The sequence below is a fragment of the Streptomyces canarius genome, from assembly GCF_014650735.1.
Taxonomy (GTDB): domain Bacteria; phylum Actinomycetota; class Actinomycetes; order Streptomycetales; family Streptomycetaceae; genus Streptomyces; species Streptomyces olivaceoviridis.
On sequence record NZ_BMVN01000005.1, the window covers coordinates 342,241 to 391,015 of the forward strand.

A 48,775-nucleotide genomic window follows, 5' to 3' on the forward strand; every position below is an offset into this window, starting at 1 on the left:
GAACCCGTCCTCACCGGCATCCGGCGCAACACACCGCACAGGGGGACACATGACGATCCGGACGCGGGGCATCCGCAACGCTCTGACGGCCCTGGCCACCGGCACCGCCCTCGCGTTGGCGGCGTTCCCGGCGACGGCTGCCGCCGGCACCGCCGACGCACCCGCCTTCCTCGACCCGGCGGACCTGCCGCCCCACCCCTCGTCGCCCTGGTACGCCGGCCCGGTCACCGCCGGCCGACCGGACCCGCTGCCGATCTGCGTCGGGGACGCCCTGCCGTCGATCTCCGTGCACCGCGCCTACTGGACGGACCTCGACACCAACGCCCTCCAGGTCACCGTGGTGGAGCGCGACGCACAGCGCGCCGCCGACTTCGCCGCCCTGCTGCGCAAGGACCTCGCGGGCTGCGCGAAGAAGCTCCGGTCACAGTTCCCGGACATCACGGCGGCGAAGAAGTACTACGGCAAGGTCAAGGTGGCGGCGGGCGCCCACGTCTACGGCGTCCACACCACCGCGACCTGGGGCGCCTCCGACATCGCCCTGTTCTCGGTCGGCCGCGACGGCAGGACCGTGACGGTCGTGAAGTGGTCCCGGATGGGCTCGTTCCGCGACGCCCCGGTCAAGGCCTTCAAGACGACCACCCGAACGGCCGTCGACAAGCTCTCCTGACGTCCCCGGCCCGGGGAGATGGCCGGCCGGGCCCGCAGGTGCGGACCGCGCCCTCTCCCGGCACGGTGGGAGGAGGACAGACCGCGATGACCAGCACACCGGAATCTCCGTCCCCGGGAGTACGACCATGGCCAAGGCGAAGCGCGCGTCAGACGAGAACGAGCCGTCCAAGGGCGACAAGGTGGCCTGGAAGAGCCACGGAAGCGAGACCACGGGCACCGTGGAGAAGAAGATCACCGAGCGCACCGAGGCGGCGGGACGCACCGTGGACGCCTCGCCCGGCGACCCGCAGTACGAGGTGCGCAGCGAGAAGTCCGGCCGCACGGCCGTGCACAAGCCGTCCGCGCTCAAGAGGAAGAAGTAGGGCCCGGTGGCGGGCGAGGAGCAGCACCAGGAGATCCGGGACGGCTTCCGCGAACTGGTGAACATGACACCCTCCGCACTGGAGGAGTGGCTGGCCACCGACGACTCCCGGGCCGCCGGACAGCACAAGGACGGAGGCGAGTCCACCGGTCACGCCTCCGGCCGCGCCATCGTGGACGTCCTCCGCAAGAAGAAGGGGGACCTCTCGGACGCGGACTACGCCCACATGCGCAAGGTGACCGGCTACATCCGCCGTCACCTCGCGCAGCGTCCGTCCGGGGACGTACGCGACACACGGTGGCGCCACTCGCTGATGAACTGGGGTCACGATCCTCTGGACGACCGCTGAGTCCCCCGGGTCCCCCGGCACCGGTGCTCCAGTGCCGGCCGGGTGCGCGGAACCACCGCTGCGCCACATGCCTACAGTGGAGTGGAGACCCCCTACGGCACCTTCCCGAGGCACCTACCCGAGGGGAGCAGAGATGCGGTACCCCTCCGCCGGACCGGACGACGGCCCCGACACCCTGTTCGATGTCGACGCGCTGGACACCGCCGCGCCCGGCACGCGCACGACCGGCCAGGACGGCACGGTTCCCGGGCACGGGCCGGAGCAGCGCTCCGCCTTCCGTGACTCCGCCACGGCCCGCCGCCTCCTTCCGGTACGGACCGTCTACGCCGAGCCGGCCGCCGCCGCCTCCGCGCGCGGCCGTCAGATCCTCGCCCGCTTCCCGCAGGCCGAGGTGATCGCGGTGGAGTCGCACTGGCGCATCCCCGGGCTGCACGGCAACGAGGGGAACGTCGAGCGCTGGGTGCGGGTGAAGGGGGAGACACTGGTCCTGGGCGAGAAGAAGACACTGACGACGCGGCCCAACGGCCGGTCCGCCGACTGGATCGGCCCCGGCGCCTCCAACGGGTGTGCGATGGCCTGCGCGTACTGTTACGTGCCGCGCCGCAAGGGATACGCCAACCCCGTCACCGTCTTCACCAACATCGACGGCATCATCGCCCACCTGGCACGGCACATCGCCCGACAGGGCCGGAAACGGGACCCGAACCAGTGCGACGCGTCGGCCTGGGTCTACGACATCGGGGAGAACGGCGACTGTTCGGTGGACGCGCTCATCAGTGACAACACCGCGGATCTCGTCCGCGCCTTCCGCCAGTGGCCCACGGCGAAGGCGTCCTTCGCCACCAAGTTCGTCAACCCCGACCTGCTGGCCCTGGACCCGCGGGGCCGGACCCGCATCCGGTTCTCGCTGATGCCCTCGGCGGACTCAAGGCTGCTGGACCTGCGGACGTCACCGGTCGGCGACAGGATCGCCGCCGCGGCGGACTTCCTGGACGCGGGATACGAGGTCCACTTCAACCTCTCCCCCGTGGTGGTGCGCCCGGGCTGGCAGGAAGCCTGGTCCGAACTGCTGCGGCATCTCGACGACGCTCTGCCCGACCGGGTCAAACGGCAGGCTGCCGCCGAAGTGATCATGCTCACGCACAACCGGGAGCTGCACGAGGTCAACCTGGGATGGCACCCCCGCGCCGAGGAAGTGCTGTGGCGGCCCGCCCTGCAACACGGCAAACGCTCGGAGAACGGCGCGCTGAACGTCCGCTACGCCACTCGCGTCAAAGCGGAGGCCGTGCGGACCCTGCGGGACCTCGTGGCGTCCCGCGCCCCCTGGCTGCGCATCCGGTACGCCTTCTGAGGCATTCGGGTGGCGCGGCCACATCACCGGCCCGATCGTGGGTACCCCCGCAGAGGAGGTTCTGATGTTCGAGGCATCCGATATCCGCGAGTGGCGAGGTCACGACGTCGTCGACCCCAAGGGGCACAAGATCGGCGCCCTGGAGTCGGTCTATGTGGACACGGCCACCGACCAGCCGTTCTTCGCCACGGTGACCGTGGGCCTGCCCACCCGTCGCCGCCTGGTGTTCGTGCCGCTCCCCGGTGCGACGGTCGGTCCCGGCTACCTGAAGGTCACCCACAGCAAGGACCAGGTCAAAAAGGCCCCGGCGATCGACCCCGACGGCGAACTGCCCGTCGCCGAGGAGCCGAACGTCTTCGCCCACTACGAGCTGACCTACACCCCTGGCGCCGGCGGCGAGCGGCGCCTGGCCCGCCGTTGACGCATGGAAGAACGCCGGGAGATCCGATGAGTCTGTTCCTGTTCCTGATCCTCGTGGCCGTCGTCCTGGGCATCATCGGATTCGTCGTCCACGGCCTGTTCTACCTCCTGGTCATCGGCGCCGTCCTGCTCGTCCTCGACCTCGTCTTCGCGGCGGTGCGCTTGCGCCGAGGAAGCCGGCGGCACCGCGTCGTCCGCTGACCGGCCCCGCCCCCGTCCCCGGTCGCGGGCCGCCGCGTCTTTCGGGACCACGTGGCCCACTCCTCCTACCGCGTCATGCCGATCTCCATGGCCGCCGGACAGGCGGCGGCCGTCTGCGCGGCCCTGGCGGCGAGCCAGGGCCGGCCGAGGGACGTCCAGGTGAGCGCGGTCCAGCGGGAGCCGCGCGCCCAGGGCGCCCGTCTGCGCCGGACCATCCGCCGTTCACCCGGACGGCGCAATCTCGGGGCCGGATCGGGGCCCGGGCGCATGACCGGGTGACCGCCGGTGAGACATCGGGCATGGAGGAACTCGCACCGGGCGGCCGGCTGCCGGCTCCGCGCCGCCCGACCGGATCCGACGTCGTGTTCACGGCGGACTTCACTTCCCGGACACAGTGGGTCGCGGGCCGCTCGTGGGCCTATCCGGACGGCGGCCCGGTCAATCCGGGCGACGACAAACTGGACTACCTGGTGCCCGACGCCGACCACAGCCGCTCCGGGGTCTTCCGGGCCACGCGCCGGCCCGACGGCAGGTGGAACACGGGGCTGCTGACCACCGAGGGCAGCGAGGAGGGGTTCACGGTCCGGGCGGGGGACGTGCTGGAGGCCCGCGTCCGGCTGCCCCGGGAGATCGGCGCCTGGCCGGCCATCTGGACCTGGCGGGACGGCGACCAGGAGATCGACGTCTTCGAGTACCACCCGGACCACCCGGACCTGCTGGAACTGACCAACCATGTGCGCGGCGCCGACCGCTACGTGCACGACGACGCCGTCGGTCCCGGCGCCTGGGTCGACCTGCGCACCGACTTCGGGCGCCGCTCCGTGGTCTGGTGGCTGAACGGCACGCCGGTGTTCTCGGACGGTCGGGGCGTGGGCCGCGCCTGGCACGCCTATCTCATCGTCAACCTCTCGGTGAGTGCCGGGCGTTACCATCCGCCGCCCGAGGACGACACGACCGAGCTGAGCTTCGAGGTGAGCAGTCTCGTCGTACGGCGTCCCGGCCCGGGCGGCGGGGGCGACGGCGGGGAGCACAGCGGGGCCGCCACCGTGGGCGGCCCCGCCGAGTGACACCGCGCCGTCCGGCCCGGTGAGCCCTCCCTACCGGCCGGAACCGGTCTCCTCGCTCCCCTGCCGGCGCTCCTTCGGCCGCTCCTCGGCCCGCACGCCCCTCAATGGTTCGCCGGCCGCCGTGCCCTCCTCGGGCTGGTAGCCCTCCTTGGCGCCGGCCGTGCCCGGAACCGTCCGGTCGCGGGCCTGGCTCTCGCTGCCCGAGTGCGCTCCGGGCTCCTCCTCGTCGCGGGCCCGGTCGGACCGCTCGGCGGGCTCGTCGGTGTGTCCCGTCATGGCCGTCCTCCGATCCGTTCGCCGACACGGCCGGGTTCCCCCGCCGCGCCCCTTCACGCCCTGATCGCCCCTCGGGACGCGTGGCCCGCGCTCCAGGCCGGGCAGCCGGCCCCGGTCCGCCTGCGGGCGGCATGCTCCTCGTCGAAGCCCGGCCGGGCTTCGGCGGCGCCAGACGGGCGGCACCGCTGCCGCGCGGGGCCCCGGGGCGTCCGCGGAGAGAGGAGGCGCCCATGCCGGACGACGCGGGGGCCCTGACTCCATGGGACGGTTGCCCGCCCGCGCGAACGCGTCCGCGTGACCAAGGGTGCTCGCCCGGTCCGGGCGGTGCCCTCAGCGCACCGCCCGGACCGCGTCAACCGGGAACGACGAGAGCCGCTTGCGCCGAGGGGCGTCATGCGGGACTGTTGCCATAAGACATCTGTTGTCCGTCGCAGAGAGGTGGTGGGGCGCGTCCCGGTCGCGCCCCCGCGTGTGGTCGGTTCCAGCGGCTCCCCCGTCGATCCTCGCTGCGTCGCGGCCGGTCCCGGTGCTGCCTGGGCGCATGCCCCGTACCCGGTGCTCGTCGCCGACCGGGACGGCCGCCTGGTCGAACTGAACGACGCGGCCCGGCAGTTGTGGTCCGACGCCGTCCGCGGGGACAAGCTCCGCGACACCGTTCCGTCCTGGCTGGCGGAGGCACACGGACGGTTCACGGACGGGACGTCCGGCGGTGCGGTCCGGACGGCCGGCGCCGTCGCGGACCGGTTCTTCGAGGCGCACCCGACCCCGACGGACGAGGGCGACGTGGTGTGGTGGCTCGTCGACGACACCGACCGCCGGCTGGCGGAGGCCGCCCTGGCCGGGACACGCCGGCGCACCGCCCTCCTGGCCGACGTCTCCAGCCAGTTGCTGTCGACACTGAACCTGACGCGGTGCCTGGAGGCCACGGCCCGCATGGCCACCGATCACCTCGCCGAGGCGGCCGTGCTCGTCGCTCCGCCGCAGGGCCGCCGGTACCCGCTCACGTACGCCTTCCGCGGCGGGCCGGTGACCCGGGTGACCGCGCCGGTCGAGGTGCGCGACCTCCCCGGACTGGCCGAGGCCCTGCAAGGGTTCCCCCCGGTGCCCGCGCGCTGGATCGACCCGGCCCGCCTGCCCGGCTGGTCGCGTCCGGCGGGCTTCCGGGAGCCGGTGGGCTCCGTCATCGTCGCCCCGCTGCCCGGGCACGGTGTGTCCGCCGGTGCGCTGGTCCTGCTCCGCTCCAGCAGTGAACAGGCGTTCAGCGACGACGAACTCTTCGCCCGGCTCTTCGCGGCCCGGGCCGGGGCCGCGCTGTCCGCCGCCCGTCTGTACACGGAGCAATCCTCGATCACCGCCACCCTGATGCGGGAACTGCTGCCACCACGGCTGGAGAGCGTGCACGGGGTGGAGTACGCGGGCGCCTACCGCCCGGCGCGGGACAACGAACACATCGGGGGCGACTTCTACGACGTCCATCCCGGCGCGGGTCCCGCCGAGGAGAGCCTGGTGACGCTCGGGGACGTGGCGGGCAAGGGCCTGGACGCGGCGGTGCTGACCGGCAAGATCCGCAACACGCTGCACGCCCTGCTGCCGCTGGCCACCGATCACGTACGCATGCTGACCCTGCTCAACAAGGCGTTGCTGTCGTCCCCCCACACCCGGTTCGCCACCCTGGTCCTGGCGTCCGTCCGCCGGCGCGGTGGTGAGGTGGCGCTGCGGCTCACGAGCGCGGGGCACCTCCCCCCGCTGATCGTCCGTGCCGACGGCACCGTCGAGGAGGCCGCCACACGCGGATCACTCATCGGCGCCCTCCCGAGGGTCACCGCCACCACCGCACGGGTGACGTTGCACCCCGGGGAGACCTGTCTGCTGTACACCGACGGCGTCACCGAGGCCCGAGGCGGTCCGCTGGGGGACGAGCTGTTCGGCGAGCACCGGCTCAAGCGGGTCCTCGCGGAGTGCGCGGGGCTGCCGGCCGAGGCGGTGGTCGAGCGGATCCAGATGCTGACCGCCCAGTGGCTGGGGCCGGGCAGCCACGACGACATCGCCACCGTGGCCATCGGCGCGCCCCGCGTGGCGGACCGGACGGTGGCGGACGGTCAGGGCCGCGCCCGCTCCACGACCCATCGGAGGACTCCGTGACCGCTCCCCCGGCGACGACACACGCCCTGGTGGACGCGTTGTGGCAGGCGGTGGTCCACGGCGACGAGCACACGGCGGTCGACGTCGTCCGCGGTGCCCGGGCCGACGGGGTCGGCGAGGAGACGCTGTTGCTGGACGTGATCGCCGCGGTTCAGGAGAGGGTGGGCAGGGAGTGGGCCGCCGACCGCCTCACCGTGGCGCAGGAACATGCCGCGACCGCGCTCAACGAACGGGTGATCAGCGGCCTCGGGCACGACAGGCAGCGCGAGGCCGGTGCGGGCGGGACGCCCCGGGGCCGTGTCACGGTCAGCTGTGTCGACGGTGAGTGGCACGCCCTGCCGGCGCGGCTGGTCGCCGAGGTGCTGCGCCTGCGGGGCTGGCGCGTGGACTACCTCGGTGCCCAGACCCCCACCCATCATCTCGTCTCCCACCTGCACAGCACCGGGTCCGAGGCAGTGCTGCTGTCCGGCTCCCTGCCCACGCGCCTGCCCGCCGCGCACGCCGCCGTCACCGCCTGCCAGGCCATAGGCGTCCCCGTCATGGCGGGCGGGCGGGCCTTCGGGCCGGACGGGCGCTACGCCCACGCGCTGGGCGCCGACAGGTGGGCGCCCGACGCCCGTGCCGCGGCGGCGATCCTCGCGGAGGGCCTGCCCGCGGCGGACCCGGCGGCGGCCCGGCAGGTGGTGGACGACCTGCCCCACCTGACCGACCAGGAGTACACGTTCGTCGCCCGGTCCCGCGTCCTCCTCGTCCGGCAGACCATGACGGCCCTGGAAGACCTCTTCCCGCCCCTGCGCGCCTACAGTGACGAGCAGCGCGAGCGGACCGCCGAGGACCTCTCGCACATCGTGGAGTTCCTGGCCACCGCCCTGTACGTCGACGACCCGGCGCTCTTCACCACGTTCCTGGACTGGACCGCCTGCGTCCTCGAGGCGCGGGGCGTGCCGGCCCGCTCCATGGTCGCCGCACTCGGCGCGCTGGGACACCAGCTGCGGGACTTCCCCCGCTCCCTGGACCTGCTCCGGCGCGGCACCGCCACCCTGGCCGACCGTCCCCTCCGCGCGGCGGGTACTTGCCGATAGGCAACTTATGATCGGGGCTGGGTAGGAGAACCACGCAAGGCCTGGCGGCACCGCGCCGCGCGGGCCACCGACCGATGGCGCACGGGGACGACGCGATGCAGTGGGAACGCAGGGCTACCGTGAGGCTGACCTGCCATGACCGAGTCTTCGAGATCACGGTGCGCGGCGAGATCGACGACGACGAGAGCGATCTGCTCCAGGCCGCCTGGGCCGAGGCCGACGACTCGGCGCGCCCCGTGACCCTGGTGGACCTCTCCCGGGTCACCTTCGCCGACAGCGGCCTGCTCAACGCCCTCCTCGACGCCTGGCGCCGCCACCGGGACACGCACCGCGCGCTGCTCCTGCTCGGCCCTCTCCATCCCGCGGTCGAGCGGCTGTTCTCCCTCACCGGCACCCGGGAGCACTTCACCTTCATCGATTCCCGCGCCAGGGCCCTGCGCGCGGACGACGCCACGTGAGGCTAGCGGGAGGAGCGGCCGGAGAGGGTGTCGTCCGGGTCGTCGGCCAGGGCGATCCGGGCGGTGACGCGCTTGCCGACCGGCTCCCTCTGCACCTCGAAGCCCTGGACGACCGCCATCACGATCTCCAGTCCGTGCTGTCCGACCCGGCCCGGGTCGGCCGGCCGTGCCATCGGCAGCGCCGGATCGCTGTCCCACACGACCACCTCGACGAGACCGCCGACGAGCCGTAGTTCCAGCAGTACCGGACCCGGCGCGTACTTGCGCGCGTTGGTGACGAGTTCGCTGACCACCAGCCGGGTCAGGTCCATCGCCCGGTCCGACACCGGCAGCCCGTACTCGCGCTGCACCCGGGTGAGGAAGTCGGCCGCGTGGCGACGTGCCTCGGCGATGCAGGTGCCCTGACCGTCCAGTGGGACGGTCTCGTGCATCGGTTCGGGACCGGTCACACCGTCACCACCGGGCCCCGATGTCACCGGGTCCATGCGCGTTCCCCCGTTCATGGGCCCACGTCTACCCGCCGGAGGCCCGGACATGCCCGGCGCCGCTCAAGGGTATCCGGTCGCGGCGGTGCCATGGGGCCGGTCCGCCCCTCCGGGGCGATCTCACGGCGGAGGCTCACCGCGGGGTCCACATGGCGCGGCAGCCATCGGCTCGAGCAGGCCCGGCGGCGTTCGGGGTATCCGTGGACGGAGAGAACGGAGAGTGGCAGTTGCCGTTTGACAACTATAGCCATGAGGCAACAAAGTAACCGTGTCGGACGGGCACGGGGAAGGATCTGTGATGTTCCGGTGGACGCGGGCCGCTGCCTGTCCCGGCCGCCGGCGCCCCATGGCGCCGACGGTCCGGGTACCGCGCCCAGCGCATCAGGCGGTCCGGCTGCCGGACCCCTCTGCGTCGTCGTGTATCTGCGTGGCCGCGGCGGCGCAGAAAGCCTCCAGCCCTTCCAGCAGGGCGGCCCGCTTGGCGGCGGGCATCAGCGTCATGACTTCCTGGAGCTCCCTCTCCCTGCGGGCCCGCAGGTCGTCGAGGAAGGCTCGCCCCCGGCTGCTCAGGTGCAGCCGCACCTCCCGCCGGTCCGCGGGGCTGACCACCCGGTCGACGAAACCGGCGGCCTGCAACCGGTCGCACAGCCGACTGGTGGACGGCGGGGTGGACGCCAGGGAATCGGCCAGGGTGCGCAGGTTGATGCCCTCGTTGTGCTCAAGGATGAGCAGCACGCGCAGCTGGGATGCGGAGGCGGGCGCGGTGGAGGCACGCCCCCAGAGCACTTCCAGCAGCTCACCGGCCGTGGAGGTCATACGGGCGACCTCATCGGGCTGTGGCAGGTGTCGGAAGGCGTTCACTGTCACACTCTCGCAGGCTTCGGGACGGTTGGCAGCCTACTAGGGACGCAGGCTGATGACAGATGTCCCGCACGACCGGCGCGGAGGAATCGAGTGCCGCGTGCGACCGAGGCCCGACCAAGGATTGGTGTCTTTCCCATCGTGAACAGATTTGTGACCGCTGAACGCGCCCTGCGGACGGCGGCACCGGATGAGTTGCTCGACGCCCTTCGCCGTGTGCTCGCCAAGGAGTACGCGGCGCGGTCCGCCGAGTTGTTCATGGCGGACTACGGGATGACGGTGCTCCAGCCCGTTCCCGTGCCGCCGCATGCGGTCGAGCCGCTCGCGGTCCACGGCAGTGCGGCCGGCCGCGCGTTCGGCGCCCAGGAGCCGTTCGTCGAGCCGGCGCCGGAGGGCCTGGTCCGGGTGCATCTGCCCGTGAGCGTGCGCGGCGACCGGCTCGGCGTGCTGTCGGTGACCCTGCCGGAGGGCGCGCTCACCCCTGACGAGCTGGCGGAGCTGGCCGAGACCGCCGAGGTGCTCGCCCATGAGGTGGTCGTCGCCGGGCGTGACACCGACCTGTATCTGCGGGCACGCCGCAAGGACCGGCTCACCCTGGCCGCCGAGATGCAGTGGCAGCTGCTGCCCGGCGGTTCGTGCGCCCGTCCCGAGTACGAGCTGGGCGCCCAGCTGGAGCCCGCGTACGGGATCTTCGGTGACAACTTCGACTGGTCCGCGACCGCCGACCACCTCATGCTGTACGTCACCAACGGGATGGGCGAGGGCATAGAGGCTTCCCTGCTCACGAACCTGGCCATCAACGCCCTGCGCAACGCCCGGCGGGCCGGTATCTCCCTCGCGGACCAGGCGGCCCTGGCCGATCAGGCCGTCTACGCCCACTACCGTGGCCGCTGCTACCTGTCGGTGCTGATGTTCGACTTCGAGCTCGCCACCGGACGCGTGACGGTGGTGGACGCCGGGTCCCCGCAGATGCTGCGTCTGCGGGGTGGGACCGTGGAGCGGGTCGCCTTCGACGCCCAGCTGCCGCTCGGCATGTTCGAGGAGACCGACTACGTGGCCCAGGAGTTCCACGTGCGGCCGGGCGACCGGCTGGTCTTCGTCAGTGACGGTGTCTACGCCGTCGCCGATCCCCAGGGCGAGGCATACGGGGACACCGCGCTGGCGCGGGCGATCCAGTCGACCCGCCTGCTGCCCGCCGCCGACGTGCCCCGCGCCATCCTGCGGGAACTGTCCGGCCACCGCGGCCGGCCCGCCCCGGACGACGACGCCCTGGTCGTGTGCCTGGACTGGCACGGACGCTGACGCGGCGGGGTCCGGGCCGCGAGCGACGGCCCCGCCGGCACCGCCCCGGCCGGTCACTCCGCCTCGGCGCCCCGCACCGGCGCTCCCCCGTCCAGCACCGCCCGCAGGGCCCGCAGACCCTGCCTCAGCGCCGCCCGGTCGTCCGGCGCCATGTGCCGCAGGGCCGTAGCCAGGGCCCGCGTCCGGCGTCGCGCCACGTCCGCGAGGACGCGCCGCGCGTGCGCCGTGAGCTCCAGGCGCACCTCACGGCGGTCATGCGAACGCGGCGAACGCTCCAGCAGGCCGGCCGCCTCCAGCCGGTCGCACAGCCGACTGGCCGTGGGCAGCCCGATGCCCAGCCGCTCCGCCAGGGCGGTGAGGTTCAGATCCGGCGCCGCCTCCAGCGCCCGGAGCGCGCGCAGCTGATGGGGCGACAGACGTAAGTCCACGTCCTGGGCCGCCGACGACCACAGGGCCACCAGAAGCTCCACGGCGTCGTCCATCCCCAGCGCGGCGGCCACCACGCCGTCGCCCGCCCCCGCCCCGTCGTCCTCAATGCCGCCGAGCCTCGTCACGAGCGGCTCGCCTTCCTCGTGTCCGGGCTGTGCCCATGCCTCCTCACCTCGCGTGGGTACCCGGTGAAGCCGGCCGCAACCGGTCCACTCTCGCTGCTGCGACACCGTTCCCCTGGTAACGCAACGGCGTTCCGCTACTGCTTCCTATGATGTCCTCCATGAGTGAGCTTGCCTTTCGGCGTGCGCGCAGCGCCGAGGCCAAACAGGCCCGGGAACAGGCGATCCTGGACGCGGCCCGCGCGCTCGGTGGCCGGCACGGGGTGAGGGACGTCACCCTCACCGACATCGCGGCGGCCGTGGGCATGCACAAGTCGGCGTTGCTGCGCTACTTCGAGACGAGGGAGCAGATCTTCCTCGAACTGACCGCGGAGGGCTGGCGGCAGTGGGCCGCCGACCTGTGCGGCGACCTCGCGGGCCGGTCGCACGCCATGCCCGCCGAGGTCGCCGAGGTGATCGCCGGCACGCTCGCGGCGCGCCCCATGTTCTGCGACCTGCTCGCCCAGGCGCCCCTGAACCTGGAACGGAACGTGTCGATCGAGTCGGTGCGGTCCTTCAAGCTGGTGACGCTCGGGGAGGTCGAACGGATCGGCGGCGAACTGCACCGGCTGCTCGGACTGACCGAGCCCCAGGCCGTCGACACGGTCGCCACGGCGACCGGCATGGCCGGAGCACTGTGGCAGATGGCCAGCCCGGGGCCGCGCCTGCGGGAGCTGTACGCGAGCGATCCCCGGCTGAGCCACGCCGTCGTCGAGGTGGAACCCCGTCTCACCCGCGTCCTCACCGCCTACCTCTCCGGGCTCGGTGCGGAGTCCCCGGCGGCCGGCTGAGGGCGGCCAGTCCGTCGGCGTAGATGCCGTGGAAGAGGCCGACGGCCTCCTGGTCCGTCACTTCGACGGGGATGAAGGTGCCGGACCACTCGACGCGGGTGCCGTGGCCGCCGGGCGCCTCGCGCACGGTGAGGGTGGACCGGTAGCCGGCGACCGGGAAGGGGCCCGGACGATGGAGTGAGTCGAACCCGCCCATGAGCTGCCACACCCGGTCGGCGGGCACGGGGACGTCGAGGGACACGGTGGCGGCGGCCATGGGTTTCTCCTGGGGATCGAGATCTGGTTCGGGAAGTGGTCAGGCGGGCAGCGGCGCGTTCCCGACGATCAGGCGCTCCTCGCGGAGCGCGGTCCGGGACGCGGCCGGGACCGTCTCGGCGAGCGCGGCGACGTCCTCGGCGACGCGGCTGGAGCGGGTGGCGCCGGGGATGGCCGCGGCGGTCGCCGGACGGGCGAGGGAGAAGTGCAGCGCGGCGGCCTTGATGCCGACGCCGAGCCGCGCGGCGAGCGCCTTGATCCGCTCGACCTCGGCGACGATCTCGGCGGGGGCCTGCTGGTGCTCGAAGTGCGTACCGCCCGCCCGCGAGGACGCCCGAGCTGTAGGGACCGCCTACGACGATGTCGACGTTCCGCTCGGCCGCGGCGGGCAGCACCGCTGGAGGGCACGCTCATGGCCCGGTCGTGCCGTCGTTCCGCGAACTGGTGCCGAGCGGGGCCGGGACGGCGTGAGCGAGCGGGCGGGTCGCGTGGCGGGGTGGGGGGCAGGTGTGCCCGTGCCCGGCGCGGGAACTTGGTTCGACCGGGTGCGGCCCTGGTGAGAGGAGTCCCGGGTGACAGCGTCGACATCGGTGGCGGGCGGTCGGGAACCGGGTGCCCAGGAGGCCGGCTACGAGCCTGATCCGCGCCGGTGGCGCGCGCTGTGGGTCACCTTGGTGGCGGGCTTCATGAGCCTGCTCGACGTGACGATCGTGGCGGTCGCCCTGCCCACCATCCAGCGGGACCTGGGTGCCTCCCCCGCACAGGTGCAGTGGGTGGTCTCCGGATACGCCCTGACCTTCGCCCTCGCCCTCGTCACCGCCGGGCGTCTCGGCGACGCGCTGGACCGGCGCCGCATCTTCCTGCTGGCCCTCGGCGGTTTCGTGGTCTTCAGCGCGGTCTGCGGAGCGGCCCCCGGCATCATGCTGCTGGTGGCGGCCCGCCTCGCCCAGGGGCTGGCGGCCGGCTTCATGGCCCCGCAGAACTCCGCGCTCATCCAGCAGCTGTTCCGCGGCGCCGAACGCGGCCGGGCCTTCGGCTTCTTCGGTGCCACCGTCGGCGTCTCCTCCGCCGCGGGCCCCCTCACCGGCGGTGTCATCCTCGCCCTCGCCTCCGGGGCCCAGGGCTGGCGGTGGATCTTCTACGTCAACGTCCCCATCGGCATCCTCGCCATCCTCCTCGGCCGCCGCCTGCTGCCCCGCACCCGGCGCTCCGGGCGGGGCCGGGTGGACGTGCCCGGCGTCCTGCTCCTCGGCCTGGGCGTCCTCGCGCTCATGTACCCGCTGGTCCAGGCGGAGTCCGGCGGTCTCGACCGGCTGTGGTGGCTGTTCCCCGTCGGTGCGGCGGTGCTCGTCGTCTTCGCCCAGTGGCAGCGCCGCCTGGTCGCCCGGCACGCCCAGCCGCTGCTCGACCCGCGTCTGTTCAGCACCGTGCGCGGCTACGCCGTCGGCGCCGGCATAGGAACGCTGTACTTCATCGGCTTCAGCGGGGTCTGGCTGGTGTTCGCGCTCTTCTACCAGCACGGCCTCGGCTTCTCCCCGCTCCGGTCCGGCCTCGCCGTGACTCCGTTCGCCCTCGGCTCGGCGAGCGCGGCCGTGGTGTCCGGGCGGCTGGTGGACAGGTTCGGCCGCCTGCTCACCGTGTGCGGCCTGACGGGCGTGATCGTCGGTCTGGGCGGCACCGCGCTGCTGCTCCGCTTCGTGCCCCTGCACCTCGCTCCCTGGGTCGCCGCGCCGGTGCTGTTCCTCGGTGGCGTCGGCGGTGGCTTCGTGGTCTCCCCCAACATCACGATGACCTTGCGGGACGTGCCCGTGCGGATGGCGGGCGCGGCGGGCGGCGCCCTCCAGACCGGGCAGCGGCTGGGCGCCACGCTGGGGACCGCCGCCCTGCCGGGCCTCTTCTACCTGGTGCTCGGCCGGAGCCACGACTACCGGGGCGCCCTCGTGACCGCGCTGTGCGCCGCCCTCGTCGGGATGGTGGCGTCCCTGGCGCTCGCGATGTTCGACTGGCAGCGCGACCGGCGGCTGAGCCAACCGCACCGGAAGTGTCCGGACGAGGTCGCGCACGACCCGGTGCACGCCCGGCAGACCTGACCGGCCCGCGCCCGCGCACGGCCGGCCGGGCCGGGGAAGGACCTGCGGACGGCCTCGCCGACCACCGGCGGGAACCGGCCACGACCCTGGGTGCCTTGCATCCGGAAGGCAAAGGCTGACCGCACGGCCGGGGGTGGTCCGGCCTGCCGTGACGACCCCGCCGGGACATGGGACCGCCATGCACCGGCGCGGGTGCCCCGCCCACCGCGGTGTCCGGGCCGCGCGAGCGCCCGGGGGCGACGGTGGCACCCCCGGGCGCCCGGCCGGCGATGGCCCCGCGGCGCGGCCCCGGCGCCCGCAGGGCCATCGGAGTGGTGCCGGGCCGTGTCGGGCGGCGGGCGCGGCCGGGGTTGGCCATGCTGGGCCGGAGCGGCACCCAGTGGCGACAAGGAGCACCCGCATGCCGACGGACCCGGTCGAACGATTCCTGGCGGCGCTGGACCCCCACCACCGGGAGGCCGTCGGCGCGCGGTCGCGCGAGGAGCAGGAACGCCTCGCGGCGGCCTGGGAACGGGAACTGGAAGCGGACGACGAGCTGGACACGCTCGACGAGCTGTCCCCGCCCGCGGCGGAGGCCGAGGCGGCCCGCCGCGTCCTGGAGCGCGACGCCGACTAGAACGCCGGTTGCCGGCACGCCCGGCACCCCGTGCCCCGTGTGCGGTCAGCCTCGCGGAATTCGGCGGAATCCCTTACGGCGGGCCTCGCGCCCTCGGCGTTAGGGTCGGCCACGTGACACTCTCCATCGAAGAACGAGAGCGGTTTCTCGCGGAGCCTCACATCGGCGCGCTGTCGGTCGTGGAACGGCCGGACCGCGCCCCGCTGACGGTTCCCATCTGGTACCAGTACACGCCGGGTGGCGAGCTGTGGGTGCGCACCGGGGTCGATTCCCGCAAGGCGCGGGCGATCCGCACCGCGGGGCGTTTCAGCCTGATGGTGCAGCGCACGGAGCCCACGGTGCGCTACGTGTCGGTCGAGGGGCCGGTCACCCGGACGGCCCCTGACAGTCACGAGCACTCCTGGGAGATGGCGGCCCGCTATCTGCCGCGGGAGAAGGTCGCCGGGTTCGTGGAGTACGACCGGGCCCGGCTCGGCGAGCACTTCCTCGTCTACATGCGGCCCGAGCACTGGGTCTGCGCCGACCTGGGAGCCGTCTGACGGCACGGGCGCCGGGCCGGGGCCCCGCCCGCCCGGTGCCCTCGGTCAGTCCAGGCCCAGGCCCCGGCGGCCGGTGTCGTTCAGCTGGTCGAGGGTGAACCGGCCGGTCCAGGCGCGTTCGTAGTGCTCCTCGGGGAAGTCGCTCGGGCTGGAGCCGGTGACGAACGCCTCCCGGACCAAGGCCGCGTACCTCTCGTTGCGGGGGCACCAGGGGGCGGCGGGGATGTACATGACGTTGCCCCAGCCCTTCTGGTTCTCCACCGGGGCGACGCCGTGGACCATGTCGCAGTGCCACCAGACGGAGTCGCCGGCCCGGACGTCGGGGATCGGGGTCAGCGCCCGGTAGAGCATCGGGTGCCAGCGCCTGGTGACGGGGAAGACCTGGCCTGTGCGCACGCCGCACAGGGAGTCCTCGGGGACGTCCGGCAGCAGGGGGCGCAGCAGCAGGTAGGCCATGACCTCCGGGATCGGCACCGTGTGCAGCACGCCCTGGTCGGCGTCCATGTCGGACAGCGCGGTCCAGCCCTGGAAGGTGCGGAAGGCGGAGCACATGGTGGAGCCGGGGTACTGGGGACCGGTGGTGCGGTGGGCCGCGTCCCAGGGGTCGTACCGCTCGGCGGTGCCGTCGAAGAGGTGGCGGAAGGCCTGCTGGTACTCGCGCGTCATCCACAGGTCGAGCGTGCCCGGGTCGCAGTGGGTGCCGAGGCCCGCGGAGTCGGTGCCCGGCGGGCGGCGGCGGATGCGGTCGGGGTAGAGCGCGTCGCGGTCCGGGTCGAACCACCGCGTGCCGTCGTCGGCGGTGTGCTTCCAGAACGAGTTCAGGAAGGACTGGACGGTGGCCATGCGCCCGGACTGGCGGGCCCGCATCTGGGCCTGGGACCAGTAGACGGGGTAGATCTCCGGCTTGGAGCCGACGCTGCCGAAGAAGTCGTCGCCGGGGCCGGTGTAGTTCTCGAAGAACTCGTTGCGCTCGACGTAGTCGACGATGTCGGCGTCCCAGGCCAGCGCCTGCTCGCGCGGGAAGTGGGCGCGTACGACGAGACACCCGCGCTTGCTGAGCTTGGCCCTCTGCGCCGGTGTCACCGCTCCGTCGGCGATCGCGTCGTAGTCCAGGACGGGCCACACCTCCTCGCCGCCCGCGCGGTCGGCCTCGATCTCGGCGACACGGGCCTCGATGCGCTGCTCGACGGCCGCGAACACCTCCTGGACGCTGCGGCCGGAGGCTTCGATGCGGGCGCGCAGGGCGGGCTTGATCTCGCGGATGGCGGCCGAGAGGTCGGCCGGGGTCTCCTCCCAGTGCGGCAGGGCGGCGGGGTGCTGGGGTCCGGCGGCGCGTGTCATGGCCCGGCTCCTTTGGTCAGGACTCCTTACTAGAACGACGGTAGGCACGTCGGACTTATTTAGGCAAGAGTCCTTACTAGAATGGGCCGCATGCCTCAGCCGAAGCCGTCACTGGAGATGCTGCGCGCGCTGACCGACGAGAACGTGCTGCGCGCGCTCATGGACCACCCGCGTCTGACCAGGGCGGAGATCTCCGCGCACACCGGGATCTCCAAGCCGACGATCTCCGACAGCGTCCAGCGCCTGACCGGGGCCGGCCTGGTCGTCGACACCGGCGAACGCACCACCGGACGCGGGCGGGTCGGCTCCTACTACGCCCTCGCCCCGCGGCTCGGTGCCGCGCTGGTGGCGAGCATCACCCCGCACGGTGTGACGGCCGAGGCCGTCGACGCCCTCGGCCACGTGCACGGACAGGTCCGCACCGCGCTGGAGGCGAACGCGGGACCTCAGACGGCGGCCGGGGCCCTCGCCGGGGCCGCCGGACAGCTGGCCGAGCGGAGCACCGGCCCGCTGCGCCTCGCGGTGATCAGCGCCGCCGACCCGGTGGACCGCGGGACGGGCCGGCTGGTGCATCTGCCCGACGCCCCCTTCCTCGTCGGCGACCTGGACCCGCCCAGCGTCCTCGCGGGGCGCGTGACGGGCCCCGTGCTGGTGGACAACGACGTCAACTGGGCCGCCCGCGCCGAACACCGGGCGGGCCGCGCCCAGGGCGTCGACGACTTCGTCTACCTGCACCTCGGCGAAGGACTCGGCTGCGCCGTGGTGAACGACGGCGCGGTCCGCCGCGGGCACCGGGGCCTCGTCGGGGAGATCGCGCACCTGTGCACCTACGGCCCGCACGGCGAGGCCATGGCCTTCACCGAGGTGTTCGCCGCCCTCGGCCTGCGCCGGCCCTCCTCCACCGCCATCGACGTCCCGGCCCTCCGGGAACTGCTCGCCGGGCACGGCGAACGGGCCGAGCGGATCCGCGCCGCGCTCGCCCGGGCCGTCTGCGGCGTGCTGTCCGCGGCCGTCTCCCTCGCCGATCCGCGGATGATCGTCATCGGCGGTGCCTGGGGGCCGGATCCGGCCATGATCGCGGCCGTCGAGAAGCACTTCCAGCGCACACCCCGCCCCGTCCCCGTCACCGCGGCCACGCTGTCCTCGCCCGAACTGTCCGCGGCCCGCGTCCGCGCCGTGGAGGAACTCCGCTCGCTCGTCGTCCGGACGGCACGCCCCGCACCGGACCAGGACACGTGACGCGAGTGCGGCCGGCCGGCCCGGAGAACGCGACGAGCACCCCAGGGCCTGGCACGGTCACGGGCCGGTGTGGGTGACGAAGACCCAGCGCCCGGGGTCGTACGGATCCGCGTCACGCTGGGCCCGTACCGCCTGGTGGAGGGCCGCTGCTGCCCGCGAGGCGTCAGGCGGCCAGCCACGGTCGGTGAGGGTGGAGTACACCTGGTCGGCGATCTCCTTCGCACGGGCGTCCTCGACGGACCACATCGAGGCGATGACATGGCGGTATCCGGCGAACTGGAAGCCGCCCGCGAGATGAATGGCCTCATCGGACAGGGTGAAGCCCCCGTGCCCGCTCTCGCAGGCGGACAGGTAGGCCAACTCGGCGTGCTGGAGGTCGAGTCGGGCGATGTCGGTCACCCGCAGGCTGCGGTCGTGCAGGAAGAGGGAGCTCCGGCCCGGCTGGAAGGGGTCGTTGGTGCCGTGGCAGGCGAAGTGGACGTAGGGATGGCCGGGAAGCGCCTCCAGCACGGAGGCGTGCGTCGCCCCGGCGTCGGTGAGTTCGGTGACCCGGGCGGGGAATCTGTTCCGCAGGAGAGCCGCCTCCTGCCGGGCCCCGGGCAGGAGCGGCTTGCCGGGGGCGTACGGCAGGGGGCCCGGCTGCGCGACGATCAGCAGTCTTCCGTCCGTCGGGCGGGGGGCCCGGCGGTCATGCGCGCGCAGGAGCGCGCGGAGCGTCGCCGTGTAGGAGGACACCGCCCGGTCCATGACCGTTCTCGGGGCGTGGCCCGGCTCGACGTCGTCCGGGTCGTGGTATCCGGCCGCGTGGAGCGGCAGGGTGGCCAGAACGCTGGTGGCGCACCACCACAGGCGCGGCCAGTTCTCAGGTGGCCCGGAAAGCGCCGCGGTCCGTCCGAGCGCGTCCAGGACGGGCGCCGCCACGGTGTCCCACAGCCATTCCAGGGTGCCGAGGACGGTCTGGCGGGCGACTCCCGGGCCGGAGTTCGTGCTGTCGGAGCGGCCGTCCGCGAGCGTGGTGATCGCTTCGAGGTAGGGTCCGGTGCGCTCGACGGCCTGGAGAGCGGTCATGTCCGGGAGCGGGACCACGGTGACCGTCCCGGGCCGGACCACCAGGGCGTCGCAGCGGTACCGGCTGACATTGACCATGATCACGGGGCCGTGGGCCGCGCCGCGGGAGAGTTCCTCGAACCCGGTGGGCCGCAGGAAGTCGGCGAACCCCGGAAGGCGGCGGACCTCGTCGACCGTGCGGTCCCAGGACTCGACGACCCCCGCGAGCCCGAGCGCGGTCCGCCCGTGCCCGGGCTCGGGAACCCGCGGCCGGCCGGTCGCGGGGTGCGGCCGGCCCAGTTCCTCCTGCAACGCGCCGAGCCGGGCCGCCAGGCCCGGGTGCGCCCGGCGCAGGACATTCAGGTCGGACCGGAAAGCCGATGCCTGGCTCCACAGCACCGAACGGCCCTGTTCCAGCATCTGTACCGCCTGCTCCGGCCGGCCCGCGGAGACGGCGCACGCGGCGGCATCGGATGCCACGCCGTGCAGTCCCGAGAGGACCTGTTCCTGAGCGGTGCGCTCGATGCCCGAGGAAGCCACGACCGGGAGCAGTTCCACCGCTCGGCGCAGGGCGTCGGCGGCGGCGGCCCAGTCCCCCCTCCTCGTGAGCAGATCCCCCCATTGCTGCGTGGCGACCAGGCGCATCCGATGGGAGGTCGCCTGGGACGTCGCGGCCGAACGCGCCGCGGCGATCGCCTCGTCCAGGTCCTCCGGGCTGCCGGTGGCACGGAACCGCTCGTCGAGCGAGAGCGCGAGGCTGACCAGCCGCTCGCCGTGCAGCATGTCCCGACTGTCGCCGTCGGCCACCACGCTGCGTCCGACGGCGACAGCATCGTCGATGTCGGAGAGCTCACCGGCCGCGACGAACCTCTTGCGCAGCAGGTCGGCGTGGCGGTGGAGCAGGCTGGTGCGCTGGTGCGCGGGCGCGTCGGCGGGCAGGAGTTCGGCCGCTCGAGAGAGCGCGACGAGGGCGTCGTCGAGGTCCGTACGAGTCCCCTGCTGGTCGAAGCGGCTGCTCAGCGCCGAGGCGAGCTTCTCCAGGACCCCCGGGCCGTTGCCGTCGTCGCCGGGGCCCATCGCGTCGAGGGCCTGGCGTGCCACGGCCACCGCCTCGTCGATGTCGGCGAGTTCGCCCGTCTGCTGGTGACGCGCCGTCAGCAACTCGGCGAGGAGCGCGAGCCGGGAACCGGGCAGCGGTGTGCCGGGGCCGCCCGCGACGGATTCGCGCGCCAGGGAGATGGCGTCGTCGAGGTCGGTGTGGTCGCCGGTGTGCCTGTGGCGCACCTTGAGGATCCGGGCCAACTGGCTCTTCAGCAGCGGGCGGTCCGAGTCGTCCGCGGTGTGCATGCCGAGCCGCATGACATCCACCGCCCGGTCGAGGTGGACCCGGTCCCCCGTCCTGAGGAAGTGGCCGTGGAGGGCCTCCCCGAGGCTCTGTATCCGCCCGGCGCAGTCGTAGCCGTCGGACGCCGGCACCCCGGGGTCCGTGCCGGATGCGGGCGGGAGGCGTTCCAGCAACCGCGCGGCCTCCGCGGCGTCGTCGGGATTCCCCGCGCTCCTCAACCGCTCGGTGAGCGCGGTGCTCAGCTGCCATGCGCAGTCCGACCGGTCCGGAGCGTCCGGCGGCAGGAGTGCGAGCGCCCGCCGTCCGGCCTCCACCGCCGTGTGCAGATCGGCGGAGTCACCGGTCAGGGAATGCCGCAGCATGCTGCCGTTCAGCAGGTTGACGTGCCCGTCGGGCTCGCCGGGGGCGAGTGCCACGGCACGTCGGGTGGCAGCCAGTGCCGCGTCCAGATCGGCGCGGTCACCGTCCCGTCGGAAGCGCATGACGAGGGCGGCGCCCAGGTTCTGCTGCTCGGCGGCACGCTCCTGGCCGTCGGCGGCGCCGATCGCGCGACGGTACTGCTCGATGGCCGCGTCGAGTGCGCTGCCGTCGCCCGCGAGCACGGCGCGCATCCGGTCCTCGGCCGCCCGCGCGGCGCGCCGGTACCCGGCGGACACACCGGGGGAACCGTCGTGGGGCGCGGCCGGTTCTCCCGTGGCGTCGACGGACGGCTTCCGGCGCCCGCCCCGCCACCACGAGCCGCGCTCGCGGGCCGTCCGTGGCTCCACCGCGGGTGTGCCGTGTCCGGGCTCGGGCCGGGCCTGTGGCACGGGCTCACCGGAGCGGGGCGGGCGCTGCTCGATCCACGCCCGCAGCTCTCGCACGCTGTGCAGCGCGCCCTGCCGCGACGGCCCGTCCGGCGGGATCGCCGCTTCCGCGTCGTCCACCACGTCCAGCGCGGCCTGTCTGTTCCGCCACGTTCGCTCGGCGTCGTACCGGAGCGCCAGGGCGAGCCCGAGGTTGAAACGCACCAGCGCCCGGTCGGCCGGGTCCCGCGGGCCGAGCGCCACCGCCTCCCGTCCCGCACGCACCGCCGCGTCCAGGTCGGCCCGTGTGCCGCCGAGGTCGTACCGGACACGCAGCGCACAGCCGAGACGGTCGAGCAAGGTCGTGTAGTCCGGGTGGTCGGGGCCGGCCGCCTCCAGCGCTTCCCGGAGCAGCTCGACCGCCCGCTGCGCGGGCGCGCCCTGACGCGACCGGCCCGCGAGGTCGACCAGCCGGTCCGCTTCCCCGGCCAGGGTCTCGGGCACGGTGTAGCGGGCAGCCATACCGAACGCCTCCACCAGGAGGCGCGCGGCGGCGGTCAGTTTCCGCGGATCTGATCGGTGGACGGGTGCCAGCAGGCGGGCGGTGGTGCTGACGTCGGGCAGCCGCTGGCCGGGGGACAGCACATCCAGGCGGCACAGCAGCAGCCAGCCGACGAGTTGCAGATCGGATACGAGGCTCTGCTCCTCGGCCCGCGCCATCACCAGCCGCCCGAGCCGGACCACCTCGTCGTACGCCTCGGCAGTGTGGACCGACGCCACGTCGGCGTGGTCCAGGTAGCGGCGCACGCGCGCCAGCAGCCGCGCCCGCACGGCGTCCCGGTCGTCATGGTGCGTCAAGCCGAACCACCCCCAGTGTTCGGTTCTCCGGACGGCGACGTCGTCGTGTCGGTGTCCTACCCCACGACAACGCAGGACGAGCCGCGGTGGTTTCAGGTCGCACGGGATCCACACGTCCGATCCCCCGAATCCGCTCGCCGTCGCACCTCTCCCGTGCCTACGCTGACCATGAAGAAGCGGCTGTGGGGGCGGGGCGGGGCCGTCCTGTCCCCGGGGGGAGGGACGGCATGTCGGCCGAGGAGCTGACGGAGGACCAGGCCCTGGCCCTGTGGTGCGACCGGCTGCCCTCCTTGCAGACGAGGGCGGCGAGGGCCGGACTCGCGTCACGGCTGGATCGTGACATCGCCCGGGTCCGGGACGGCGGTTCGGCCGTGCGCGCCTGCCGCAAGTGGCTGCCGGAGGACGACGAACCCGGTGGCCGCACCACACGCTCGTGGTCCGGCGAGACCGGTACCGCCTTCGCCTCCTTGCCGGGGGGCCGGGAGATCCGCCGTACCGGAGTCGGTGCGTACGCCTGCCCCACCGGCGCCTGCGCGCGCCGGGCCGGCCGCGATGAGCAGGGTCATCCGCCGGCCTGCGCCGCCTTCGGAACACCGATGCAGGCCATGGGCTGAGGCTTCCCGGATGGTGGGATTCCTGACCGAGGTCGGCAAGCGGATAGCGGATCGCTGGTTCACCGGCCTCCTGCTGCCGGGCTGCCTGTTGCTCGCCGTGCTCGGATGCGCGCTGCGGTTGGGGCACGCGCATGCTCTCGACTCGGGCCGGCTGACGGCCGGCGTGGAGCACGCGGCACCGCAGTGGCGCGACGAGCCGCTCCGGGTGTTGGTCGCCGGGGCCCTGGTGATCGCAGCGGCCTGCCTGGCGGGGCTGGCGGCCCAGGGGTGCGGATGGCTGACGGAACGCTGTTGGCTGCGCCACCGGCGGCTGATCGCCCTGCCCGTGCTGCGTCGGGCCGCCCGGCGGTTCGTGCCGTCGCGCCGGCAGAGGGCTGAGCGGGCCGCGGAACGGTCCGGCATCGTGCCCGTCGCCGGTTACCTCCCCCAGCGTCCGACCTGGATGAGCGACCGGATGCGGCTGATCGAGGCCCGGGTGTACGCCCAGCACTGGATCAGTGCCACGCTCGCCTGGCCCCGCGTCTGGCTGCTGGCGGACGAGACCGCACGGGCTCCGGTGCACAGCGCGCGGCAGCGGTTCGCCGCCGCCGTCACGCTCGCCGGATGGGCCGAGTGCTATGGACTCGCCGGGTTGCTGTGGTGGCCCGCCGCGGTCATCGGCGGCCTGACCTACGCCGTCGCCCTGTACCGGGCGCGTGCCGCCTTGGACGAATTCGCCACCCTCGTGGAATCCCTGGTCGACATCCAGGGCCGGGCGCTGGCCGACTCGCTGGGCGTACCCCTGCCCACAGGACGCATCACAGCCGCGGAGGGCGCGCTGATCAACGACATCCTGCACAAAGGCGACTAGGTGTGCCGTCCGGGACGTGGGTGACGCGTCCGGCCACGAGCCGCCCGTGGTCACGACCGGGCCGGGCAGGGGGTCTCCGGGGCCGGGCGGTGGTCCGCCCGCCGTCATGCCGGCGAGCGTGGCGTGCGGGCCCGGGCCGGCTCGCGTCCGGCACGGGAAGCGAGGCGGTGTACTCGGCTCGCAGTACACCGCCCGCTCGGTGCCTGGGTGGTACGGCGCTCAGGGCGCCCAGGGTGCCTCGACGGACCAGGTGGTGTCCTCGGTGAAGGTGCTCGGGTTGTCCCAGGTGTGGGTCCCGCCCGGCTGGGCCAGCCACAGTTCGGCGTTGATGTGCCGCAGGTACTGCCCGGGGAAGTTGGCCGCCGACAGCCGGATGCCGCCCTCGCCCTGGACGGGGCACCAGGTGGCGTCGGCCTTGTACAGGGCGGAGGTGTCGCCCGCCTCCCGACGGATCCGGAAGTCGCGGTGGCGCAGGTACTCACCGGGATAGTTGCGGGACTCGAAGGAGTAGCAGAGCTTGTTCGCCAGGCCCGGCTTCACCTTCCAGGTGGCGTCCTGCTTCAGCAGGTCGCTGCTGCCGGAATCGACCACCTCCGTGGAGCCGAGGCCGTTGTAGTGACGGATGTAGCGGTCGGTGTGGCCGGGTGTGGTGACGCGGATCGACACGTACTGCTCCAGGGGCAGCTTCACCGGCGGGCCGAGGGTGCGGGAGGCGGCGACGAGCGCCTGGTTGGCCGCGCGGACCCGGGACTCGTCGACCTTGACGACCCGGCGGTCGTAGGTCATCAGCCCGTTGGTCTCGTTCTCGACGTCGGTGATCTGGGTGTAGACGGACGCCGAGAGACCGCCGGCGGGCATGGCGTTCTCCCGGATGCCGTCGAGCAGGCCCACGAACCGGTCGTCGAGCGCGGACAGGCTCGGCTGGTCCTCGTAGCTGAAACCGCCGCCCGGGTACCACTCGTGGCCCTCGACCCGGTGGCCGAGGCCGCCGAACTCCCCCAGCACCGAGGCCCGCACCGGTTCCGTCGGCGTGTTGCCCGGCCCGACGTAGTTGTGGTTGTCGACCACGTCGCCGTTGCCGCCGTCCTGGGCGCCGCAGCAGTTGACTCCGCTCATGTTGTCCACGAGGCGCGAGGGGTCGTACGCCTTGACCATGTCCGCGATGCGCGCCTGGTCGTACTGGCCCCAGCCCTCGTTCTGGTCGACCCACTGGATGAGCGCGGGCGAGCTGCGGTGCTGGTCGATGACGGCCCGGTACTCGTTCTCCCACTGGGTGCGGGCCGCGCCGTCCGGTGCCTTGCCGCTGTCCATGGACGGCATGTCCTGCCACACCAGCAGCCCGAGCCGGTCCGCCCAGTAGAACCAGCGTTGCGGTTCCACCTTGATGTGCTTGCGGACCATGTTGAACCCGAGGTCCTTGTGCTTCTCCAGGTCGTACCTGAGCGCCGCGTCGGTGGGGGCGGTGTAGATGCCGTCCGGCCAGTAGCCCTGGTCCAGGGTGCCGGTCTGGAAGACGAAGCTCCCGTTCAGCACCGGTCGGCGGACGCCGTTCACGTCCTTCACCGCGATCGAGCGCATGCCCGCGTAACCGCCGACCTCGTCACCGCCCGGGCTGCCGGTCAGCCGGGCGGTGACGTCGTACAGGAACGGGTCGTCCGGCGACCACAAGCGGGCGTTCGGCACGGGCACGGAGAACTCGGTGCCCACCGTGCCCGTGGCGCTCGCGACCGGCGTACCGCCGCCGGAGACGGTGACCTCGACCCCGGTGCCGGTGGCCCCGGCGGCGCGCACGGTCACGCGCAGGGTGCTGTCCTCCAGGTGCGGGACCAGGTCCAGGCGGGTGATGTGTGCCGCCGCGGTCGGCTCCAGCCAGACGGTCTGCCAGATGCCGGACGAGGCGGTGTAGACGATGCTCCGCCCGGCGTGCGGGGTGACGTCCTGGACGCGCTGCTTGCCGATGGCCTGGCCGCCGGTCTCCGTCGGGTCGTACACGGACACGACGATCGTGTTGCCCCCGCCCCTCCTCAGCAGGGGTGTGATGTCGTACGAGAACGCGTCGTAGCCGCCGCGGTGCACGGCGCCCGCCTGCCGGCCGTTGATCCAGACGGTCGTCTCCCAGTCGGAGGCACCGAAGTTGAGCTGGACGCGGCGGCCGTCCCAGCCGGCGGGCACGGTGAAGGCGCGCTTGTACCAGAGCCTGTCGTTCCCGGTGATCTTCCGCTGGATGCCGGAGAGCGCGGACTCGGGCGCGAACGGGACGCGGATCCGCTCACCGAACGTCGCCGGCCGCGCGGCGTCGCGGGCGGTGACGGCGAAGTCCCAGATGCCGTTCAGGTTGGCCCAGTCGGGCCGGGTGAGCTGGGGACGGGGGTACTCCGGCAGGGGGTGGTCCACCGGCACCTGATCGGTCCAGGGTGTGGGCATCGGCGTCGGCTTGGACGTCCAGGGCACAGCGGCTTGTGAGGGGGAGGCCCCCGCGGTGAGGAGGGTGGTGACGGCCAGCGTCGTCACCACGAGGGCGCTCAGGACGTGCCGCAGGTGCCGTAAGGCCTGTCCCGGCCGGACCGGCCGGAGGCCCCTGCGGGGTGGGAGTCTCAGCACGGTGTCTGCTCCATGTCTGCTCCATGTCCGTTCCGGACGGGGCCGTGGTCAGCCGGTGTAGGTGTGCAGGGTCAGGCCGTACCGGCTGAGGATCTCGTTGACGGGCTGGAACCAGGTCTCGCCTCCGCCGGCGCAGTTGCCCCAGCCGCCCGAGGTGACGCCCTGCGCCTGGTCCCCGGTGATGAAGGAGCCCCCGGAGTCGCCGGGTTCGGCGCAGACACTCGTCTTCGTCAGCTGGTGCACCGCGCCCTGGCTGTAGTTGACGGTCTCGTTGATCGCGAGCACCGTCCCGCAGTGCCAGTGCGACGTCGATCCCGACCGGCAGACGGAGGAGCCGACGGGCGCCACGGCCGAGCCGCGCACGAGCTGGTCGGGCACCGTGCCCCAGCCCAGCACCACCGGAACCGTCCACCAGCCGCTGCCCACGCTCACCCAGGCGTAGTCGTTGTCCGGGAACGAGGAGCCCTGGAACGTGCCGATGTACGAGCCGTCCCAGCCGCTGACTCCGGCGCCGGGCGAGCCGCAGTGTCCGGCGGTCACGAAGCCGCCGTACACCGAGAACCCAATGGAGCAGCGGACGTTGCCCGTGTAGTAGGGGTCCCCGCCGACGGTGCCCGCGGCGAAGGTGCGCGGGGCCGCGGAGACGGTCCGGACGGTGACGGGACCCGCCTCGCGGGCCCGGGACACGAAGCGCCGGACATCGTTGTCGGAGCGGTCCTTCCCCACGACGTCGACGACGACCGTGCCGGCCGTCGGATCGACATGCCAGCCGCTGACCCCCGAGGGGGCGGGGAGCCGGTCGAGGCGCGCCTTGACGGCGTCCAGTTCCCGGGCCGTGTGCGCGGCGGTACGGGTCTCGGCGCCGGCCGCCTCGATGACGCGGCGCGCACCCGGCGGGACATCCGGGGTGAGGGCCACCGTCAGGCGCCCTTTCGCCGCGTCGAACCAGGAGCCCGCGTAGGCGTTCCCGGCCGCCCGGCGCACCTTCGGATCGAGGGCGGCGGCGGCCCGCTCGGCCGCGATCCGCGCCTCGGCCTGCTTCCGGGTGAGGCCGAGATCGCGCTGCATGGCGATCAGGACTCCTTCGGACGCGGGTTCGGCGGCGGAGCCGGGAGAAGCGGTGACGCCGGCTGGGGTGGTGGCGCCGGTCGCCGCTGCGGAGGCCGCGCCCGCCGCGCCCGATCCACCGAGGACCAGCAGCGCGGCCAGTACGGCATGCGTAAGTCTCGTGCGTCTCATGGGACTTGCCCTTCGTCGTTCCAGGGGTGGGGTGGAACAGCCGAGTTCTGAGAGCGCTCTCATGCGTGGCGGGGCAGAGCCTAGCCGCCCCCTGCCGTCAGGTCCATGCCAATGCGGGATGTGGGTGGGGAACGAGAGAGGGCGGCCTGCGCGTGCCTGGACGTGCGCCCGTGCCCGGGCGGGTGCCCCGGGCACGGGCGCAGGCCGCCGGTTTCCGGCGGAACCGCGTTACAGGGCGCGTTCCAGACGGTCCGCCATCAGCTTCACGAACCGGGCCGGTTCCTTCGGCTGGCCGCCCTCGGCGAGCACCGCCAGGCCGTGCAGCACCTCGGCGGTCTCGGCCAGCTCCGAGCGGTCCTCGCGTTCCTTGTACGCCTGGTTGAGGCCCTTCACCAGCTGGTGGTCCGGGTTGAGCTCCAGGATCCGCTTGGCGCGGGGCACCTCCTGGCCCATGGCGCGGTACATGTTCTCCAGGGCCGGCGTCAGGTCGTGCGCGTCGGAGACGACACAGGCCGGGGAGACGGTGAGCCGGGAGGACAGGCGCACCTCCTTGATGTCCTCGTCGAGTTGCTCCTTCATCCAGCCGAGCAGCCCGGCGTACTCCTCGGTCTGCTTCTCCCGCTCGTCGTCGGCGGTGTCCTCGTCCTTGGCGTCGAGATCGATCTGCCCCTTGGCGACGGACCGCAGCTTCTTGCCCTCGTACTCGCCGACGGCGTCGGCCCACACCTCGTCCACGGGGTCGGTGAGCAGCAGCACCTCGATGCCCCGGTCCCGGAACGCCTCCATGTGCGGGGAGTTCTCGATGCTCTGCCGCGACTCGCCGGTCAGGTAGTAGATGTCCTCCTGGCCGTCCTTCATCCGCTCCACGTAGCTCTTGAGCGTGGTCGGCTCGGTGTCGTGGTGGGTGCTCGCGAACGACGCGACGGCGAGGATGGCGTCGCGGTTCTCCGAGTCGGTGACCAGCCCTTCCTTCAGGACGGTGCCGAACTCCCGCCAGAAGGTGGCGTACCGCTCCTTGTCCTTGGCCATCATCTCCTTGACCGTGGACAGGACCTTCTTCGTCAGCCGGCGCCGCATCATCTCGATGTGCCGGTCCTGCTGGAGGATCTCGCGGGAGACGTTGAGCGAGAGGTCGGCCGCGTCGACCACGCCCTTGACGAAGCGGAGGTACGGCGGCAGCAGCGCCTCGCAGTCGTCCATGATGAACACGCGCTTGACGTAGAGCTGCACGCCGCGCCTGAAGTCCCGCGTGAACAGGTCGTGCGGGGCGTGCTCGGGGAGGAACAGCAGGGCCTGGTACTCGAAGGTGCCCTCCGCCTGGAGCCGGATCGTCTCCAGCGGGTCGCGCCAGTCGTGGGCGATGTGCTTGTACAGCTCGTGGTACTCGTCGTCGGACACCTCGTCGCGGGGCCGCGCCCACAGCGCCTTCATGGAGTTGAGCGTCTCCGGCTCGGGTGCCTCGTCGCTCTCGTCCGCCGTGGCAGGGCGCTCGGGCACCATCCGGACGGGCCAGGTGATGAAGTCCGAGTACCGCTTGATGATCTCCCTGATCTTCCAGGGCGAGGTGTAGTCGTGGAGCTGGTTCTCCGGGTCGGCCGGCTTGAGGTGGAGCGTGACCGAGGTGCCCTGCGGCGCGTCGTCCACCCGCTCCAGCGTGTACGTGCCCTCGCCGCGCGACGACCAGCGGGTGCCCTGGCTCTCGCCGGCGCGCCGGGTCAGCAGGGTGACCTCGTCGGCCACCATGAAGCCGGAGTAGAACCCGACGCCGAACTGGCCGATGAGTCCTTCCTCCCCGGCCGCGTCCTTGGCCTCGCGCAGCTCCCGCAGGAACTTCGCGGTGCCCGAGTTGGCGATCGTGCCGATGAGCTGCCCGACCTCGTCGTACGACATCCCGATGCCGTTGTCCCGCACGGTGAGCGTACGGGCGTCCTTGTCGATGTCGATCTCGATGTGCGGGTCGGACACGTCGGCGTCGAGCGAGTCGTCCCAGAGCTTCTCCAGGCGCAGTTTGTCCAACGCGTCCGAGGCGTTGGAGACGAGCTCCCGCAGGAAGACGTCCTTGTTCGAGTAGACCGAGTGGATCATCAGCTGCAACAACTGACGGGCCTCTACCTGGAACTCGAAGGTCTCGGTCGGCATGTTCGCGAATACCTCACAGGTCCTGTCGCCGGAACTGGCGGAGCCACTGTAAAACACCACGTCAGCGCGGTGGCCGGAAAAGCGGGCCGTGACCGGATCCGCACCGTTCGCGTCCGCCTCCGCACGGGCGCGCACCACCGCCGACGCGCTGCGTGGCCAGTTTCTCACGCTGGGGAACGACACCGCCGTACCAGTGCCGTTGCCGAAGCCGGGGCTCATAACCGGCGATCCCCCGGGTACTCGCCGAATCCAGGTCCCGACAACCGTCCGGGACCGTCGGCAGCCGAGCAAGGACAAACGGAGGTACGGAGATGAGCACGGTCAAGGAAGCGGTGGAAGTCGACGTCCCGCTGCACACCGCCTACAACCAGTGGACGCAGTTCGAGGACTTCCCGAACTTCATGGAAGGCGTCGAGGAGGTCAGGCAGCTGGACGACCGGCACAATCACTGGACCACGAAGATCGGCGGGGTACGGCGCGAGTTCGACACGGAGATCGTCGACCAGCTGCCCGACGAGCGCATCACCTGGCGCACCACCAGCGGCGACACCAGCCAGAAGGGCACCGTCCGCTTCGAGCGCCTGGACGACATGCACACCAAGGTCGAGCTGGTGATGGATGTCGAGCCCAGCGGAGCCGTGGAGAAGGCCGCTGATCTGATCGGCACGATCGACCGGCGCGTCAAGGGAGACATGAAGCGGTTCAAGCAGTTCATCGAGGAACAGGGCGGGGAGTCCGGTGCCTGGCGCGGCCGGATCCGGCCCGGAGACAGCGGCTCGTCCCTCTGATCCGGACGCGGCCGTGACGCATACGCCGCCGGGCACACGGGCTCGGCGGCCGTTTGCCGCCGCGCCGGGCCGTTGAGGGAAGAGGCGGCGCCATGGATGCCGAGTCCCGCATCAGGGCCTCGATCGAGGAGCACTGGCGGGCTTCCGACCGGGGAGACATCGAGGCCGAGCACGCGATCTACGCCGCGGACGCGGTGCTGGACTACCCGCAGTCGGGCGAGCGTTTCCGGGGCCGCGAGACGATCGCCGCACAACGCGGCGGGCACCCGGCCGACCGGCGCTTCACCCTCCTGCGCATCACCGGCCACGCGCAGGTATGGGTGAGCGAATGTGTCATCACCTACGACGGCGCGCCTTCGTACGCGGTGAGCCTCATGGAGTTCGCCGGCCGGCAGGTCGTGCACGAGACGCAGTACTTCGCCGGTCCCTTCGGCACGCCCGCGTGGCGGGCCGCGCTCGCCGAGCCGATGCCGGGGCGGACTCTCGTGGAGGGCTGATCGGATGCCTCCGGGGCGTCAGCGCGCTTGCCGTCGCCTGCGGTGTCCGTGGCGTGGAAGCGTGTCCGGCAGGCCCCCGGCCGTGGGCGGTGGCCGCCGGGTCCCACCGCGTGCCACGCTGTCCGGCAGCGCGAGCGCGCCCGCCGATGACAGGGCCTGCGCACTCCTCCGCAGGACGACGGACGATCCGATGACCGAGCCCCCGGCCGACGCGACCGGCGTGATCGCGCGGCGCGCTTCGGCTCGCACTCTCCCGTCCCACGACGCACGATAATCACAGGGGACACTCGGACCACGGTCCGTGCTCCGGGCCGTGGGCGGCAGGAGGAGGTCGTCATGACCCGCGCCGACACCGTCGCCGCAGCCCGGATACCCGACACGATCCAGCCGGGCGGCATCGAATCGGAGAACCACCCCTGGAGGATCCGGCTGGTCAAGCATCCGGAACGCTTCGAGTCCTCGTTCTTCCAGGCCGCGAAACGCACGGCCCACAAGATTCTGGACGAGATCGACGACGCCGACCTGCCCTACGGACCCCGGCCCGTGGCGCCCGCGCACTGGGAGATGCACCACGGGGGCAGCCTGTGGGTGAAGACGACGAGCGGCTGGCGGATGTACCGGGCCCGCGCGGGCATCGAGTGGAGCATGCAGTTCTGTGCCGAGCCGTCCAAGATCGACCGGCTGCGCCAGGACGCGGCCACCCTGGTGGCGGGGTTCCCCGAGACGCTGCCTGCCCTGGCGGAACTGGGCTACGAGGAAGCCGGGGAACTGCTGCGCACGCCGATCACGGACGCCGACGGCGTCGAGGCGTGGACCGACTCGCTCTTCAACGCCTGTGTGCCGATGAGCCGCGGCGACCACCAGGGAATCCTGCCCAAGGTGCCCGGTGAGCACCACTACCCGTGGCCCGTGAAGGGTGCGGACTTCTTCCGGTACGACGACTTCCAGCTGTGGGTGACCCTGCCCGACGGGACGCACGGCGCCGTGGCGCCGGTGGACCGGCGGGGGTCCGGTGACGGGCATGTGCGTCTGGTGCTCGCCCCCGAGGGCAGCCGGGCCGCGGACGCGCTGGCCGAGGCGCAGGACCGCGGGCTGATGGCGGTCCTGCCGCCGAACAGCTCCGCCGCGCTCCAGGCGTTCGCCCACCAGATCGAGTCGGGGCAGCGCACCGCGTCGGGGCCGCCGGCGACACGCCGGGCACACGCGCACGGGAACGGCCGCGGCTTGCGGGCCCGTTGAGCGAGGTGACGCCCACGTCCGGCGTCCGGCCGGCAGGGGCTCGGGACGCTCCGCCCCGCGGGAGGTGCCGCTGGGCTGCCGGGCACGTCCACAGCAACCGTGGGATCCGTCGTCGGCGCCCTGGCTCTCTCCGTCATCTGCCCGGCCGGGGTGACCGGTTGTTCCTCCGGCTCCGGCCCCGACGCGTCCGACGACGGTTCCCCGCTGGTGAAGGGGTTGCGCACCGTGTCCGGCGACAGCGGCAGAAGCGGCCCGGTGACCTATCTCGACGCCGCCGCGGTGCGCGGGCTGAGCGAGGACGGGCAGAAGCGGTCCGCCGCCGTGAGCCGCCCGAGCAGCGCCCTGCTGAACCCGTACGACCCCGGTCCGTGGGCGGGGCACCTCAAGGAGGACCAGGTGGACACCGCGGTCGACACCAGGGCGGCGGGACACTGGCAGGGTTCGTTCGACGCGGCCGGCATCACCGCCTCGCTGAAGGCGAACGGCCACACCCGCGGCGAGCAGGACGGCAGGGAGACCTGGACCCGCCCGCACGGCAAGGGCGTGGCCCCGCAAGTGTCGAAGGACACGATCTCCTACAGCGTGCCGGGCACCGCCCCGCTGTCGGCCGTGCACCCTGAGGAGGGCGCCTCGCCGGCCGACATCGAGGAGTACCAGCGCGCGGCCGGTTGTCCGGGCGACGTCTGCCGCGCCGACTTCAACCCGTTCACCGCCACGAAGCCGGTGCGCCCGTCCGCGCTCGGCCGGCACGCCGGCTCCGCGGGGGAGAACACCGAGGTGCTGTGCGCCGTGGTGAAGGACGGGGCGACCGCCCGGCGCCTCGCGGCCGACCTGCGCTCGGTGATCCGCGAGGAGTCCCCGCAGTACGACGGCGCGAAGGTCACCGTGCGGCAGGGCGAGGGGCCGCTGGTGCGGACGACCGTCCCGGACACCGCCGCCCGACGCCCCGGCCGTCTGATGCTCTCCGACCTCGACCTGTGGCCGGCCGTCGGCAGACTGTGAGGGGACACGGGCGGCGATGTCCGGCGGAAGCCGCCTGCTCAGCTCGGGTTGTCCCCGTGGGTGAGGGTCTCCCAGGCGACGAAGAGGTTGTTGCTGCCGGCCGGGCGGTTCTGTTCGGTCAGGGCCTGGGTGTTGGTCATGGCGATGCCCAGGCGGTTGTGCAGGGCGTTGTAGCCGACCTCGGTGACCGGGCCCAGCCCCCGGTTGACCGACCCGCCGCACAGCCAGCTCGGGACGGCGGTGCCCAGTTCGTACTTGGACTGGAAGCCGAGCGCCTGCCGCAGCCGCTCGCCCACGTCGGTGCCGTACAGGTCCTGCCCCTGGATGCGGCTGGTCTCGGCGACGTGTGAGATGGCCGAGATGCCGTAGCCGGTGTGGGTGAAGTCGCGGCAGGTCTCCTGGGTGAGTCCGGTGACGAACGTGGACTGGCCCTGCCAGTAGGAGACGATCTTGTCGCGCGTGTTCAGGTTCTGGCTGGGCACGGTCTTCGGCAGGTCGCCGTCGGAGGCGAGGTACACGTACGCGGCGGTGCGGCTGCGGAACTTCGCCATGGCGGTGTCGTACGACGCCTTGTCCTCCAGGAAGACGGAGATGCCGACGGCCGCCTCCATCATCGACAGCTCCCAGTTGCCGTTGGAGTTGGAGCCGTTGATGATCTCGGGCAGGTACACGTTGCGGAGCATGGTGGCGAACCGGCCGGAGTTGGCCCACGTGCCGGTGTACGTGTACTTGATGATCTCGGCGGCCTTCGGCCAGGAGGATCCCGCCCAGCCCGTTTGCAGCGGGGCGTTGCTGTTGGTGTGGTCCTGGAGCACGGCGGACCAGGCGTCCATCAGCTCGATCGCCTTCTTGGCGTAGCGCTCGTCCCGGGTGATGTACCAGGCGAGCGCGTCGGTGTACGCCGCGATCGCGTCCTCGCGTTCGTCCGTGCAGCCGTAGTTGGGGTTGGAGTACGACCCGCACTCGACGACGGCGCGCGGCTGGGGCGTGCGGCTGAGGCTCGCGTACTTGCTCGCCATCATCTGGTCGTACGCGCTCTTCCAGGGCTGCGCGCCGGCGAGCACCTTGCTCCGGGCGAAGTCGAGTTGGGCGCTGGAGACGGTGACGCCGGGGTGGGTGAAGGTGGCGGGGGCGGCCTCCGCCCGCTGGCTCCCGGGCCAGGAGAGCAGTCCGGTGGTGAGCAGGGTGGCCGCCGCCGTGAGGGCGAGAGCGGAACGCGGGGACTTGCGGCGGCGCCGAGCGGGTGTGTCCTGCATCTGATCCCGTCCTCGTATGTGAACGAAATGCTGCTGACTGAACGTGCGAGTTGACGAGACCATAGGTACGGACCAGTTGGCCGTCAAGTGAACGGGAGCGTCAACTCCCTCTCTCCACAGTCACGTTCGTGTCTTGACGGGATTGGTTCAGACCTCTTAATTTCCCGGTGCCGGGCGGGCCTCCGCACGCAGCACTCGGTCCGGCGAGGCCCTCCCTTTCCTCCACCGACGCGAAAGGCAGTGATCTCTCCCCTTGGCCGCTCAATCCCCTCACCGCGCCCCGCTGTTCAGGACCGCGCTCGCCGCCGCGGTCGCCCTCTCGGCCGGGCTGTTGGCCGCCTCCCCCGCACAGGCCGCCACCGGCACGATCACCGGCCTCGCCGGCAAGTGCCTCGACGTCGCCGGGGCCGGCTCCGCCGACGGCACCGCCGTACAGCTCTACGACTGCAACGGCACCAGCGCCCAGCAGTGGACCGTCGGCAGCGACGGCACCATCCGCGCCCTCGGCAAGTGCCTCGACGTCACCGGCAACTCCACCGCCGACGGCGCCAAGGCACAGCTGTGGACCTGTACCGGCGGCGCCAACCAGAAGTGGACCGTCACCGCCGCCCACGACATCGTCAACCCGGCGGCGAACAAGTGCCTGGACGTCACCGACAACAACTCCGCCAACGGCACCCGGATACAGATCTGGAGCTGCACCGGCGCCGCCAACCAGAAGTGGAACGCGCCGGCCGCGCAGCAGCCGGCCGAGCAGTGCTGGGCGACGCACTACGGGCCCCAGCCGCCCGGTGCCCTGACGGCCAGCGGCGAGGTCTTCGACAACAACGCCGACACGGCGGCGACCTCCCTCAGCCGCCAGCCACAACTGCCGTTCGGCACCCGCGTCCAGGTGACCAACGTCGCCAACGGCCGCTCACTGGTGGTCCGCATCAACGACCGGGGCACCTTCGTGCAGACGCCGCAGGAGCCCAAGTGCCTTGACCTGACCGACGGCGCGTTCGACCGGCTCGGCGGAAGCCTGAACCCGGACGCCGGACACATAGTCGTCACGCAGACCGTCCTCAACTGATCGATTACGCCGCGGAGTCGCCGGCCGACGTGCCGCCGCCTCGCCTCCGCACGTCCGTACGTCCCCCCTCCCCGTACGCCCCGTGAACTGGAGCCCATCTCCCATGAAACTCCCGTACTTCAGACGGATACCGATGAGACGCGTGCACCTCGGACGGATGCTGGCCGCCTCCGTCGCCGCCTGCCTCGCCGTGCTGTGCGCCGTCACCCCGGCCCAGGCCGCCGACGGACAGATCACCGGCCTCGCCGGCAAGTGCGTCGACGTGGCGGGCGCGAACAGCGCCAACGGCACCGCCGTACAGCTCTACGACTGCAACGGCACGAACGCCCAGCGGTGGTCCAACCCCGGCGACGGCACCCTGCGGGCGCTCGGCAAGTGCCTCGACGTCGTCGACCGCGGCACGGCCGACGGAGCCGCCGTACAGCTGTGGGACTGCTCCGGCGGAGCCAACCAGCAGTGGGTGGTCACCGCCGCGCACGACATCGTCAACCCGGCGGCGAACAAGTGCCTGGACGTGCGGGACAACACCTCCGCCAACGGCACCCGCCTCCAGATCTGGAGCTGCACCGGCGGGGCGAACCAGAAGTGGAACGCGCCGGCGAGCGGCGGTGGCGGCACCACGCCTTCCGGGTTCGTCGTCTCCGAGGCCCAGTTCAACCAGATGTTCCCGAACCGGAACTCCTTCTACACCTACAGCGGTCTCACCGCCGCCCTCGGCGCCTACCCCGCCTTCGCGAACACCGGCAGCGACACCGTGAAGAAGCAGGAGGCCGCCGCCTTCCTCGCCAACGTCAGCCACGAGACCGGCGGCCTCGTGTACATCGTGGAGCAGAACACCGCCAACTACCCGCACTACTGCGACTGGAGCATGCCGTACGGCTGTCCGGCGGGCCAGGCCGCCTACTACGGACGCGGCCCCATCCAGCTCTCCTGGAACGTCAACTACAAGGCCGCCGGCGACGCGCTCGGCATCGACCTGCTCAACAACCCCTGGCTGGTGCAGAACGACTCCGCCGTCGCCTGGAAGACCGGCCTGTGGTACTGGAACACCCAGTCCGGGCCCGGCACGATGACCCCGCACAACGCCATGGTCAACGGCGCCGGCTTCGGCCAGACCATCCGCTCGATCAACGGCTCCCTGGAGTGCGACGGCAAGAACCCCGCCCAGGTCCAGAGCCGTGTCGACGCCTACCAGAGGTTCACCCAGATCCTCGGCGTCAGCCCGGGCGGCAACCTGTACTGCTGACCGGCCTCCAGCACGCCCCTGGCGCACAGGGCCGGCACCGACCGGGCCCGCGCGCCAGGGGTTTCCTCGTGGTGCCGCCCGGTTCCGGAAACCAGCCGGACGCCACCGGACGCAACCCCTTTCACCTGCCACACCTCATCAAAGAGCGCCCAGACATCCGATGTGTTGCCCGATAGCCGACCGGTTCGTTCACCGCCCGGACGATTGACAGGTGCACGCAGGGTGCCTAAGTTCGCCAATACACCCGATGTATTGACGATCCGTCAGGTCTGGAGGACGACGATGGCCTCACAGTCGGACAAGCGCTCACCCGTGGCCCGCAGATCCGTGCTCGGTACCGCGCTGGGCGGAGCCGCGGTGGCGGCACTGCCGGGGGCGGCGCACGCGGAGCAGGCGGGGACGGGCGGGGACGCCGGCCCGGCGGGCGGCCGACGGCCGTGGCGGCTCCGCTCAGCCCTGGCCGACGACAGCGCCTGGGAGACGTTCCTGCGCGGCCAGGATCTGCTGTGGAGCCGGCTGCCCGCCCTCTGGCACGAGGGTCCCTTCCTGGGCGACGGGCTGCTCGGCAGCATGATCTACCGGGAGCCGGACGCCCACCAGATCCGGTTCACCGTCCAGCACGGCCGGGTCCAGGACCACCGGCCCGAGTTCGGCAGCGGCTGGGGCACCTGCCGGCTGCCGGTCGGACACCTCACCCTCGAACCGGTCGGCACCATCACCGCCGTGGACTGGCGGTTGAGCCTGTGGAACGCCGAGCTGACCGGCACCGTGACCACCACCGCGGGCACGCTCACCCTGGCCGCCCTCATCCACGACGAGGTCCTGGCGGTCCGCGTGACGGCGAGCGGCGGCGAGCGGGTCACCTGGGCCTTCCACCCCGAGGAGGCCGTCAGCCCCCGCAGGATCCAGGAGGCCCCGCCCGCCGGCTACACCGGCAACCCGCCCTGGACCACCCGGACCACCGCAGACGGCACCGAACAGGTGCTCCAGCCGCTCACCGGGGGCGGGCAGACGGCCACCGCCTACCGCCGCACCGGCGACGAACTGCTGCTCAGCGTCGGTCACAGCTTCCCCTCCGGAACCGCCGCCGAGGCCGACTCGCTGCGCAACCTGCGGCGCGGGACGTCGTACGCGGCCCTCAGGCGGCGGCACGTGAGCTGGTGGCACGCCTTCTACCGGAAGAGCTTCGTGTCGTTCCCCGACCAGCGGTTGCAGAGCTTCCACTGGATCCAGCTCTACAAGGTCGCCTCCGCCAGCCGCGCGGGCGGCCCCGTCATGGCCACCAGCGGGCCCTGGCTGGAGCCGACACCCTGGCCCGCGGTCTGGTGGAACCTCAACGTCCAGCTGGAGTACTGGCTCATCCACGGCTCCAACCACCTGGAGCTCGACGCGCTCGCCGGCACGCTGCGGCAGAACCAGGAACAGCTCATCGCCAACGTCCCCGCCGCGTACCGCAAGGACAGCTCCGGGATCGGCCGCAGCTCCGACATGTTCGCGAACCGCTCCGTGGGAGAGCCGGGCACCGGCGCCGAGACCGGCGACCTCACCTGGGCGCTGCACAACGTGTGGCTGTCCTACCGGCACAGCATGGACAAGGCCCTGCTGCGGGACACGATCTACCCGGTGCTGCGCCGGGCGATCAACTACTACCTGCACTTCCTCACCCCGGGCAGCGACGGCAAGCTCCACCTGCCGAGCACGCTCTCGCCGGAGTACCCCGTCGTGCCGCCGCAGGACACCAACTACGACCTGGCGCTGATCCGCTGGGGCTGCCGGACGCTCCTGGAGTCGGCCGAACTCCTCGGCGTCCAGGACGAGTCGGCGCCACGCTGGCGGGACGTGCTGGCCCGGCTCACGCCGTACCCGGTCGACGACAACGGGTTCATGATCGGTGCCGACACCCCGTACGCGCAGTCCCACCGGCACTACTCGCACATGCTGATGGTGTACCCGCTGTACCTGGTCAACTGGGACCAGCCCGAGAACCGCGAGCTGATCACGAAGTCGGTGACCCACTGGCACGCGCTGACCGGCGCCCACCGGGGCTACAGCTACACCGGGGCCGCGTCGATCCACGCCATGACCGGCGACGGTGACACCGCGCTCGGCTACCTGCGGAAGTTCTTCGACCCCACGACCCGCTACCCGTGCCGGGCCAACACGCACTACACCGAGGCCGGTCCGGTGATCGAGACGCCGCTGTCCGCCTCGCAGTCGCTGCACGACATGTTCTGCCAGAGCTGGGGCGGGGTGATCCGCGTCTTCCCGGCCGTCCCCTCGGCGTGGGCGGACGTCACCCTGCACGACTTCCGCACGCAGGGCGCCTTCCTGGTGAGCGCCGTCCGCACGGCGGGCGTCACCCGGTTCATCCGGGTGAGGAGCCTGGCCGGCGAGCCGCTGAAGCTCCGGCACGGCCTGAGCGGAACCCTCACCGTGCTGCTGGACGACGGCTCCCCGGCGCACACCCGGGACCTCGGCGACGGCACCCTCGCCATCGACCTGCCCAAGGGCCGCGAGGTGCTGGTCCATTCCGGCTCCCGCCCCGACCTGGTCATCGCCCCGGTGGCCGTCAGCGAACCCGGTCCGGCGTGGGGGTTGCCGTAGCGGCCGTCCCCCTCGCTACGGCCCTGCCCCGCACGGGGCCGTACGGCCGTCCCCCATCGCCGGTCCGGCCGGCGCGGCACGGCGTGTCCGTCCCCGCCCCGTCCGCCTCGCCGGACGCCGTGCGCAGCCCGTCCCACGCCCCGCTCCACCCCCGCAGGGCACCGCGCGGCCGTCCCTGCCCGTCTCCCACTTCCACCCCCATCACCCGGGAGGGTTCCCATGGCGGTTCCGATCAGGACCGCGGTCGCCACGCTGTGCGCCGGGCTGGCGGCCTCGCTTCTCGGCGGCGGGCCCGCGCGGGCCGGCCAGGACACCGGCTCCGCCGCGCACGTCTGGACCGTGTCCGCGCCCGGGCCCGGCGCGGCGGCACAGGCACCACGCGCCCGCGTGTCCCTGGACGACACCACCGGCACCCTGGACCTGTCGGTGTCCCGCGGCGGGCGGACGGTCATCGAGCCGTCCGCCGTCGGCATCCGCACCGAGCGGGCCGATCTCTCCCAGGGCCTGCGGTTCCTGCACCGCACGGACCGGCTGGTCGACGAGCGCTACCGGACGAAGTCCGGCAAACGGCTCGACCGGCGGTCCCTGATGAACGAGACGCGGCTGTCGTTCGGCACCGCCGCGGGCGCCCGGTTCGACCTCGTCGTCCGTGCCGCCGCCGACGGTGTCGCCTACCGGTACGTACTGCCCGGGGGATACGGCGACGTGCTCGGCGAGACCTCCGCGTTCACCCTGCCGGCGGACGCGCGCGCGTGGCTCAGCGCCTACCGGGTGGACAACGAGGGCCAGTTCACCGAGTACTCCGCCGGCACCGCGCCCACCGGCTCCTACTCGGACCAGGCGCTGTTCGCGACCGACGGCGGCTACGCCCTGCTCGCCGAGTCGGGCCTGACCGGTGCCTACTCCGGTGCCCGGCTCGCGCACGACCAGGGCAGCGGCACCTACCGGGTCACGCTCGCCGACGAGCGGATCCACGGCACCGGGGGTCGGCTCGCCACGCCGTGGCGGGCGATGGTCACCGGCAGCCTGGCCACCGTCACGCGGTCCACGTTCACCGACGACCTCGCCCCCGCCTCCCGGGTCACCGACACCTGCTGGATCCGGCCCGGCACCGTGCTGTGGACCTGGCTCGCCGGAGGCCGCGCGGCCGGCCAGAGCCTCACGGCGCAGAAGGCGTACGTCGACTACGCCGCCGCACGGCACTGGCCGTACGAGGCCGTCGACGCGGGCTGGTACTTCAAGAGCGACCAGTGGGACACCACCGACCCCGACTGGCAGACGAACAGCTGGCTGCCCCTGCTCACCGCGTACGCGCGGGCCAAGGGCGTCGGGATCGTCGTCTGGATCCACCAGCGCGACCCGACACGCCCGAGGAACGCGCCCAGTGGCTGCCCACGCTGGAGCGGTGGGGCGTCAAGGGCGTCAAGATCGACTTCATGAACTCGGAGTCGCAGTCCATGCTCCAGTGGTACGACGCCCTCCTCAAGGAGACGGCCGAACACCACCTCATGGTCGACTTCCACGGTTCCACGATCCCCAAGGGCATCCAGCGCACCTGGCCGCAGGTCATGACCATGGAGGGCGTCGGTGGCGAGGAGAAGCGCACCAACACGTCCGCCCACCTGACCACCCTGCCGTTCACGCGCAACGTCCTCGGCTCCATGGACTTCACCCCCGGCGGCTTCCAGCGCGTCGGCCTGCGTCCGAACTCCGACGCGGCCGAGGCCGGACTCGCCGTCGTCTACGAGTCGGGGCTCCAGATGCTCGCGGGCAGCCCGGAGTCGTACGACGCCCGGCCGCTCGCCCGGGACTTCCTCGCCCAACTGCCCGCCGCCTGGGACGACACGCGGCTGCTCGCGGGCGCACCCGGGCGGGAGGCGGTCCTCGCCCGGCGCGGCGGCGACCGCTGGTTCCTGGGCGGGGTGTACGCGGGTCCCGCGCGCGGGGCCGGGGTGCCGCTGTCCCTCGGGGCGGGACGGTGGCTGGTCGAGACGATCCGGGACGGCGCCGACGGGCTGGTCCAGGACAGGCAGGTGGTGCGCGGCGGCGACACGCTCGGCGTCGATGTCGTCGCGGGCGGCGGTTTCGCCGGGATCGCCTGCCGCTGGCACCCGGGGGTCACCACCTGCCACCGCTGAGGCCGGCGCCGGTCGGCCGTCGTGGGTATGGACCTTCTCGGTCCTTCCCGGCACGGTGGTGGGCACTCCGGCCGGGCGGTGCCGTCGACCGGTCACCGCCCGGCTCCCCCACCTCCGACCCCCAGGGGCTGACCTCATGCCGATGCCACCAGCCGCGCTGCGACTCGCCGTCACCGCCGTGGCACTCCTCCTCACGGCCACCACCGGCGCCGGCGCCGCGGCCTCCGCCGCCGTGCCGCCGCGCACCGCGCCCGCCCGGGTCGCCGTCGACACGCCGGATCCGGCCGCCTGGTCCGCGCCGTTGTCGACCCGGGGGCGGTACATCGTCGACGCGCACGGCGACCGCTTCCGGCTGAAGGGCGCCAACTGGGACGGAGCGCAGGGCTCCTGGACCGGCAGCGGCAGCGCCACCGACCCGGCCAACCATCACGCCGGACAGGACTCGCACGGCATACCGCTCGGCCTGGACCGCGTACCGCTGACCCGACTGCTGGCCGACTTCCACCAGCTGGGGATCAACACCATCCGGCTGCCGTTCTCCAACGAGATGATCCACAGCACGGCGCCCGTGCCCGACGGCGCGGTCGCGGCCAACCCCCAACTGCGCGGCAGGACACCGCTGGAGGTCTACGACGCCGTGGTGGAGGCGCTCAGCCAGAGCGGTTTCGCCGTCGTGCTCAACAACCACACCAACACCTCCCGGTGGTGCTGCGGCATCGACGGCAACGAGCGCTGGAACAGCGGGCAGTCCACCGCGCGGTGGGCGGACGACTGGGTGTTCATGGCCCGCCGCTACGCCTCCGTGCCGCGCGTGGTCGGCGCCGATCTGTACAACGAGGTCCGGCGTGACGTGCTGGACGACCCCAACTGGGGCCTGGGGGACGACCACGACTGGTACGGCGCGGCCCGGCTGGCCGCCGACCGCATCCTCACCGAGGCGAACCCGCGCCTCCTCATCGTGATCGAGGGCATCAACTGGACCGGTGTGCCCGTGGACGGACTCCCCCACGGCCGGCCGGTGCTCACCCCCGCGCGCACCCTGTCCCACACCCTCGTGGACGCCCGCAAACTGGTCTACTCCGCCCACTTCTACGGCTACACGGGCCCCCGCCACAGCGGCGCCACCGGTATCGGCGAGACCCACGACGCCCGCTACCAGGACCTGTCCCGCGCCGAGTTGGCCGCGGCGCTGGACGACGAGGCGTTCTTCGTGGAGGAGACCGGCCGGCACTACACCGCGCCCGTCTGGGTGAGCGAGTTCGGCATCGGGTCGGGCGAGACGAACACGGCGGCCCGCACCTGGTTCGGCCATGTCACCGACTACTTCGCGGACCACGACGCCGACTTCGCGTTCTGGCCCCTGGTCGGCTTCGAGGGCCACGACGACTGGGCCCTGCTGCGCTACGACACCGCGGGGCACCGCTCCGGCATCCTCGACCCCGGGGACTGGCGCGCCACCGCGTGGCAGCGTCTGATGTCCGCGCCGGGCACGACCGGCCCCGTGGCGTCCGTCCCGCTCTGGCGCATGCTGAGCACCGATCACGGAGACGCGGTGACGTCGCCGCGGGTGCGCGCCACGGGCGACTGGGATCCGGGAGCGTACAAGGCGGCCTGCCCCGACGGTACGAGGCTGGCCGGGCTGAGCCACACCGGCGGGCGCGGTCTGTGCACCGACGCCGGGGCGGGAGAGCTGCGCGCCGCCGACGCCCGCCAGACGGTCGTCACCGATGAGCGGTACGTGCCGGGCGGCGGGGACTGGGCGTCCGGGTACACCAAGTACCAGTGCCCGGCCGGGGAGTTCCTCATCGGCTACAGCCTGCGGGGAGAGCGCGTGTCGGCGGCGCTGTGCGTCCCGGCGCGGACCGCGCTGCCGGGCGCCGGGCGCACGGTGTGGTTCGACCGGTCCGACAACCGTCCCGCCGACGGCGCCGGCGGGGACTTCGCGGGCGGCGCCTTCAAGGGCCAGTGCGCGGGGACCGAGTACGCCGCCGGGATCGCCTTCACCACCCGCGTGGGCAGCCGCCCCGGCCCGGCGGCCCTGCTGTGCCGCCCCCTGCCCTGACCACCGGACCCCTCCCGCACGAGCCCGGCGACCAGCTCGGCCCGCTCGGCATGGGCTCTGAGCGCGGGCAGATGACTGCCGGTGACGATGGCGCCGGTGCCGATCACGGCGACCCGGCGGCGGGGTGCGGGCAGGGACATGCGGCGCTCCTCGGAGATCGGCGGGACGGAGGCGGCGAAGGCGACGGAAAGCGCTTGCCGCCATGCGGGACGACCTTAGGGGCGGGGCATGGTCAGAACAACCCCCGTGCCAGGGGGTGGCCGACGCGGCGACCGGCCGGACGGCGGCCGGACGGCGGCCGGACGGGTCCCTGCCCGGGGCACCGCCGGCCGGCCACCGCCCGGCCGGCGGACACACCGGCGGCCTCAGGTCAGGGCGTTCCGGATCCGGTGCAGGATCTCCCGCAGGATGCCCTCCGACGTCCCGAAGTTGAGCCGTACGAAGCCCTCGCCCTCCGCTCCGAACGTGCGGCCGTCGTGGAGCAGGACCCGTGCCTCCTTCAGGAAGAAGGTCTGCGGGTCGGTGTCCAGGTCCAGCTCACGGCAGTCGAGCCAGGCGAGGAACGTCGCCTGGGGCGTGCGGTGGCGCACACCGGGCGGAAGCTCCTCACCGACCAGCGCGGCGTTGCGCGCCAGGACCGTCCTCAGCTCCGCCAGCCAGGCGTCCCCGTCCCGCCAGGCGGCCAGGGTGGCCGCGACACCGAAGGTGTTCGGTTCGCCGTACAGATGCGTGGGGTGCGCCAGCGCCTCGCGCACCCCGGCCGCGCCGACGTGGGCGACGGCGCAGCGCAGTCCCGGCACGTTGAACGCCTTCGTGGCCGAGGCCAGGGTCACCGTGCGCGCGGCCACCTCGGCCGAGAGGGAGGCGAACGGGAGGTGCCGGTGCGGGGCGTGGACGAGGTCGGAGTGGATCTCGTCCGCGACGACCAGCAGGCCGTGGCGGAGGGCGAGCCCCGCCAGTGTCCGAAGTTCCTCGCGGCGCAGCGCGCGTCCTGTCGGGTTGTGTGGGTTGACCAGCAGCAGCACCCGTGCGGGCCGCTCCCGCAGTTCCCGGTCGAGCCGGTCGGCGTCGAACGTCCAGGTGTCACCGTCCGGTGTGTACGGCACCGGGTGCAGGCGTCGCCCCATGCTCGCGATCGTCTCCAGGAACGGCGGGTAGGCCGGGGTGTGCACCACGACGCCGTCGCCGGGCCGCGTGGCGACGTGCAGTACGGCCTGGAGGCCCTGGTTGATGTCGGTGAACTCCCTGACGTGCGCGGCGTCGAGCACCCAGCCGTGGCGTTCGCGCATCCGCTCGGCGAAGGCGTCCCGTAGGGGGTTCGGGACGGACCGTCCGTCCCAGGAGGGGTAGCCGAGGTCGTTGTCCACGCACCGCGCCAGGGCCGCACGCACGGCGGGGGCCGGCGGGAAGTCCGTCTCCGCGATCCACGCCGGGAGTACGTCCGGCTCGACGCGGCTCCACTTGGCTCCGGGCCGCCGGGACAGCGCGCGGACGTCCAGGTCGTCGAACATGGGGTGCCTCTCTGCTGCCATCCGTCCATCCTGCCGCCGGCGAGACGTGGACACACCCCTCTGTCCGGCGACACGTCATCCGGCCACCGGCGCCGGCCGTACCGCGAGGTGCCCGCCCAGGTGCAGCCGGGCGACCAGGCCGGCGCAGCCGAGGCCGGTCGCGGCCAGGGCCGCCCACGGCAGCCAGCGCACCCCCGTGTCGAACAGCGCGCCGACGGCGAGGTTGCCCAGCGAGATCGCGATGCCGGAGGCGGTGTTGTAGGCGCCGTAGTACGTCGCGACGAGCCGGTCGCTGGAGAGCCGTACCACGGTGTCCATCTCGAAGGGGTAGAGCAGCGCCCCGCCCCAGGCCAGCAGGACCGCGCACAGCGTCAGCGCGCAGAGCCCGGCCGGCGCGCCGTAGGAACGGGGCAGCAGTGGCAGGAAGGCGACGCCCATGACCACGAGCCCCCACACGACGGCCCGCGGTCCGGACAGGGTGCGTTGCGCCCACGCGGTCAGCTTGAGCTGGCCCGCCAGCGCGGCCAGCGCCGACGCGGCGAAGACCACGCCGGTGACCCATCCGGTCCGCTGGCCGAAGAGCGCGCGGGCGTGCAGCGGGAGGGCGAGGTAGACCTGGAAGGCCAGGACGTAGGAGCCGCTCATGGCGACCGCGAAGAGCAGGAAGGGGCGGTTGGCGGTGACGGCGCGCCAGTCGGCGGCGACCGCCCGCCAGGCGGGTCCGGTGCCGCGGCCGGCGGGGGGCCGGGCGGGCAGGGCGCGGGACTGCACCACGGCGAGGACGCCGAAGACGGTGGCCGCGACCGTGCACACCGCGCTGAAGTTCCAGGTCAGCAGGGCCAGTCCGGCGAGCGGGCCGACCAGGATGCCCGCCTGGTAGAAGATGTTGAACGCGGCGAACGCCGCCACCCTGCGCTCCTCGCCGGCGTCCGCCGCGAGATACGCGCGGACGGCCGGGTTGAACAGCGCGCCCGCCAGGCCGGTCAGCGCCGACGCCGCCACCAGGGCGGGGAGCGAGTCGGCGACCGCCAGCAGCCCGAAGGCGACCACGCGCAGGGCGCACCCCGTGAGGATCATCGGCTTGCAGCCGTAGCGGTCGGCGAGGGTGCCGCCGACGAGGAACATGCCCTGCTGGGAGAAGGTGCGCACCCCCAGCACCAGGCCGACCGCCCAGGCGGCGAGGCCGAGGCCGTGGGCCAGATGGTCGGCGAGGTAGGGCATGAGCATGTAGAAGCCCAGGTTGATGGCGAACTGGTTCACCATCAGCAGCCGGGCCGGCCGGTCGAAGGAGGCCAGCGGGAGCCGTAGCCGCTTCACCGGGCACCCGCCTTCGTCAGGTCGCGCGCGAGCGGGTCGCGGACCCGGTCGCAGCGCGTCCACCGGGTCACGACGCGCGCGTCCGGCTCGGCGATGTCGTCGGGCTCCGGCGGCGGTGTCCGCCCGAGGAGGCCGTGCTCGCGGCACCAGCCGTCGTCGTAGACCGTGTGCAGGTAGCGGTGCGGGCCGTCGGGGAAGACCGCGGCGATCCTCGTCCCGGCGGGGTACGTCCGCGCCGCCCATCCGGCCACCAGCGCCACCGCTCCGACGCTCCAGCCGCCGGAGGCGTAGTGCCGGCGGGCGAGTTGGCGGCAGGCCCAGACCGCCTCGGCCGGGGCCACCCAGTGGACCTCGGCGAAGGCCGCGTAGGCGACGTTGTCCGGGTGGATGCTGGAACCGAGGCCGCGCATCAGCCGGGGCCCCGCCGGCTGGCCGAAGATCGCCGAGCCGACCGAGTCCACCCCGATGAGCGTCAGGCGCGGGAATGCCTCACCCAGTACGGCGGAGACGCCGGCGGAGTGTCCGCCCGTGCCGACCGCCGTCACCAGCACGTCCACCCAGCCGAGTTGGGCGATCAGCTCGGCCGCGAGGGGGCGGTAGGCGGCGGCGTTGTCGGGGTTGCGGTACTGGTCCGGGCAGTAGGCGCCGGGGGTGCGGGCCAGCAGTTCGGTGACGCACGCGCGGCGCGCCTCCTGCCAGCCGCCCTCGGGGTGCGGCGCGGAGACCTGGAGGACGCGTGCGCCCCGCGCGGTGAGCAGGCGGGCCATGGCCGGTTCCATGCCGGGGTCGGTCACGACGGTCACCGGGTGGCCGTAGGTCAGCCCGGCCAGGGCGAGGCCGAGGCCGAGCGTGCCGCTGGAGGACTCGATGATCGGCGCGCCCGGCGCGAGGTCGCCGCGCCGGCGGGCCTCGCGGACCATGTGCAGGGCGGGCCGGTCCTTGAGGCCGCCCGGGTTGGCGCCTTCCAGCTTGGCGTGGAAGCCGCGGCCGGGCGGGGCGAAGGGTTCGTCCACCCACAGGACCGGGGTGTCGCCGACGAGGTGGGCGGGGCGGCGGGCGGTCCGGAGGCGGGGGGTGCGGGTCCGGAAGGGTTCGGGCAGGGGTTCCGGGAGGACTCCGGGCAGGGCTTCGGGGAGGAATCCGGGCAGGGAGGGGTGCATGGCGTACGGCTCCTTCGCGCCCGGCGGCCGTGCGGCGGGCGCTGTAGGGGTGGGGGGTGGCGCGCGAGGCACGCCCCGTTCCGCGCGGGGGCGGGGGCGTGCGGGCGCGGGCCTACTGCCGTAGCACGCTGACGAGCGCGAGCGAGGAGCTGTGCGCACAGGAGGGGGAGACACCGGGCGGGCTGCGCCGAGCGGCGTGTGTGAGAGGCCCGCGGAGCCCGGCGGGAAGGAGCGGCTGGTGCGTCTCGCCGTCGAGGGCGGTGTCGTCCAGGGCGGCACGCGGCCGGTCCGCCGTGTGGTCGACGTGCCCGTCCGCCGCGTGCCGGTGCTGGGGCGGTCCGTTCGAACCCGTCTCGTCGGCTCCGTCCGTGATCTGCCGGACGTCCTGGGTCACCAGGGCACTAGGGTCCGGGCCGGCGAAGGAGCAGGCGTGCACCGCGCCGGAGAGGTGGGCGGCGATCACCAGGACCAGCCCGACCAGCAGGGCGGCACGACGGGAGCGCCCCGCGCGTCCGCCACCGCTGCCCCACGACATGATCACAGCCTCACAGTAATCACGTGGTGACGGCATGTCACATCGACGGGGGCGCGATTCGCCCGCGAGGGGGGCTTCGGCGCCTACCGCCACTCACACCCGCGAGGGCTTCGACGCCCACCGCCGCCCACGCCCGCAAGGGCTTCGACGCCCACCGACACCCGCGCCGGGGGCGGGGCCTCGTCCGACGAGCACCCGAGCACCGCTCGCACCCGGCGCGCGCCGCCGACGGCACCTGGTCCGCGCCCTCGGCCGAGGCCGGCGTCTACGGCCCGCCCGGTGGCCCCGCGCTCCGGACCTCACCGCTCCCCCGGTGCCCGGCTAGGGTCTGTTGTGAAAGTGCTGGTCACAGCCACTCGTTGATGGCTGCGACCAGCACGGTCGC

General features: G+C 72.9%; 42 protein-coding genes and 4 pseudogenes. 29 read left to right on the top strand and 17 right to left on the bottom strand.

Features of this window, described 5'->3' with window-relative positions:
* Positions 1-49: 49 nt before the first annotated feature.
* From IE294_RS10520 to IE294_RS10555, 8 genes are all read left to right on the top strand, one after another.
* Complete coding sequence (locus IE294_RS10520) at positions 50-667, top strand: hypothetical protein (protein WP_189884571.1); 618 nt, start codon at positions 50-52, stop codon at positions 665-667.
* A 127-nt stretch (positions 668-794) separates the two neighbouring features.
* The gene (locus tag IE294_RS10525; RefSeq protein ID WP_189884572.1) at positions 795-1,031 is read left to right on the top strand and encodes a hypervirulence associated TUDOR domain-containing protein; all 237 of its coding nucleotides are present in this window, start codon (positions 795-797) and stop codon (positions 1,029-1,031) included.
* Positions 1,032-1,037: 6 nt separating this feature from the next.
* On the top strand, positions 1,038-1,379 hold the full coding sequence (locus IE294_RS10530) for a DUF3140 domain-containing protein (protein WP_189884575.1): 342 nt from the start codon (positions 1,038-1,040) through the stop codon (positions 1,377-1,379).
* Positions 1,380-1,512: 133 nt separating this feature from the next.
* Positions 1,513-2,730, top strand: coding sequence for a spore photoproduct lyase family protein (locus IE294_RS10535; protein WP_189884577.1), 1,218 nt, complete (start codon positions 1,513-1,515; stop codon positions 2,728-2,730).
* 64 nt (positions 2,731-2,794) lie between these two features.
* Positions 2,795-3,151, top strand: a complete 357-nt coding sequence (locus IE294_RS10540; protein WP_014676959.1) for a PRC-barrel domain-containing protein — start codon at positions 2,795-2,797, stop codon at positions 3,149-3,151.
* Between the two features lie 26 nt (positions 3,152-3,177).
* Positions 3,178-3,351 carry a hypothetical protein gene (locus tag IE294_RS10545; protein ID WP_189884579.1) on the top strand — a complete coding sequence of 58 codons (174 nt, stop codon included), beginning with the start codon at positions 3,178-3,180 and terminating at the stop codon, positions 3,349-3,351.
* Between the two features lie 75 nt (positions 3,352-3,426).
* Positions 3,427-3,630 carry a hypothetical protein gene (locus tag IE294_RS10550; protein ID WP_229917121.1) on the top strand — a complete coding sequence of 68 codons (204 nt, stop codon included), beginning with the start codon at positions 3,427-3,429 and terminating at the stop codon, positions 3,628-3,630.
* 20 nt (positions 3,631-3,650) lie between these two features.
* Complete coding sequence (locus tag IE294_RS10555) at positions 3,651-4,418, top strand: LamG domain-containing protein (RefSeq protein ID WP_189884582.1); 768 nt, start codon at positions 3,651-3,653, stop codon at positions 4,416-4,418.
* A 30-nt stretch (positions 4,419-4,448) separates the two neighbouring features.
* On the opposite strand, the gene IE294_RS10560 is transcribed toward IE294_RS10555, so the two are convergent.
* A complete protein-coding gene (locus tag IE294_RS10560) occupies positions 4,449-4,694 on the bottom strand; it encodes a hypothetical protein (RefSeq protein ID WP_189884584.1) in 246 nt (81 codons plus the stop codon).
* Between the two features lie 555 nt (positions 4,695-5,249).
* Between IE294_RS10560 and IE294_RS10565 the strand changes: the two genes are divergently transcribed.
* The 3 genes from IE294_RS10565 (at position 5,250) to IE294_RS10575 (ending at position 8,376) form a co-directional block, all read left to right on the top strand.
* A complete protein-coding gene (locus IE294_RS10565; RefSeq protein ID WP_189884586.1) occupies positions 5,250-6,836 on the top strand; it encodes a PP2C family protein-serine/threonine phosphatase in 1,587 nt (528 codons plus the stop codon).
* A complete protein-coding gene (locus tag IE294_RS10570) occupies positions 6,833-7,918 on the top strand; it encodes a cobalamin B12-binding domain-containing protein (protein WP_189884589.1) in 1,086 nt (361 codons plus the stop codon). Before IE294_RS10565 ends, IE294_RS10570 begins: the two co-directional genes overlap by 4 nt.
* 74 nt (positions 7,919-7,992) lie before the next feature.
* Positions 7,993-8,376, top strand: a complete 384-nt coding sequence (locus IE294_RS10575) for an STAS domain-containing protein (RefSeq protein ID WP_229917107.1) — start codon at positions 7,993-7,995, stop codon at positions 8,374-8,376.
* A gap of 2 nt (positions 8,377-8,378) precedes the next feature.
* Here the strand turns inward: IE294_RS10575 and IE294_RS10580 are convergent, their stop codons facing one another.
* Positions 8,379-8,861, bottom strand: coding sequence for an ATP-binding protein (locus IE294_RS10580; protein WP_189884591.1), 483 nt, complete (start codon positions 8,859-8,861; stop codon positions 8,379-8,381).
* Between the two features lie 381 nt (positions 8,862-9,242).
* The gene (locus tag IE294_RS10585; RefSeq protein ID WP_189884593.1) at positions 9,243-9,677 is read right to left on the bottom strand and encodes a MarR family transcriptional regulator; all 435 of its coding nucleotides are present in this window, start codon (positions 9,675-9,677) and stop codon (positions 9,243-9,245) included.
* A gap of 186 nt (positions 9,678-9,863) precedes the next feature.
* On the opposite strand from IE294_RS10585, the gene IE294_RS10590 reads away from it, so the two are divergent.
* The gene (locus IE294_RS10590) at positions 9,864-11,024 is read left to right on the top strand and encodes a PP2C family protein-serine/threonine phosphatase (RefSeq protein ID WP_189884595.1); all 1,161 of its coding nucleotides are present in this window, start codon (positions 9,864-9,866) and stop codon (positions 11,022-11,024) included.
* 53 nt (positions 11,025-11,077) lie between these two features.
* On the opposite strand, the gene IE294_RS10595 is transcribed toward IE294_RS10590, so the two are convergent.
* The gene (locus IE294_RS10595) at positions 11,078-11,578 is read right to left on the bottom strand and encodes a MarR family winged helix-turn-helix transcriptional regulator (protein ID WP_189884597.1); all 501 of its coding nucleotides are present in this window, start codon (positions 11,576-11,578) and stop codon (positions 11,078-11,080) included.
* A gap of 158 nt (positions 11,579-11,736) precedes the next feature.
* Between IE294_RS10595 and IE294_RS10600 the strand changes: the two genes are divergently transcribed.
* Complete coding sequence (locus IE294_RS10600; RefSeq protein WP_189884599.1) at positions 11,737-12,405, top strand: TetR/AcrR family transcriptional regulator; 669 nt, start codon at positions 11,737-11,739, stop codon at positions 12,403-12,405.
* Here IE294_RS10600 and IE294_RS10605 read toward each other — a convergent pair.
* Both IE294_RS10605 and IE294_RS10610 read right to left on the bottom strand, forming a co-directional pair.
* On the bottom strand, positions 12,356-12,661 hold the full coding sequence (locus IE294_RS10605; RefSeq protein WP_189884601.1) for an SRPBCC family protein: 306 nt from the start codon (positions 12,659-12,661) through the stop codon (positions 12,356-12,358). The two genes, IE294_RS10600 and IE294_RS10605, sit on opposite strands and share 50 nt — an antisense overlap.
* 39 nt (positions 12,662-12,700) lie before the next feature.
* Positions 12,701-13,075: pseudogene (locus IE294_RS10610) on the bottom strand (aldo/keto reductase); the annotation flags it as partial.
* Between the two features lie 157 nt (positions 13,076-13,232).
* On the opposite strand from IE294_RS10610, the gene IE294_RS10615 reads away from it, so the two are divergent.
* The 3 genes from IE294_RS10615 (at position 13,233) to IE294_RS10625 (ending at position 15,905) form a co-directional block, all read left to right on the top strand.
* Positions 13,233-14,750 carry an MFS transporter gene (locus IE294_RS10615; protein ID WP_189884603.1) on the top strand — a complete coding sequence of 506 codons (1,518 nt, stop codon included), beginning with the start codon at positions 13,233-13,235 and terminating at the stop codon, positions 14,748-14,750.
* Positions 14,751-15,150: 400 nt separating this feature from the next.
* Positions 15,151-15,366 (top strand): hypothetical protein, encoded by a 216-nt coding sequence (locus IE294_RS10620; protein ID WP_189884605.1) that lies wholly within the window; start codon positions 15,151-15,153, stop codon positions 15,364-15,366.
* Between the two features lie 113 nt (positions 15,367-15,479).
* Positions 15,480-15,905 carry a pyridoxamine 5'-phosphate oxidase family protein gene (locus tag IE294_RS10625; protein WP_189820456.1) on the top strand — a complete coding sequence of 142 codons (426 nt, stop codon included), beginning with the start codon at positions 15,480-15,482 and terminating at the stop codon, positions 15,903-15,905.
* Positions 15,906-15,950: 45 nt separating this feature from the next.
* Here IE294_RS10625 and IE294_RS10630 read toward each other — a convergent pair whose 3' ends face one another.
* Complete coding sequence (locus tag IE294_RS10630) at positions 15,951-17,246, bottom strand: DUF1479 domain-containing protein (RefSeq protein WP_189884607.1); 1,296 nt, start codon at positions 17,244-17,246, stop codon at positions 15,951-15,953.
* Positions 17,247-17,336: 90 nt separating this feature from the next.
* Here IE294_RS10630 and IE294_RS10635 point away from each other — a divergent pair, with 90 nt between their 5' ends.
* Positions 17,337-18,485, top strand: a complete 1,149-nt coding sequence (locus tag IE294_RS10635) for an ROK family transcriptional regulator (RefSeq protein WP_189884609.1) — start codon at positions 17,337-17,339, stop codon at positions 18,483-18,485.
* 57 nt (positions 18,486-18,542) lie between these two features.
* On the opposite strand, the gene IE294_RS10640 is transcribed toward IE294_RS10635, so the two are convergent.
* Positions 18,543-22,520: a CHAT domain-containing protein gene (locus IE294_RS10640; protein WP_189884611.1), complete on the bottom strand. Its 3,978-nt coding sequence runs from the start codon at positions 22,518-22,520 to the stop codon at positions 18,543-18,545.
* 227 nt (positions 22,521-22,747) lie between these two features.
* Between IE294_RS10640 and IE294_RS10645 the strand changes: the two genes are divergently transcribed.
* Together IE294_RS10645 and IE294_RS10650 are read left to right on the top strand one after the other, a co-directional pair.
* Positions 22,748-23,134, top strand: coding sequence for a hypothetical protein (locus IE294_RS10645; RefSeq protein WP_189884613.1), 387 nt, complete (start codon positions 22,748-22,750; stop codon positions 23,132-23,134).
* Positions 23,135-23,144: 10 nt separating this feature from the next.
* Positions 23,145-23,984, top strand: coding sequence for a hypothetical protein (locus IE294_RS10650; RefSeq protein WP_189884615.1), 840 nt, complete (start codon positions 23,145-23,147; stop codon positions 23,982-23,984).
* A gap of 219 nt (positions 23,985-24,203) precedes the next feature.
* Here IE294_RS10650 and IE294_RS10655 read toward each other — a convergent pair whose 3' ends face one another.
* The 3 genes from IE294_RS10655 to htpG all read right to left on the bottom strand — a co-directional run bounded on the left by IE294_RS10655 (position 24,204) and on the right by htpG (position 29,963).
* Entirely contained in the window at positions 24,204-26,498 is a 2,295-nt protein-coding gene (locus IE294_RS10655; RefSeq protein WP_373315806.1) for an AbfB domain-containing protein, read from the bottom strand.
* A gap of 135 nt (positions 26,499-26,633) precedes the next feature.
* Positions 26,634-27,824, bottom strand: coding sequence for a S1 family peptidase (locus tag IE294_RS10660; RefSeq protein ID WP_189884617.1), 1,191 nt, complete (start codon positions 27,822-27,824; stop codon positions 26,634-26,636).
* A 228-nt stretch (positions 27,825-28,052) separates the two neighbouring features.
* A complete protein-coding gene (gene htpG / locus IE294_RS10665) occupies positions 28,053-29,963 on the bottom strand; it encodes a molecular chaperone HtpG (RefSeq protein ID WP_189884619.1) in 1,911 nt (636 codons plus the stop codon).
* Positions 29,964-30,274: 311 nt separating this feature from the next.
* Between htpG and IE294_RS10670 the strand changes: the two genes are divergently transcribed.
* From IE294_RS10670 to IE294_RS10685, 4 genes are all read left to right on the top strand, one after another.
* Entirely contained in the window at positions 30,275-30,751 is a 477-nt protein-coding gene (locus IE294_RS10670) for an SRPBCC family protein (protein WP_189820460.1), read from the top strand.
* Positions 30,752-30,843: 92 nt separating this feature from the next.
* Entirely contained in the window at positions 30,844-31,248 is a 405-nt protein-coding gene (locus tag IE294_RS10675; RefSeq protein WP_189884621.1) for a nuclear transport factor 2 family protein, read from the top strand.
* 336 nt (positions 31,249-31,584) lie between these two features.
* Positions 31,585-32,487, top strand: a complete 903-nt coding sequence (locus IE294_RS10680) for a DUF6424 family protein (RefSeq protein ID WP_189884623.1) — start codon at positions 31,585-31,587, stop codon at positions 32,485-32,487.
* Positions 32,488-32,586: 99 nt separating this feature from the next.
* On the top strand, positions 32,587-33,489 hold the full coding sequence (locus tag IE294_RS10685; protein ID WP_229917108.1) for a hypothetical protein: 903 nt from the start codon (positions 32,587-32,589) through the stop codon (positions 33,487-33,489).
* 38 nt (positions 33,490-33,527) lie between these two features.
* Here the strand turns inward: IE294_RS10685 and IE294_RS10690 are convergent, their stop codons facing one another.
* Positions 33,528-34,745 carry an alginate lyase family protein gene (locus tag IE294_RS10690; RefSeq protein WP_189884625.1) on the bottom strand — a complete coding sequence of 406 codons (1,218 nt, stop codon included), beginning with the start codon at positions 34,743-34,745 and terminating at the stop codon, positions 33,528-33,530.
* Positions 34,746-35,028: 283 nt separating this feature from the next.
* Between IE294_RS10690 and IE294_RS47475 the strand changes: the two are divergent.
* The 6 genes and pseudogenes from IE294_RS47475 to IE294_RS10715 all read left to right on the top strand — a co-directional run.
* A pseudogene (locus tag IE294_RS47475) lies at positions 35,029-35,484 on the top strand (lectin); the annotation flags it as partial.
* A gap of 57 nt (positions 35,485-35,541) precedes the next feature.
* Positions 35,542-35,817, top strand: coding sequence for a septal ring lytic transglycosylase RlpA family protein (locus IE294_RS47480; RefSeq protein WP_229917124.1), 276 nt, complete (start codon positions 35,542-35,544; stop codon positions 35,815-35,817).
* A 133-nt stretch (positions 35,818-35,950) separates the two neighbouring features.
* Complete coding sequence (locus IE294_RS10700) at positions 35,951-37,063, top strand: chitinase (RefSeq protein WP_189884626.1); 1,113 nt, start codon at positions 35,951-35,953, stop codon at positions 37,061-37,063.
* Positions 37,064-37,345: 282 nt separating this feature from the next.
* Positions 37,346-39,667 carry a glycosyl hydrolase family 95 catalytic domain-containing protein gene (locus IE294_RS10705; protein ID WP_189884627.1) on the top strand — a complete coding sequence of 774 codons (2,322 nt, stop codon included), beginning with the start codon at positions 37,346-37,348 and terminating at the stop codon, positions 39,665-39,667.
* Between the two features lie 219 nt (positions 39,668-39,886).
* Positions 39,887-41,805 (top strand): annotated as a pseudogene (locus IE294_RS10710) (glycoside hydrolase family 97 protein).
* Positions 41,806-41,941: 136 nt separating this feature from the next.
* Complete coding sequence (locus IE294_RS10715) at positions 41,942-43,867, top strand: glycoside hydrolase family 5 protein (protein ID WP_189884628.1); 1,926 nt, start codon at positions 41,942-41,944, stop codon at positions 43,865-43,867.
* Between the two features lie 20 nt (positions 43,868-43,887).
* Here the strand turns inward: IE294_RS10715 and IE294_RS47485 are convergent.
* The 5 genes and pseudogenes from IE294_RS47485 to IE294_RS10735 form a co-directional block, all read right to left on the bottom strand.
* Positions 43,888-44,007: pseudogene (locus IE294_RS47485) on the bottom strand (gfo/Idh/MocA family oxidoreductase); the annotation flags it as partial.
* 225 nt (positions 44,008-44,232) lie between these two features.
* Positions 44,233-45,399 carry a MalY/PatB family protein gene (locus IE294_RS10720; RefSeq protein WP_229917109.1) on the bottom strand — a complete coding sequence of 389 codons (1,167 nt, stop codon included), beginning with the start codon at positions 45,397-45,399 and terminating at the stop codon, positions 44,233-44,235.
* Positions 45,400-45,453: 54 nt separating this feature from the next.
* The gene (locus IE294_RS10725; protein ID WP_189884629.1) at positions 45,454-46,695 is read right to left on the bottom strand and encodes an MFS transporter; all 1,242 of its coding nucleotides are present in this window, start codon (positions 46,693-46,695) and stop codon (positions 45,454-45,456) included.
* Positions 46,692-47,855 (bottom strand): pyridoxal-phosphate dependent enzyme, encoded by a 1,164-nt coding sequence (locus IE294_RS10730; RefSeq protein ID WP_189884630.1) that lies wholly within the window; start codon positions 47,853-47,855, stop codon positions 46,692-46,694. Before IE294_RS10730 ends, IE294_RS10725 begins: the two co-directional genes overlap by 4 nt.
* 112 nt (positions 47,856-47,967) lie before the next feature.
* Positions 47,968-48,390 carry a hypothetical protein gene (locus tag IE294_RS10735; RefSeq protein ID WP_229917110.1) on the bottom strand — a complete coding sequence of 141 codons (423 nt, stop codon included), beginning with the start codon at positions 48,388-48,390 and terminating at the stop codon, positions 47,968-47,970.
* Between the last annotated feature and the right edge of the window lie 385 nt (positions 48,391-48,775).

Excerpts from the sequence above, each read along its gene's own strand:
- IE294_RS10585 (WP_189884593.1), bottom strand. The coding sequence starts at position 9,677 with ATGACCTCCACGGCCGGTGAGCTGCTGGAAGTGCTCTGGGGGCGTGCC.
- IE294_RS10535 (WP_189884577.1), top strand. The coding sequence starts at position 1,513 with ATGCGGTACCCCTCCGCCGGACCGGACGACGGCCCCGACACCCTGTTC.
- htpG (WP_189884619.1), bottom strand. The coding sequence starts at position 29,963 with ATGCCGACCGAGACCTTCGAGTTCCAGGTAGAGGCCCGTCAGTTGTTG.
- IE294_RS10630 (WP_189884607.1), bottom strand. The coding sequence starts at position 17,246 with ATGACACGCGCCGCCGGACCCCAGCACCCCGCCGCCCTGCCGCACTGG.
- IE294_RS10705 (WP_189884627.1), top strand. The coding sequence starts at position 37,346 with ATGGCCTCACAGTCGGACAAGCGCTCACCCGTGGCCCGCAGATCCGTG.
- IE294_RS10700 (WP_189884626.1), top strand. The coding sequence starts at position 35,951 with ATGAGACGCGTGCACCTCGGACGGATGCTGGCCGCCTCCGTCGCCGCC.
- IE294_RS10730 (WP_189884630.1), bottom strand. The coding sequence starts at position 47,855 with ATGCACCCCTCCCTGCCCGGATTCCTCCCCGAAGCCCTGCCCGGAGTC.
- IE294_RS10715 (WP_189884628.1), top strand. The coding sequence starts at position 41,942 with ATGCCGATGCCACCAGCCGCGCTGCGACTCGCCGTCACCGCCGTGGCA.
- IE294_RS10735 (WP_229917110.1), bottom strand. The coding sequence starts at position 48,390 with ATGTCGTGGGGCAGCGGTGGCGGACGCGCGGGGCGCTCCCGTCGTGCC.
- IE294_RS10635 (WP_189884609.1), top strand. The coding sequence starts at position 17,337 with ATGCCTCAGCCGAAGCCGTCACTGGAGATGCTGCGCGCGCTGACCGAC.
- IE294_RS10670 (WP_189820460.1), top strand. The coding sequence starts at position 30,275 with ATGAGCACGGTCAAGGAAGCGGTGGAAGTCGACGTCCCGCTGCACACC.
- IE294_RS10555 (WP_189884582.1), top strand. The coding sequence starts at position 3,651 with ATGGAGGAACTCGCACCGGGCGGCCGGCTGCCGGCTCCGCGCCGCCCG.
- IE294_RS10620 (WP_189884605.1), top strand. The coding sequence starts at position 15,151 with ATGCCGACGGACCCGGTCGAACGATTCCTGGCGGCGCTGGACCCCCAC.
- IE294_RS10560 (WP_189884584.1), bottom strand. The coding sequence starts at position 4,694 with ATGACGGGACACACCGACGAGCCCGCCGAGCGGTCCGACCGGGCCCGC.
- IE294_RS10675 (WP_189884621.1), top strand. The coding sequence starts at position 30,844 with ATGGATGCCGAGTCCCGCATCAGGGCCTCGATCGAGGAGCACTGGCGG.
- IE294_RS10580 (WP_189884591.1), bottom strand. The coding sequence starts at position 8,861 with ATGGACCCGGTGACATCGGGGCCCGGTGGTGACGGTGTGACCGGTCCC.
- IE294_RS10690 (WP_189884625.1), bottom strand. The coding sequence starts at position 34,745 with ATGCAGGACACACCCGCTCGGCGCCGCCGCAAGTCCCCGCGTTCCGCT.
- IE294_RS10660 (WP_189884617.1), bottom strand. The coding sequence starts at position 27,824 with ATGAGACGCACGAGACTTACGCATGCCGTACTGGCCGCGCTGCTGGTC.
- IE294_RS10540 (WP_014676959.1), top strand. The coding sequence starts at position 2,795 with ATGTTCGAGGCATCCGATATCCGCGAGTGGCGAGGTCACGACGTCGTC.
- IE294_RS10545 (WP_189884579.1), top strand. The coding sequence starts at position 3,178 with ATGAGTCTGTTCCTGTTCCTGATCCTCGTGGCCGTCGTCCTGGGCATC.
- IE294_RS10550 (WP_229917121.1), top strand. The coding sequence starts at position 3,427 with ATGCCGATCTCCATGGCCGCCGGACAGGCGGCGGCCGTCTGCGCGGCC.
- IE294_RS10525 (WP_189884572.1), top strand. The coding sequence starts at position 795 with ATGGCCAAGGCGAAGCGCGCGTCAGACGAGAACGAGCCGTCCAAGGGC.
- IE294_RS10600 (WP_189884599.1), top strand. The coding sequence starts at position 11,737 with ATGAGTGAGCTTGCCTTTCGGCGTGCGCGCAGCGCCGAGGCCAAACAG.
- IE294_RS10650 (WP_189884615.1), top strand. The coding sequence starts at position 23,145 with ATGGTGGGATTCCTGACCGAGGTCGGCAAGCGGATAGCGGATCGCTGG.
- IE294_RS10520 (WP_189884571.1), top strand. The coding sequence starts at position 50 with ATGACGATCCGGACGCGGGGCATCCGCAACGCTCTGACGGCCCTGGCC.
- IE294_RS10645 (WP_189884613.1), top strand. The coding sequence starts at position 22,748 with ATGTCGGCCGAGGAGCTGACGGAGGACCAGGCCCTGGCCCTGTGGTGC.
- IE294_RS10720 (WP_229917109.1), bottom strand. The coding sequence starts at position 45,399 with ATGGCAGCAGAGAGGCACCCCATGTTCGACGACCTGGACGTCCGCGCG.
- IE294_RS10575 (WP_229917107.1), top strand. The coding sequence starts at position 7,993 with ATGGCGCACGGGGACGACGCGATGCAGTGGGAACGCAGGGCTACCGTG.
- IE294_RS10605 (WP_189884601.1), bottom strand. The coding sequence starts at position 12,661 with ATGGCCGCCGCCACCGTGTCCCTCGACGTCCCCGTGCCCGCCGACCGG.
- IE294_RS10680 (WP_189884623.1), top strand. The coding sequence starts at position 31,585 with ATGACCCGCGCCGACACCGTCGCCGCAGCCCGGATACCCGACACGATC.